We start from the raw sequence: 57671 nt of genomic DNA, 5'->3' as shown, positions 1-57671 counted from the left end.
AAAATCACAAGAAAGAACAACAGTGTCTATGCAACTAAAGTTTGAGTTTTAAATAAAAAGCCTTCTTGAGTTAAATTCAAGAAGGCTTTTTTTAGTTCTATTTTGAATACTATTTTACAATCAAAACATTGTCGGTTGAAGTTGGGTTCAATGGGCAAAAATAAATGTATTCTCCTTTTTCCAATGTTGTTGGATTTGAAGTTTGTTTATCACCTGTTGCCACAGCTTTTGTAACATATGCGGTCTTTATATGATTTTCCGGCTTAGTAATATCTTCTCCTTTTTTTACTAAAACAAAACCTACATCATGACCTACTGCATTATTGGCAATTTCGAATACGTAAGTACCTTCATCCACAGTTATTTTCTTTTGTGTAAACTCCCCTTTGGTTTGCTCAAGTGCAATTATATTATGACTTTTTTGCGCATTTACTGTAAATAATGATCCTACTGCAACGACTAAAACTACTATTAAATTTTTCATGTTTTTATATTTAAATGATTATTGATTTTTATTAAAGTGACAAGCTTACTGATGGAAAATCCACTGGCACGTCAGTTGTTTTATGCAAATAATTTGAAATTGTTTTATCGCCTACCAATACAATGGTATCTACCAAATTTTCTTTAGTCCAACCAGCATTAAAAAAGCGTTCTACAACCGCAGCATCCGCACCGCCTCTATTCTCTGTAATATTTTTAGATAGTTCAGCTAGGGCATTAAGCTTAGTGTCAAATGATGCTTTCCCTGCGCGTAATTCTAAAATTTGACTATCTGTAAAACCATTCATTTTACCTATGGCTGTATGCGCAGCCAAACAATAAGAACATTCATTAACTTGACTTACCGCAAGGTTTACAACTTCTTTCTCCTTTGCTTTTAATGATGTTTTTGCACTACTTAAGGCTAGATAATTTTGTAAAGCATTTTCGCTATAAGCATAGGTGGCATACAAATTTGGCACAAAGCCAACACCTTTTTTTAAGGTGTCAAATAATACCTGATTAGCACTTGATACTTCGTCTCTTGTTGGAACTTTAAATGTGTTCATATTTTGCTATTTTTTAAATTAAATTGATATAAATGGTTTCTCTGCATCACAATAAAAATCATGATGGTATTTTTCTGAACAATGCGTTTGAGGTATACTGTTAAGCGCTAAACTTTGCTTTGGAGCGCTTCTGAAGATTTCAATTAAATTGAAAATAGATTTCGTTTTTGTTTTCATCTTTTTTACTGTTTTACAATTACAGTACAAAGATGCGGAGAGAAAGAAGGTTTCTGTTAGTACTTATTTCCCAACAAATTGTATAAATTTCCTTTAACTTAATACAGACATACTTTCGCGATACACGGTAGGCGTTACACCAGTCATTTTCTTAAAAAAACTACTGAAATGGGCAGAATCATTAAAGCCGAGTTCAAAAGCTATTTCTTGATTTTGCTTATCTGTAAACTGCATTAGTCTTTTTGCCTCCAACACTAATCGTTCTAAAATAATTTGTTGTGGAGATTTTTGATTGTACTTAGCAAATAAATTGGATAATGTTTTAGGGCTTTTAAAAAGTAAATCTGCATAATCTGTTACTTTTCGTTTTGTTCTAAAATGTGTGTCGACCAAAACATTAAACTTTCTAATTATGTCTATTTGATCATTATCTAAACTCTTCAAGATTAATTGCTCTTTTGCCAAACGCGTACACATAATTATTAAGCGTTTTAAGAGCATTTGCAACATGTCTCCTTGAATTTTATCTGGAGTGGTAAATTCGTCTTGAAAAATTTCATAAAGCGTTTCAAATTTTTTCTCTTGAACTTCTGGAATAGTAATTATGGGTAAAGCCTGCGTGCCAAAAAATAGTATTCCATTACATGATACTTCGCTATCATGATCTGCAATACAATAAAATTCACGATTAAATAAAAAGCTAGTTAAAGGATGTTCGGTTTTTGAATATGAAACATGATGTAAATAAGTGGTGGTTATTATTTGATTTGGTAAAAGCACCAACTCTTCATTATCAATAGTAATTTGTACAGGAAAACGATTCTTATTCCATAAAAAATTTATGGTAGAATTAGTTGATCTAAACGTATTTTCATCATTCTTGATGTCATCCGACAACCCAAAAACAGACCCTAATTTTGCATCGTAAAATTCGTATTTCATAATCAATTAGTCTAAAAATAAGAATAACCTTACGGTGAAAAACCAGATAATTAGTAATTTACAATCATTTACATACAAAAATCCAAACATTACCCAAACTGCTTTTTATTTCCAAAAAACTTAACTTTCTTTACATCAAAAGTTTTCTTAAAAGAATCCTTTAAGCAAGTTAATTTATGAGAAAAATAGAATTACGAGAACATATTATAAAAATTGCATCAGACCTTTTTTACACCAATGGTTATAATGCAACAGGTATAAATGAAATAATAGCTAAAGCTGATATCGCAAAGGCAACATTATACAGTCATTTTAAATCTAAGGATGAACTGTGTATTGCTTACCTTAAAAGCATGCATACTAATTTTATGAATGGTTTAGATTCTTTTATAAAATCTAAAAATGAAGCCACGCAACAGTTGCTAGGCATTTTTGATTTTTTAAGAGAATTATATTTTAAACCTGGCTTTAATGGCTGCTGGGCGACTAAATGTATTGCAGAAATTGGCACTGCGAGCAATGTTATTAGTCAAGAAATACAAAATCAAAAATTAAATTTATTAACTTATTTAAAAAAAGTAATTGAATCTAATTTGCCCAACAATTCTAATGCAGAAACCGAAAAATTAGCAAATGCCATTTATCTGCTTTATGAAAGTGCTATTTCTGAAAGTCATTTACATAAAAATGATTGGCCCATTTATTCTGCTAAATCTATTGCGAAACAAATAATACCAATTAGCTAAAAAAATTTAAACCAAATCGAAAACATTTTTTAAATTAAAAAGCCCCAACTATAAATGAATAGTTGGGGCTTTTTAATTCTGTTATTTTCTAAAAGTTACAGCTTTCTATTTCAGATACTCTTAAGGTATTTACCATACCCTTATCTTTAATAGGCATTGCTGCAAGACTAACAAGCATGTCTCCCACTTCTAAAAATCCTTTTTCACAAGCCATTTTATTCACGTCTTCGATAGTTTCGTCTGTTGAAACAAACTTATCGTAGTAAAAAGCTTTTACTCCCCATAAAAGATTTAACTGTGTTAAAATTCTTTTATTAGAGGTGAAAACTAAAATATGAGCACTTGGTCTCCATGCAGAAATTTGAAATGCAGTATATCCACTATTGGTAAGTGTAGAAATAGCTTTTGCCTTAATATCATTAGCCATTAATGCTGCATGGTAACAAATAGATTTTGTAATAAATCTTTTAGTTCTTACATGTGGAGCCTCATGTGGTACTTTTATTAAACTAGAATTTTCAACCGTTTCTAAAATACTGGCCATTTTTTCAATTACCTGTACTGGATAATTTCCAACTGAAGTTTCACCTGAAAGCATTACCGCATCTGCACCATCCATAACAGAGTTAGCAACATCATTAACTTCTGCTCTGGTAGGTGTTAAACTTGTAATCATTGTCTCCATCATTTGAGTTGCAATAATTACTGGTATTCTTGCCTTTTTAGCTCTTAACACTAGTTGCTTTTGAATTAAAGGCACTTCTTGAGCAGGAACCTCAACACCTAAATCGCCACGTGCAACCATAAGTCCATCACAATATGCAACGATTTTATCAATGTTTTCTACAGCTTCGGGTTTTTCGATCTTAGCTATAATCGGAATTTTCTCGTCTGAATGCTCTTTAATTAAGTTTTGAAGATCTATTAAATCTTGGCTAAAACGAACAAATGATAAAGCGATCCAATCTACTTTTTGTGAAATAGCAAAAATGGCATCCTTAATATCTTTTTCAGTAAGTGCTGGTAATGAAATGTTTGTATTTGGTAGGTTAACTCCTTTTTTAGATTTTAAAGGACCTCCTTGAATTACTTTAGCTCTAACTTCATCTTTCTTATTTGTTTCAATAACTTGAAACATTAATTTTCCGTCATCTAAAAGTATTCTTTCTCCAGGATTTACATCTTGTGGAAAGGATTTATAGTTCATGTAAACACGTTCTGCAGTGCCCTCAAAAGGTTTTCCAGTAACAAAAGTTATCTCATCTCCTGGAGCAACCACAACTTCTCCCGCCATTACTCCAACTCTTAGCTTAGGTCCTTGCAAATCTCCTAAAATAGAGATGTTAGTACCTAATTCCTCGTTTAGCTCACGAATCATTTTTATTCGCTCAGCAACATCATCATAATCTGCGTGCGAAAAATTAATTCTAAAGACATCTACACCTGCTTCGATCATGTCTCTCAGCACTTCTTTCTTACTTGTAGCAGGCCCTAGTGTAGCAACAATTTTTGTCTTTTTTTTACTTGGCATTATTTAAAATATTAAATTATTTTTAGATTTTAGTGTGTCAGCATTTATAGTATACGCTGTAATTATTTTTGGTATTGCAAGTATAGATTTTAAAATAGACCCTTCTGAATCCAAATCTTCCTGTTCCAGTTTCATAAAGTAATCTACATTTTTATGTTCTGGGACCAAATATTGTTTCTTATAAGAAGGTTCATCTGAAAATAACCCTGTATTTGTATAACTTTCTTCAGAATGACTTGTATTTGCTATTAATGTCCAGTACCTATCATTAATAGTATCTTTCCACTCAAATACTGGAAGTGAAATAGTATCAGAAAATACTAAATTTTTACGCCTCCTTTTAAAATTACATTTAAGATGCTTATTAATTGTGTAGGCTAAGGTAAAATCTTCTAAAATGCAATGCAAAGCTATCAAAGCAAAAGAATCTTCGTAAAAATCCAGTGACATTTTATGCATTGCTACCATAGTCTTATAAAAAAAACCAAGTTGTAAATATATGATTTCTATACCTCTAAAACTAATAGATATTTGTTTTTTAACCACTGATAGCCAGCGAAAACGTTATAGATTTAATAATTTTAAATTAATTATTTATCCATTTTGCTTTGTAGCGCGTAGTAAGCTCTTTTAGAAGCCATTTCTTCAGCTTTCTTTTTTGAGGTAGCTCTTGCTTTTGCAACAACTTTGTTATTAATATGAAGTTTTACAGCAAAATGCTTTACAGGATCATTACCTGAATCTTCATAGATATTATAGTGAAAAGATTTTTTTTGCTTTTGACACCATTCTATTACTAAGCTTTTGTAACTGATTACTTTACCTTCTAGTTGTTCTATATCTACATACGGAGCAACTACTCTAGAATTAATAAATTTTTCGCAATATTTATAACCACGATCCAAATAAATAGCACCAACCAATGCCTCAAAAACATTGCCGTGAATATTATCGCCAAAATGAGACTTTGGGATTCTACTTTCTACAAATTGAATTAAATTTAAATCTTTACCTAGTTCGTTTAAATGTTCTCTACTTACAATTTTAGATCGCATTTTTGTTAGATAACCTTCGTCTCCTGAGGGAACCTCATTATACAAATATTTAGAGATAATAGTACCCAACATAGAATCGCCTAGAAACTCCAGACGCTCATAATTCATTGGGGCTCCTTTTTCATCTTTTACATTGGCAGATCTATGAAGAAAGGCTTTTTTATAAATAGAAAGCTTTTTTGGCTTAAAGCCAAGTATTCGAGTTATCCCTAAAAAAAAATCCCCATCCTCTTTAGAATGGGAATTAAATATATTTGAGGGAAAATTCATATTGAAAATTAATCAAGTTTTTTAAAAATAACACAAGCATTATGCCCTCCAAATCCAAAAGTATTGCTCAATGCTACTCTTACATCTCTTTTTTGAGCTTTATTTAGTGTTAAGTTTAATTTTGGATCTATATTTTCATCAACTACTTTGTGATTTATAGTTGGTGGTACAATACCATGTTCTATAGATAAAATTGCTGCTATAGCCTCTATCGCTCCTGCCGCACCTAATAAATGGCCGGTCATAGATTTTGTAGAATTTATATTGATTTTAGGTGCGTGCTCACCAAAAACTTTAGAAATTGCTTTTAACTCAGCCACATCTCCTAATGGTGTTGAAGTACCATGGGTATTAATTGCATCAACATCTTCAGGTTTTAATCCAGCATCGTTTAAACAATTTTCCATAACACGTACCACGCCAATTCCTTCAGGGTGCGGTGCTGTCATATGGTACGCATCACTAGATAAACCTCCACCTGCTACTTCAGCATAAATTTTAGCCCCTCTTGCTTTTGCATGTTCGTATTCTTCTAAGATTAAAGCTCCTGCTCCTTCTCCTAAAACAAATCCATCTCTTGTAGCATCAAAAGGTCTTGATGCAGTTTCCATTTCATCGTTTCTAGTAGATAAGGCATGCATAGCGCCAAATCCACCCATACCAGCAATGGTTACAGCAGCTTCACTACCCCCAGTTACAATAACATCACAATGACCCAATCGTATGGTGTTTAAAGCATCGATTATAGCATTTGCTGAAGATGCACATGCAGAAACCGTGGTATAATTTGGCCCCATAAAACCATGTTTTATAGAAATATTACCTGGTGCTATATCTGCAATCATTTTAGGAATAAAGAAGGGATTAAATCTTGGAGTACCATCACCTTCAGCAAAATTTAATACTTCATTTTGAAAAGTTTCTAAGCCTCCAATACCAGCTCCCCATATTACACCTACTCTGAATTTATCAACGGTATCAAAATCAATACCACTATCCTTGATAGCTTCATCCGAAGAAACGAGTGCATATTGTGCAAATCGATCTAATTTTCTAGCCTCTTTTCGATCAAAAAAATCTTCAGCATTGAAGTTTTTAAGTTCGCAAGCAAATTTAGTTTTGAATTTTTCACTATCATAATAGGTAATAGGAGCGGATCCACTCTTACCGTTTACTAATCCGTCCCAATATTCTTCAATAGTATTACCTATTGGGGTTAACGCCCCAATTCCTGTAACAACAACTCGCTTTAATTGCATTGAATTTATTTTATTTAAGTAATTCTACTTTTCTTAAGTAGGCTGTAAATTAAAAAAAAATATCCATGCAGAATAATTACCACATGGATATTTTATAATCTTAATCTAAGATATCATAAAATTATTTTGCTTCTTCTATATAACTTATAGCTTGACCAACAGTAGCAATGTTCTCTGCTTGATCATCTGGGATTTGGATATCGAACTCTTTTTCGAATTCCATTATTAATTCAACAGTATCTAATGAATCTGCTCCTAGGTCGTTAGTAAAGCTTGCTTCGGTAACAACTTCGTTCTCATCAACACCTAATTTATCTACGATGATAGCTTTTACTCTTGATGCAATATCTGACATAATTATTCTTGTTTTAAAAATTTAACTGATGGCAAAAATAAAAAACTTTGGATTAATAACACTATTTGTGACTAAAATGTATTGTAATTTAAGCAAATTAATTACAAGAGTGTTAATTTAGCCCAAAATATTTCTACTTTAATAACCTCAAAATACCCCATGAAACGTATTGTTCTTTTTGCTTCTGGTTCTGGATCTAATGTTGAAAACATATCACAATATTTTCAGGAAAACTCAGAGGTTACTATCGCCACTGTACTTACTAACAAAAGCGATGCCAAAGTTTTAGAAAGATGTAATAGATTGAAAATAAGTGCTTTATATTTTAATAGAACTGCCTTTTACGATTCCGATTGCGTTTTAGACTTATTAAAAAGTTGTAATCCCGACTTAATTGTGCTTGCTGGATTTCTTTGGAAAATACCAGAAAATTTGATTAAAAACTTTCCAAATAAAATAGTAAATATTCATCCAGCGCTCTTGCCAAAGTATGGCGGTAAAGGAATGTATGGCATACATGTACATAATGCTGTTAAAGCCAATAATGAGACAGAAACAGGTATAACAATTCATTTTGTGAATGAAAATTATGACGAAGGAGCCATAATTAAGCAAGTAAAAGTGCAAATTATACCCGAAGATTCTCCAGAAGACATTGCAAATAAAATTCACGCATTAGAATATGAATATTTTCCTAAAGTAATTGAAGCGTTATTAAATGGATAAATCAGAAGTTCATATTTATACTGATGGTGCTGCAAGAGGCAATCCTGGTCCTGGTGGATATGGAATAGTAATGGAATGGGTTGGTAAACCTTATAAAAAGGAATTCGCCGAAGGCTTTAAACATACTACGAACAATAGAATGGAACTCCTTGCTGTGATTGAAGCTTTAAAAAAGCTCAAAAAAGAAGGTGTTAGTGTTACTGTATTTACAGATTCTAAATATGTTGTTGATACGGTTGAGAAAAAATGGTATGTTAAATGGGAGAAAACCAACTTTAAGGGTAAGAAAAATCCAGATTTGTGGAAACTATTTTTAATTGAGTATAGAAAACATAAGGTATCGTTTAAATGGATAAAAGGGCATAACAATCATCCTCAAAACGAGCGATGCGATGAATTAGCAGTGAATGCATCAAAAGAAAAAAACCTGAAAATAGATCATGGTTTTATTACGGACTAAATTACTCTTATTCTTTTTTAATTCTGGTTTAAATACCTCGAAAGTAACCCTTATATTTGCACAAAATTTATAAAACTTAATGGGTAAGTTATTAATTGTTGGAACAGTTGCTTTTGATGCAATTGAAACTCCTTTCGGAAAAACAGATAAAATTTTAGGTGGTGCTGCAACATTTATTGGTCTAGCTGCTTCACAATTTAATGTCAATTCAGCCATTATTTCTATAGTTGGTGACGATTTACCAAAAGAATATTTAAAACTACTTTCGGATAAAAATATTGACTTAACCGGATTAGAAGTTGTAAAAGGTGGGAAAACCTTTTATTGGAAAGGAAAATATCATAACGATTTAAATTCTCGTGATACATTAGTAACAGAATTAAATGTCTTAGCAGATTTTAATCCTATTGTTCCTGATAATTTTAAAGATGCTGATGTCGTAATGCTTGGAAACTTACATCCAAACATTCAAATGAGTGTAATTAATCAAATGACAGTGCGACCAAAATTAATAGTATTAGACACTATGAATTTTTGGATGGATAATAGTTTGCCTGAATTATTAGAAGTTATAAAACATATTGATGTGCTAACCATTAATGATGAAGAAGCACGCCAATTAACTGGAGAATATTCTTTAGTAAAAGCTGCTGCTAAGATTGAAACCATGGGTCCGAAATATGTCGTTATTAAAAAAGGAGAGCACGGCGCTTTATTGTTTCATAAGAGCAAAGTATTTTTTGCTCCAGCGCTACCATTAGAAGAGGTGTTTGATCCAACAGGAGCTGGAGATACATTTGCAGGCGGATTTGCAGGTTATTTAGCACAAACAGAAAACATTTCATTCAATAATTTAAAGAATGCCATAATCCAAGGATCAAATTTGGCATCATTCTGTGTAGAGAAATTTGGCACAGAAAGAATGCTAAACCTTAAGAAAGAAGAAGTAAATAAGAGATTGCTTCAATTTAGAGAATTGAGTCAGTTTGATATAGAATTACAATAATTTATTATGCCCTGAAATTCAGGGCTTTTTTAATATATCTATTTAGGAAAAATGAGTGATGCCATTAAACATGAATGTGGAATATCTTTAATTCGTCTATTAAAGCCATTAGAATATTATCAAGAAAAATATGGTACTGCTTTTTACGGCGTAAATAAAATGTACCTCATGATGGAAAAACAGCACAACCGTGGCCAAGACGGTGCTGGTTTTGCAAGTATTAAACTAGACATGGAGCCTGGTGAGCGTTATATGAGTAGAGTAAGATCTATTGCGCAACAGCCAATTCAAGATATTTTTGCGCAAATTAATGATCGAGTTAATACCGCAATAAAAGAAAACCCAGAATATGAAAATAATGTAGCGTTACAGAAAAAGCATATTCCTTATATAGGTGAAGTATTGTTAGGCCATGTACGTTACGGTACATTTGGCAAAAATAGTATAGAAAGTGTACATCCTTTTTTAAGACAAAACAATTGGATGCATCGTAACATTATTGTTGCGGGTAACTTTAACATGACCAATGTAGATGAGTTATTTAGTAACTTAGTTCAGATAGGACAGCACCCTAAAGAAATGGCAGATACCGTAACGGTGATGGAAAAAATAGGCCATTTTTTAGATGATGCCGTTGCTAAACTATACAAACAAATAAAAAAAGAAGGTTTTAATAAACAAGAAGCTTCTCCGATAATTGCAGAACGATTAAATGTTGCTAAAATATTAAGAAGGGCAGCAAAAAATTGGGACGGTGGATATGCCATGGCAGGATTGCTAGGTCATGGTGATGCTTTTGTTCTTCGTGATCCAGCAGGCATTAGACCCACATACTACTATAAAGATGATGAAGTTGTGGTAATTGCATCAGAACGCCCTGCTATACAAACCGTTTTTAATGTACAATTTGAAGATGTAAAAGAACTAGAACCCGGACATGCCATTCTCATTAAAAAAAATGGCAAAACGGCAATAAAGCAAATTCTAGAACCAACAGAACGCAAAGCATGTTCTTTTGAACGTATATACTTTTCTAGAGGTAGTGATAAAGAAATATATCAAGAGCGTAAGGAATTGGGAAGATTAATATTTCCTAAAATTCTGAAATCTATTGATGAAGATATTAAAAACACCGTTTTCTCTTATATACCAAACACCGCAGAAACCTCCTTTTTTGGAATGGTTAAAGAAGCTCAAAACTATATGAATAAGAAGAAAGAAGAGCAAATTCTTTCTATTGGATCAAATATTACGCAAGAACAACTTCATGAAATTTTAGATATAAGACCTAGAATTGAAAAGGTTGCCATTAAAGATGCCAAACTCAGAACATTTATTACCCAGGACAGTGGAAGAGACGATTTGGTAGCTCATGTGTATGATATTTCTTATGGTTCAGTAAAACCTGGAGACAATTTGGTTATTATAGACGATAGTATTGTAAGAGGCACTACCCTAAAAAAGAGTATTCTTAAAATATTAGATAGACTACACCCTAAAAAAATAGTCGTTGTTTCATCAGCACCACAAATACGTTATCCAGATTGCTATGGAATTGACATGGCTAAACTAGAAGATTTTGTAGCCTTTAGAGCTGCTTTAGAATTACATAGAGATAGAGGCACCATGAATGTAGTGGATGACATTTACAAAAAATGTTTAACACAAGTTTCCTCTATGGACAAAGACGTTATTAACTATGTTAAAGAGTTCTATGCGCCTTTTTCTGCAGATGAAATTTCTCATAAAATAGGACAATTACTTAGTCCACCTGAGATAAAGGCAGAGGTTCAAATAATTTATCAAACTATATCCAACTTGCATCAAGCATGTCCACATAATTTAGGTGATTGGTATTTTACTGGAGATTACCCAACGCCAGGAGGAAATAAAGTAGTTAATAGAGCATTTATTAATTTTTACGAGGGCAAAAACCAAAGAGCTTATTAAATTAAATATCGATGAAATGCACAAAATAGTGTATTTCATCGATGAATATTACCGATTATCGTAATTGTAGCCATTTCAGCGACGACCAACAGTAATTTTAGGCTTGCCATAGCATAAGTAGGTTAAGTTCATGGTAAGATTTGGGGAAAAAGGCGGAGTCTAACTTCGCCTTTTTTATTTGCCATATCTACAGAAATAATCAAATACGACCGTTTGCCTTTTATTCTTGATATTGAACTAATAAATTGTACTACTGCATATACACCCACTATATTTGAAGAACCATAGCATAAGTAGGTTAAGTTCATGGTAAGATTTGGGGAAAAAGGTGGAGCAATGCTCTACCTTTTTATTTTTACTATTTCCCCTATATCAAACTTCAACTTTTTTATCAAAACTACCCTAAAATGGTATTTCAACTTGTTAACAAGACTTTCATCTAAAACATTCTCAAGAATCTAAATCATCTACTACTTTTGGAGGACCATAGCATAAGTAGGTTAAGTTCATGGTAAGATTTGGGGGAAAAAGGCAGAGATACACTCTGCCTTTTTCATTTCTGATAATCAGCACATTATCGTAGTTATTGCATTTTTTACATTTAATAATGTTAAAAAAAATCGCAATTACGTTATAAAAAGTTCACTATTCTTTTGATATTTCTCACAATACCAGTAACTTAGCAATGCCATAGCATAAGTAGGTTAAGTTTATGGTAAGATTTGGGATGAAAAGGGTAGAGAAATCTACCCTTTTCTATTTTCATAAAATAAAAACCCGCTAGTAAAATTACTAGCGGGTTTTTCTATATACTAAAAAAATGATTTTTCTTATTTGTTAGAAGCATATAAAGCAGAAACTTTATCCCAATTAATTACATTGAAAAAAGAAGTAATATAATCTGGTCTTCTGTTTTGATAATTTAAATAATAAGCGTGTTCCCAAACATCCAATCCTAAAATTGGGAATCCACCACAACCTATTCCTGGCATTAATGGATTATCTTGATTTGGCGTGGAACAAATTTCTAATTTTCCTCCTTTATGAACACAAAGCCATGCCCATCCAGAGCCAAATCTAGTTGCAGCAGCTTTAGAAAAAGAATCTTTAAAAGCATCGAAAGAACCAAACGCACTATCAATAGCTTTTGCTAATTCTCCTGATGGTTTATCACCACCGTTTGGCGACATAACTTCCCAAAATAAAGAATGATTATAAAATCCTCCGCCATTATTTCTAACAGCAGCATTATTCATATCTAATTTAGTTAAGATCTCTTCAATAGAACTACGTTCTAAATCGGTGCCAGCAATAGCATTATTCAAATTAGTAGTATACCCATTATGATGTTTTGTATGGTGAATTTCCATAGTTCTAGCATCTATATTTGGTTCCAGTGCATCATATGCATATGGTAATTTTGGTAATTCAAAGGCCATAATTTTTTTGTTTTAATTAATAAATTGTTGTTTAACAAAGTTAATGTTTTAAGAAACTAATTCCACTAATAATTTGTTAAGAACTCTATAAGATTGCGTAATTTGCAAGGAAAAAGCACATGCAAAACTCTTTGTATAAAATTTATAATGCTTCAGCAGGGTCTGGAAAGACCTACACTCTTGCTAAATCATATTTAAAAATTATACTAGCAAAAGAGAACGCCGCTAATTACCGAGAAATTTTAGCCATTACATTTACAAATAAGGCTGTAAATGAAATGAAAGAACGAATTATCAATAGCCTACTTCAATTTGGAAATGTAACTGATGCAGCTAGTGCACCCCCAATGTTTTTAAATATTGCTGAGGAATTGAACCTTGATACTGCTACATTACAAAAAAGAGCTAAAAAGGTATTAAAAGAAATTTTACATAATTATGCCTTTTTTGATGTTTCTACGATTGATAAATTTACACATAGACTTATACGAACTTTTGCTAAGGATTTAAAACTACCTCAAAATTTTGAAGTTGTTTTAGATACCAATTTATTACTAAGTGAAGCGGTAGATCGTTTGGTAAGCAAAGCAGGCATTGATCCGACTTTAACCCAAGTATTAATTGCTTTTGCCATCGAAAAGGCTAATGAAGATAAAAGTTGGGATGTTTCTAAGGATATATTTGACATGGGCAGAGAGTTGCTTTTTAAAGAAAAGTATCAATATGCATTAGAAGAACTTTCTACAAAAAATATAGCAGATTTTGGCCAATTAAAAAAACTACTTAAGGCTAAAATTAAAGCCCTAGAAACTAAAATAACACAGGCAGCACAAACCAATCTTGATTTAATGGAGGAAAATGGATTGGAAATAACAGATTTTTATCGCAATTGGTTTTCAAAGTTTATGGTTGATGTAGTTGAATTAAACTCCAACATTAATTTTACAGCTGCCTGGAAACAAGATTTTGAAAATACAACCCTCTATACCAAAACATTATCCGAAGATAAAAAAGCAACGATTGATAATCTACATGCTGCATTCAATAGTCATTTCCAAATAATAAAGGAATCTTTTTTTGAAGTATCTTTTTTAAAAAATGCCTATAAAAACATTGTTCCGTTAACAGTACTTAATGCATTGCAACAGGAAATTAAAAATTTAGAATTGGAGCGCGATGAAATTCCTTTAGCAACTTTTAATGCAATTATATCAAAAGAAATAAAAAACCAGCCAGTACCTTTTATATACGAGCGATTAGGAGAAAAATATCGCCATTATTTTATTGACGAATTCCAAGATACTTCCGAACTGCAATGGGAAAATTTAATTCCATTAATTGGTAATGCCCTGGAGGGTATAGATGAAAAAGGAAATAAAGGTTCCTTATTGTTAGTAGGCGATGCTAAACAAGCCATTTATAGATGGAGAGGTGGAAAAGCTGAGCAATTTCTTAATCTTATTAATAAAACTAAAGATCCTTTTGTTGTTTCTCCTGAAGTTGAAAACCTACCCGCTAATTATCGCAGCTATGATGAAGTAATAAAATTTAATAATAATTTTTTTACGGCGATTAGTCCTAATATAAATAATACCATTTATAAAACACTTTTTGAAAATGGTAATAATCAAAAAACAAACAGCCTAAAAGGAGGGTACGTACAACTCTCTTTTATTGATGAAGAGGATAAAAACGAAATCGAGTTGTATTGTAACGAAGTTCTAAAAACAATACAAAAGGTTGTAGCATTACATCATCCATTAAAGGATATATGCATTCTTGTACGCGATAAAAAAAACGGTGTGCTACTTGCTGAATTTTTGAGTGAAAATAAAATTCCTATCATTTCTTCAGAAACTTTATTACTTAAAAGCAATCCCCGTGTAAATTTCTTAATCAATTTACTTAAATATAGTGTAGACACAGATGATTTAGAGGCTGCCTATGCTATTTTATTGTTTTTAAGTACGGCATCAGAAAACATACATCAATACATTAATAATAATCTAAAAAACTTAGAGGAACACCTAGCTAAACAGTATGGTTTTAATTTTAATACGCTAAGGCAATCCTCAGTATATGACGGGTTTGAACTAGCAATAAAAGTTTTTAATTTAGTCGCAGATTCCGATGCCTATGTAACCTATTTACTCGATGAGGTGATTGATGTTGAATATAAACAAGGTGCAAGTGCGACATTATTCTTAAGCTATTGGGAAAAGAAAAAAGAAAGTTTAAGCATTAGCGCTCCAAACGCAATGAATGCTGTGCAAATAATGACAATTCATAAATCTAAGGGGCTAGAATTCCCTGTGGTTATTTTTCCATTTGCCAACAGTCATATATATAAGGAAATAAAACCAAAAATGTGGGTTCCTATAAATTCGGATGAATTTAATGGATTTAATCAGCTCCTTATCAATAAGAATAAAGAAGTGGTAAATTATAATGACGCTGCAGAAGCAAAATATAATGATGAAAACGAGAAACTAGAACTAGATGCCTTTAACGTATTATACGTTGCATTAACAAGAGCGGTAAAAAACCTATTCATTATAAGTAAAAAAGAATATTCTGGCAAAAACTCAGAACCTAAATTAGATTACTATTCAGGTCTTTTTATAAAATACTTAATGCAAATGGGTATGTGGGATGATGCCAAGTTGGAATATGCTTTTGGCACATTAAATTTAAATACAGCTAATGCATCAACTCATACTGAAGAGCAAACCATAAAATTTCAATACTCTTATAAAGAAAGATCAAGTTTTAAAATAGTAACCAAGTCTGGCATGCTTTGGGACACCACAGTAGAAGCAGCACTATCCAAAGGTAACACTATCCATTACTTATTAAGTTTAATTGAAACCGAAAACGACATTGCATCAAGTTTTGAACAATTAGTTCAAAAAGGTTCAATAAATGAAAAAGATGTGTCCTCTTTAAAAAGTAAGGTATTAGCGATTATTCAACATCCTGTACTAAACGAATATTATACCCAAAATATAACTGTTAAAAATGAAGCAGAAATTATCACTAAAAATGGTATAATTTTGCGCCCAGACAGAATTGTATTTGATACTAATAATAACTCAGCTACAATAATAGATTATAAAACCGGTAGCAGAAATATTACGTATCAAGATCAGATAAATGCATATGCACAGGCATTAGAAGAAATGAATTATAGCATAAATAAAAAGATCATTGTATATATTAACGATGATATAACTCCAGAATTTATATAAACATGTACGGTAAAATAAAAGAGTATTTAACAGAAGAGCTAGAAACTATAAAAGAATCTGGTTTATTTAAAAAAGAAAGAATCATTACTTCACCGCAAGATGCTGTGATTACGATAAGCACAGGCGAGCAAGTAATTAATTTTTGTGCAAACAACTATTTAGGTCTGTCTTCACATCCTGAAGTAGTACAAGCTGCAAAAGATGCATTAGACAGTCATGGTTTTGGAATGTCGTCTGTACGTTTCATTTGTGGAACCCAAGACATACATAAAACCTTAGAAAAAACAATTGCCGATTTTTATCAAACTGAAGACACTATATTGTATGCAGCCGCTTTTGACGCTAATGGTGGGGTTTTTGAACCACTTTTGTCTGCTGAAGATGCCATTATATCCGATTCTTTAAACCATGCATCAATCATAGATGGTGTTCGCTTATGCAAAGCTATGCGCTATAGATATGCCAATAATGATATGGCAGATTTAGAAGAACAGTTAAAACAAGCAAACAAGGATGGCGCTAGGTTTAAAATTATTGTTACCGATGGAGTATTTTCAATGGATGGCGTTTTAGCGCCATTAGACAAAATTTGTGATCTAGCTGATAAATACGATGCTTTAGTAATGATTGATGAATGTCATTCTGCTGGTTTTATTGGAGAAACAGGAAGAGGAACCTTAGAAGAAAAAGGTGTAATGGGCCGAATAGATATAATAACAGGAACTCTTGGGAAGGCCCTTGGTGGTGCTATGGGTGGTTATACTACTGGTAAAAAAGAGATCATAGAAATGCTCCGCCAACGATCAAGACCTTATTTATTTTCTAATTCCCTTGCACCAGCCATTGTAGGAGCCTCTATTAAGGTATTTGAGATGCTAAAATCTGACACTTCGTTAAGAGATCAGCTTGAAAAAAACACAAAATACTTCAAAAAAGGGATGAAAGAAGCTGGTTTTGACATTGTTGAAGGAGATTCTGCTATAGTTCCTGTTATGCTTTATGACGCTAAACTTTCGCAACAAATGGCCGATATGCTTTTAGAAAAAGGAATTTATGTCATTGGGTTCTTTTATCCTGTTGTGCCGAAAAATAAGGCTAGAATTAGAGTTCAGCTTTCTGCAGCCCACAAAAAAGAGCATTTAGACAAGGCTATTTCGGCCTTTATCGAGGTTGGAAAAAAACTTCAAATTGTCTAATTGTATTATTTTTCTTATTTATTGTGTTAAAAAAAATAGGTAATTGATTTTGTTAATAATTCTTAACAACTTACATTTGCAGCTAATAAACCCTTAAACTTAAATATTAAAAAATGAAACATCTTAGCAAATTATTGGTTGTTGCCCTACTTTTTGTAGGATTTAACAGCATTCAAGCGCAAGACGAGAATAATCCATGGCAAGTAGGTTTTGGTATTAATGCCGTTGACGTTTATCCAACCGGTGACGTAAGTTCTTTTGGAAATGAATTCTTCAATGCTACTGATCACTGGAACATTCTTCCATCTATCTCTTACGTATCTGTTTCTAGATTTGTTGGTGGTGGTTTTTCTGTTGGAGCAAGAGGTTCTTTAAACAGAATTAGTAAATTAGGTGATACATCTGTAGATGACCTTTCTTACTATGGTGTTGATGGAACAATTAAATATAACTTTTTAAAGAATACTGTTATCGATCCTTTCGTAGAAATCGGTGGTGGTTATACTTGGGTAGACGAAATTGGTGCTGGTACTGCAAATGGTGGTCTTGGTCTTAATATTTGGTTTACTGAAAACATTGGATTGACTTTACAATCTACTTACAAGCATGCTTTCGAAGATTACTTACCTAAGCATTTTCAGCACTTAGCTGGTATCAACATCAAATTTGGTGGTACTGATACTGATGGTGATGGTATTTATGACAAAGATGATGCTTGTCCAGAAGTTGCTGGTTTAGAAGCATTCAACGGATGTCCAGATGCTGATGGTGATGGTATCGAAGATAGCAAAGATGCTTGTCCAAACGAAGCTGGTTCTAAAGAAATGAACGGTTGTCCAGATGCTGATGGTGATGGTGTTGCTGATAAAGATGACGCTTGTCCTTCTGAAGCTGGTTCTGCTGCTTTAAATGGTTGTCCAGATGCTGATGGCGATGGTGTTGCTGATAAAGATGACGCTTGTCCTTCTGAAGCTGGTCCTGCTGCTAACAAAGGTTGTCCTTACTTAGATAAAGACGGTGACGGTGTTTTAGATAAAGATGATATGTGTCCAGATGTTGCTGGTACTGCTGCTAACAAAGGTTGTCCTGAAGTAACTGAAGAAGTTCAGAAAAAATTAAATGATTATGCTAGAACTATCTTATTTGATACTGGTAAATCTTCAATTAAAGCTGAGTCTACTTCTGTAATGGTTGACATTATCACAATCTTAAAAGAGTATCCTAATGCTAAATTTACTGTAGAAGGTCATACTGATAGCGTTGGTTCTGCTAAATTGAACCAAAGTTTATCTGAGTCTCGTGCTCTTTCAGTAAAAGAATTCCTAGTAGATAAAGGAATCGAAGAATTTAGATTATCTGCTATCGGTTACGGTGAAGAGAAGCCTATCGCTTCTAACGCTACAAGATCTGGTAGAACTCAAAACAGAAGAGTTGAGATTAACTTAGTTAAGTAATATAACTAAAAGTTAAATTCAAAATCATAAATAAAAGCTCCGCAATTGCGGAGCTTTTTCTATTTTTATATAATGCAAAGTTTCATTGAAGAAGTAGTTTTTGAATTAATACAAGGTGGTACTAATTTTACCCAAACCGTATTTGTTTTACCTAGTAAAAGAGCGGGTACTTTTTTAAAAAATAGTATTTCCAGAACGTTGCAGAAGACAATTTTCGGACCAGAAATCTATAGCATAGAAACCTTTGTTGAAAAAATATCTGGTCTCAACTACGCTACAAATACCGAACAGCTCTTTGCTTTATACAATTCATACTGTGCCACTTCTACAGAGAAAAACAAAGATAACTTTCTACTCTTTTCTAAATGGGGGCAGACGATACTACAAGATTTTAATGAAATAGATCGATACCTTGTAAAAACCGAAGAAATTTTTTCACATTTATCTGCAATACAAGAACTGAACTCCTATTTAAAGGAAGACAACACCCCGTTAATAGAAAATTATATTAAATTTTGGAATTCCCTAGAATCGTTATATAATCATTTCAACACTTCTTTGCTAAACAAAGGTCTTGCTACACAAGGTTTTGCTTATAGAACGGCCAATGAAAACATTGCGCAATTTGCCCAAGGTTTAAGTGATAAAAAATTTGTTTTTATAGGCTTTAATGCGCTGAACAAAGCCGAAGAGAATATCATACAGAAATTACTTGAAATACCTTCCACTGAAATATTTTGGGATATTGATAGCCACTTTATCAACGATCCTATACATGACGCTAGCTATTTTATTCGGCAACATCAAAAAAATTGGGACTATCTTAAAAAGACTAGTCTAAAAGGTATTAGTTCTAATTATTTAACGCCTAAACAAATTAATATCATTGGAGTGCCAAAAAATATTTCACAGGCAAAATATATTGGAAATCTACTAGAAGACCTTCAAGACAAGAATGCCAAAAACTTAGAAAATACTGCTATTGTTTTAGGAGATGAAAACCTCCTAAATCCAATAATGAACGCTATTCATGAAAAAATAGCACGAGTGAATATTACTATGGGCTATCCCATCAATAAAACTCCTATAGCGGTACTTTTTAATTTGTATTTTGATTTATATACATCGAAGCAAGAAAATGGCTGGTTTTACCAACAAGTTCTTGATATACTTTCACATCCTTATATTCAACTTTATCTTGAAAATGAAGGAATTAATAATGCTCATAAATTGGCAGATAAAATAAAAACCAGAAATTGGATTTACGTTAAGACGCAACAATTATATGGGCTAAATCCACATCAAGAAAAATTATTGGAAGTCTTATTTTCAGAACAAAGCTTTTCTCCAGTCGCATTTTTGAAAAATTGTTTGTCCATCATTGAAACACTAAAACAAAATTTTCAAAAGTTAGAGCGTAATTTAGAATTAGAGTATCTATATAGATTACATACTATTTTTAATCAAATAGCCTTATTAGTTGAGCAACATGATTTTATTACTGATGTTAAATCGCTACAATCGCTCTATAAAGAGTTAATAGCTTCTGAAACCTTAGATTTTCAAGGAGAACCATTACAAGGTACTCAAATAATGGGAATGTTAGAAAGTAGAAATCTTGATTTTGAAACGGTAATTATAACCTCTGTTAATGAAGGAATACTCCCTTCTGGTAAATCTAATAATTCTTTTATCCCCTTTGATATTAAAAAAATATACGGTCTACCAACGTACAAAGAAAAAGATGCCGTATATACTTATCATTTCTACAGATTATTACAAAGGGCTAAAAACATATATATCCTTTACAATACTGAACCTAATGTTCTAGAAGGTAATGAAAAGAGCAGACTAATAACTCAACTGTTAACCGATGACCTTATTTCTAAAAATATTAACGAAATAACTGGATCCGCAGCCGTTCAGCCATCAATACACTATTTAGAAAGTATACCTAAAGATTCGCAGTTAATCCAACAAATTCATGATTTGGCTAGTAAAGGATTTTCACCTACATCATTGACCAACTATATTAGAAATCCAATAGATTTCTACAAAAGAAGCATTCTAAAAATAAACGATTTGAATGAGGTTGAAGAAAGTTTAGCTGCTAACACTTTTGGTACCATTGTTCACGATTCTCTTGAAGATTTATACAAACCTTTTGTTGGTGAATTTTTAGATAAAACAAAGCTTGAAAATTGTTTGCCCAATATTGAACAAACAGTACAAAACAATTTTACTAAAACCTATGCAGATGGCGATATTACTAGAGGCAAAAATATTATAGCTTATAATGTAATCTTAAAGTATATTGAAAATTTTATTCGACTAGAAATAACTGAAATAGCCAATCATAAAATCAAAATTCTTGCCCTAGAACAGGCTTTGGAACTGACTTTGAATGTTCCAAACATAGCAATTCCCATAAAAATCAAGGGTAAATTGGATAGAATTGATGAAGTAGATGGCATTCAAAGAATAGTGGATTATAAAACGGGCAAAGTAGAATCGAGAAACGTTAAAATTACAGATTGGGAAGATTTGATATTGAATTATGATAAAAGTAAAGCTTTTCAATTACTGTGCTATGCGCTATTATATGATGCCCAAACGCCTATACACACTTTAAAAGCTGGAATTTTGTCTTTTAAAAATTTAAATAGTGGCATGTTGCTTTTTAGTGCGTCGAATTCAGAAATTATTGATATAAGCACGCTTTTAGAATATAAAAACGTGCTTATTAAATTAATCCAAGAAATCTTTAATCCTGAAATACCCTTCACTGAAAAGGAAGTATAATTTTATTTTAAATCTGGCCGCGTTGGGCGTACTTCTATTTTACTTGGTAAGGTTCTTGGATTCATTTTTAATAAATCTAATACTAATTCTCCAATATCTTCTGGCTGTATTTTCCAAGCATCTTTTTCTGATGGTGTATGATCATTAAAATGTGTTGCCACAGAGCCAGGCATAATGGTTGACACTTTAATCCCATATTTTCTTAAATCTAGCATAGCGGCTTGTGTAAAACCAACAACTCCAAATTTTGTAGCATTGTATCCTGCCCCATTCTCAAAAAAGTTTGTGCCAGCTAAACTTGCAAGAGTTATGTAATACCCCTCAGATTTCTTTAAAGCTTCTACAGAGGCTTTTAACGTATGAAAAACGCCATTTAAATTGGTGTTTATCATATCATGCCATTCTTTTTCAGTCATTTGATCTATTGGAGCAAAATTACCTACACCTGCATTTGCTAAAACAACATCTAATTGTCCCCATTTATTAATAATTTCAGCAACAGCTTTATTTTCATCTTCATGCTTCGTAACATCAGATTCCAGCGCTAAAACATTGGATTCATTACCAAGACTTTTTGCTGCTTCTTGTACTGACTTTAAGGTTCTACCACTTATGGCAACTTTCATACCTGCTGCCAATAGTATTTTTGCGGTCCCATAGCCAATGCCTTTTGAACCTCCAGTTATATATGCTACTTTACCATTTAAATTCATCTTAACTTCCATTTTTATGTGAAGTTAAAATTCTATAATTAGGCACTCAAATATTACCCGTTATAGTTTTCTTAAAAGTTATAAATCATAGAAAATTGAGAGATGAAATATTTATATGTCCTTACAATGAATGGAAATTTTCAATATTATTATTCACATGTGAAATAATAAATAATAAGATCTAACATTGCAGAGGTTCCGTTAGGATTACTTTAAGATTACACAAGTGCATAATTAAAATCTAAAAAAGTCATCAAATAATTTATTGATGACATTTTACTTTTTTCTAGATGTATATATAAATCATGGAGGAATTAAATTAACGATTATTAGAAGAATCCTGTTATTCTAATTATAGCGCTTTATGAATTTAGTTTTATTGAGTTAGTTAGGGTGTCGTTGTCTCGGGGGAATCAACTGCACTAATTAAAAGGCTGGTTTTACTAGCCTTTTTTCAATTAATTTATGCCTTGGAAGAGGAATTTAAGTACTACGAATTCGATTTTTGAAAAAAAGCCCTAAAATAATTAATAAGACAACCCCAATGATCCAATAAATCCAATTAGTATTGTTGGCTATTATAATAGGAGAAGTATCACCCATAAGCACCAATCCTGCCCAAAATTGAGGTGCAAGAGTACGCCCATCTATAGTATTAATATAATCAAGTTTAGCCAGACGTAACGCTTCATCCTTTGGTTTGCCCTTATTGATATATTTATAAAACAATTCTACAATTTCTGAGGTTGAACGCTCGTCTACTTTCCATAAACTAGTAAGAATACTTTCGCTTCCTGCATAATTGAAAGCATGTGCTAAAGATATCATGCCTTCTCCTGCTTGATAGGTAGGTTTACCCGTTTCACAAGCAGTTAGAATAGCTAAATTAGAGTTTAGACTGGTATCATAAATTTCATAAGTATACAAAGACCCATCTTCATTGGCATCTGAAACATTTTTCGCAAAAATTAGTCGCGATAACTCTGGACTAATATTATTAGATTCTGCGTGAGTGCCAATATGGATAATTTTATGTTCGCTAGCGTTTTGTTTAAAAATATTTTCAGTTGAGTTTTCATTTAAAAAATAATCTCCGTCAAAAAGTTTAGCATTCACTTTAGCTAAATTTACATTAAAAGGTTGCTGGAGTAAGGTGAGATAGGTTTTATCTAAATTTAAAGAATCAGTAATAGCCAATTTGTAACTTTCTTTCATTCTGTCATTAAACTCTGGGGCAAAGGCTATAAAACTATTTTTATATTTTATTGAGTTTTTATTCTGTTCTAATAAATACAAACTATAATTGTATGATATATTGTATTTAGCCAATAGGCTATTAGTTGCAAGTTCTTTAAATGACTTTATTTTATTAGGTGTTAGGGTTTCAAAACTTAAATTATATAAATCACCATCAGGTATTATTACAATGTTTTTGGTTGTTATTTCGGCCGCAAAAGGTTTCCACAAAGCTTGGTATAATTCAAATAATAAATCGTTCGTTTTTCCTAATTGGTATTGATTTTTGTGTAATTGCTCTATATGATTTTTAACTGACCCATAGTCTAGTTTAATCAATTTTTGACTTTCCTTTTTAAGGACGAAGGCATATAGTTCTTCATCTATAAAAAGGTACCTAATTACAGAAGTATTTAAAGTGATTTTATCCTGTAAATACTCTAAAGATTCACCAATAGTGCCGTAGCGCATTTTGTAATATTTAGGATACTCTTTTTTAATGGTTTCTAGAAATTGAGCCCATTCTATATTACTATTTAGTACAGTTTCAATAGCTGCTTCTTGATCTTCTTCTTCTTCAATTTTGATATTTAATTTACTCCGAATTGCGTTTTCTTTAGCAATAACCTCTTTAGGCACATCGGCAAAAGTCATTCCATTATTAATGTTTAGACGAGTTCTAATTCTATTGTATAAAGCAGATTCATGAAGACTAACTAACTTGTTTAAATACTTCGTGTTTTTAGTTAATTCATAAAGTTTTAAATTTAATGTCTTCGCAAAATCAAAAATATCTTTATTATTTTCAATCAAAGTGTTTACACTCTCTAGAGATGAAATAACAGATTTTCGGCTTTCTATAATGGATATGGCTTCCTCAATTTCAGATAACGAATTTTCTAAAAACAAAATACTTTTATCATTATTTAGATAGTATTTAGATTTGGCATAAAGTAGAATTAATTCCGCTTTTTTTTCTTCAAAATGAAGTTTATCATAACCTTTTTTTTCAGCGTTATTGTTGTAAATACCAAAGCTTTTGTTACACCATTTTAGGGTTTGTTCATAATCTTGATTATTGAAAGTTATCGTTGCAAGTGTTAAAAGTAGGGCATTGGTTAAGTAATTATCTTCTCCATTTTCTTTCACCACATAATTATAGGCGTTTTTAACATAGTTTATGGCTTTTTCTTGTTCGCCCATTTCACCTAATAAAATACCAAGATTCATTGTTTGATATAATCGATTTGAATCATAAACTCCTGGGTAAGATTTTTCGTGAAAAAAATCGCTTTTTTCATAATATAATAACGCTTTTATTAAGTCTTTTTGCTTATAGTATGTTGCGCCATAATCGTTGTATAAATAAGCTCTTAATCGAAAATTGTCTCCTTCCATATTCTCTATACAAAGCTCTGCTTCACGTAAATATTTTAAAGCATTTTCAAATTCTAATTTAGCACTTTGCACTTCGGCTACCGCTAGAGTAGTTGTGACATATTCTTCAGTTTTTGGTGGAAAATTTTGCTTAACAAAACCATAGGAAAGCTCTGTTATATAGTCTGATCGATCATAGTCTCCTAAATCGTAAAATAAGCTTGAAAGGTTTGTGTAGCCTAATGCAATGTTTCTTTTTACTCTTGGTAAAAGTGGATGGTTTTTGGTTTGACTTAAGAATTTTTGATTTAAAATAAGTGAGTTTTCAACAAGTTTTCTAGCCTCGGAATGTTTCCCTTGATTCAATTTAATTAAGAATAAATTTCCATTAATTGCCGCTGGTAAATAGTATTTATTTTCTAAGTTATTTGGTAAGTTTTCAATGTTTTTTAAAGCATGCTCAAAATAATAAACCGAACTGTCCTGTTTTGATGAAAAAAACATAACTGCCCCCATTAAATTCAGAACACGTGCCGTTATATTATAGGGTTTGCCTTTGTTTTGGTTTATTATCGCGTTTGCATTACGCATATGCTTTTCTAAATTAGGTATATCACCCATTTTCATGGAATAATCTCCCAAATAGTATTCTGTTTCTACAAGTGCGTTTTTATTTGAAAGTTGTTGCGCGTAGATTTTTGATTTTTGCCCAAATTCATAGGCTTTTGAAATATTATTTTGTTCAAAATATAACTTCGCTAATTCTAAATTTAATGTACTTAAGGATTGCTTGTTTTTTGTTGCATTAGTAATGTCTTCTGAAAGCTGAATTGCATTATCAAAGGCCATGTTTTTTAGAATGGATAATTTCCCCAAATCATAAATATAATGAACTAAAGTATCGTAATTTTTTTGAGATTTGAATCGGTTAATTTGAAGGTCTAACTCAGTTTCTGCTTTTAAAATACTGTCCTGTTCTATGAGTGTTTTTATATAGTTTATATCTTTTAAATTTTTTGTTTGTGCAGAAGTTGTAGCAAAACAAACTAATCCCATAAAAAACAAAAACAAACATTTTAAATATGGTCCCATAAAAATATTTTAGTCACTTAGTTCAGAAATTATTTCATTGCTTTTGGGGGAGTTATTTTTTTTAAAATATTCTATTGCCGCTTCAGTATTGTTTCCTTGTAAATAGGCTAACCCTAAATAGTAATAAGCATCTTGTGTAAAACTACTTTGTTGATTAACCACCACTTTTTTAAAATAATCTATTGCCTTAATGTCTTTGTTGTTTGCCAAATATGCTGAACCTAAAAAGTAATTGAGTGTGTCATTTTCGGGTTTGTTCTTTAATAGAATTTCCCATTTTTCAATGGCTAGGTCATATTTCAAATTCTTATAATCTACCATGGCATCATTAAATTGGTAGTTATCCGTTTGACTCATGGTCGTCTCCAAACCTCTATCAGGCTCAAAATAATGTTCAAATAGTTTTTCATTGCTTGGTTGTTGGTTAAATACCCAAAAACTTCCAAATAAAATAAGTATCGAAGCCGCTATTGATAGCGATTTGAAATTCAATTTAAAAACTTTAGTTTTTCCTTTATTAGGTGCCTTGTTTTCAGTTAAATCACTGTGTAAAACGTCTAGTTTATTTTTTAAGACCGCCTTCTTTATTCCTGAAAATATCATTGCTGTATCATCAACTTGATTTTTCAAAACTGGGTCTTTTTCTAACTTTGTTTTAAAAGTGGCAAGCTCATCTGGCTCCATAGTATGCTTCAGATACCGTTCTATGGTTTCTAATAGTTCTTGTGATATGTTATGTTCTGTTTCCAAATTGGGGTTTTAATTTGAGGTTTGTACTAAAGTTCGGAGCTTTTCTAAACAACGATATTTTTTGTTGCGTGCCGAAGCTTCCGTAATCTTTAATTCTGCAGCAATTTCTCTTAATGATTTATTTTCATAGTAAAATACTTCCAATAGTTTTTTACAAGCTTCATCAATAGTATTAAAATTTGTGACTACAAGTTCTAATTTAGAAGCATTTTCCTCATCAAATTCAGCACTAATTTCTTCAGGTTTATTTTGAATTTTATACTCATGAGCATCCAATTTTTTCGTTTTCTTGTATGCCGAAGATTTTAAATAATTTAACCACTTATTTTTAGCAACGCTATAAATATATCCGTTAAGTGCTGTTTGGTTCATTGGGGTAAATTTATTATTCTGAACGTTTTCCCATACAGCAATGAATGCCTCCTGATACGTGTCTTTTGCTTGTGCTATGTCTCCATTATTATCAACTATATATTTCTCAGTTTTATAGTAGTTTTCTTGATACAGATTTTTAAGCACAATTTCATCATTAGCTTGTATTGCTTTTATGAGTTCTTCCTGTTCTAAAAAGTTTTTAGTAAGCGTATCTTTCTCAGGCATAGGTTGGTAATAGCAAAAGAAAGATACACTTTTTATGTTAAAATTTTATTTTATTTTTTTATTCTAGGATTACGGTTAGTTGACCTGTTGCTTGTGTAGCTGCTAGTCTAGTTACATATTCACCATAAAAATTAGCACAAGTGTTTACAGCCCCGCCATATATGTATAGTTCAAAATCGCCTACAAGAGTAATAGGGTCGCCATTTTGATCAGTGGTTCCTACTCCGTCATTAGCATATTGGGTTGAATTATTATTCCAACTCCAACTTCGGCCGCCATATTCGTATCCATCACCATCTTTTACGCTTGCAACAGTTAAAGTATAGCTTTTGGCGTTAGCAATTTTTGTCACAAAAAAGGAGTTAAATAAATAATTTCGAGCACCCATTATTGTCACAATAGGGTTAGAAGAAACGATACATTCTTCATCTACAAGCTTTTCGATATAAAAGATATCATTTAAAGAGAAATACATCTTTTTTGGGTCGGTATTATCTAAATTAAGAATGGCACCGGCTTCACCAGCTAGTTTATAATCTCCTGCACTATTTTTTGACTTAGCATAAATAACAGCCGTAAATTGCTCTGTGCCAGTTTTGGTGTCCGTATCTGTACATACATATTTTAGTTTATCCGTATTATAGGTAGTAACACTGGTTTTTCCGCTTTCAAATTGCCCATGATTTCCTGTTGTTGTCCAAACTATTTTATAATCAGTATTAGCATCTGGTATTGTAATATTAGCGTTAAGATGCTGTATTTGCATATTTGTTGTGGTGTTTCCGCTAATTTTGCTGTTGTTTGGTGTCATAATAAAGTTGCTCTTTTTTACAAAAACCTGCATAGTCGCTTTGCCAACTTCTGTTCTGCCATTTGGTCCGTTTACAAATGCTGTGACACTTACTTCTTCAATGTTATCGCCATCAGATAATTGAGAGGCGCCAATATTACTTAAAAAATAGACTTTACTAAAACTAGATGTAAACGTACTGCCGCTTTTACCATTAAGATCATTTATAACACCGCCAAATTTTGTAGTGGTTTTCCATTCGTATTCTATGGATTCTCCCGTTTCTAATTTAATCTGAACCGTAGCTTCAATTTCTTGAGTTTTCTCAGCGGTTGCTAAAACACTTACTACGGCAGTTTGCGGTGTTAATTTCACCTTGCCTTGATCTACAATAACCTCCCACGTTTCAATATTACTTACATCTTCTAATTGCGCATCAAAGCATTGGTAGCTTACAAGCTTCATAGTTTCTTCTATAATTTTTAGCACTTTAGTGGAATTAGCTTTTTGGGCATCTGTTACTATAAAATCATATGCATTGGGGTCTCCATTAGATAGTACTGCATATACATCTTGCATAAGCTTAAAAATTTCGCCAAAACTACCTCCGTTATCATACAACACTGGTAAAAAAGCTTCAATAGCTGCTTGAAATTCATTCTCTAAAACAAGACTTTTAACTGTGCTGTTTTTCTCTAAATATGGTAATACTGCACTATAAAGTGCTTCTTCTTTTCCTTCTTTATTGTTATCAAATTCACTTTTTCTACCAATAATATCTAAGGTAATTGGCAATAAATAATCCATTATAAAAACTTTTTTTGATAGCTCTTCAAATTTTTGACGTTCGGTTGTTGTCATCTCCCTATTTTTTCGGAGTTTTCCTGCTCCAATTACGGCAACCTCATATTTAGCTGCTGATTCATTATCAAACAACTCCAAATCAAAAGGCTCAGATGTAGATTGGTCAAATTTTATAACATTACAAGCCAAAACTAGTCCATGTATATCCACTTTTCTATCTTGGGCATTCGGTGGCCTAGTTGCGGCTTTAAGAGCAAATTCGAAATTAGCTTTATCATCACCAGTGATAGCTGCATTTATAACATTTTCTTGACCGTTTAAATTGGTTGTAGATTTTTTGTAAATAAAAGTATGAGCAGCTCTTTTGTATTTATTGCTGATGTGTATTTTGGCATCATTTTCGCCAAGTATTAAACCACTGCGTTCGTCTCTTGAGTCTACAGAAATATTTTTAGATGTTTTACTGGACATATCTGTTTCTGAAAATAAATCTAATTGCGCTTGTAATAAACTCTTGTAGCTGCCTTTTTGAAGCATTAGATTATCTGTTTTGAACAAATTCTTTAAACCTTCACTAAATAAAGAAAAACTACTTAACGTATTTATTTCGCTTAAATAACCGTCTTTTAATTCACTGCTCTGAATATATGCTGGAACTGCGTAATATAAAAGCACTTCAGCAGTAGTGTTTATAGATATCTCTTTTTTGTCCTTCGAAATAAAACCTGCTAACAGCGGTTCATTTTTAGAATTGAATAGAAAAGCTAGCTCTGTGCTGCCATCAAAGATTGGAGCCAATACTTTACCTTGAGCATCTACGTCAGCATTAGTTCCTAAAGTATATAAATAGGTGTCGCCTACATTTAAACCAGAACCTTCTGGTAAATTTATTTTTACCTCTACTTCATCTCTGTTTGGCCCTTCACCCTGTTCTTCTTGTTCTTTAAAACTATCATCATCTTTTTTACAACTTAAATTGATAAAAAAGGCGCAAAAAATAAATAGGGTGAATGTTTTTAACTTTTTCATAATGTTTTGGTTTTATTGTTAGTTATTATTAGTCCCTTTTGTCCAAGTTTCACCGTTAAGGTTCGGGTCTAGGTTGGGGTCAAAATTTACATTGTCAGTTGGTATGTATTCTCCATTAGAATTTATCCAATACACTTTGCTACCTGCATCTACTTGATACGTTTTCCCACTGGAGGCGTTTGAAACATATTCTCGCTCCAAATGTGTATCCATAAATTTTTTGTGGTTACGGTCTACCATGGCACTATGTTCATTTCCTCGTGCTATTATACGCTGGCCTTCTGCTCTTAATTCCGCCATTCTACCTTCATGTATCCTTTTTAATCTAGCAGAAGTTTGCATATCTTCATAATAACACGTTTGTAACCATTGCGGGTTGAATTTTGAATTTGCTAAGGCGTATAAATAATTGTTTTTTGCAGTTTCAAAATTGGACTTAAGTGCCTCAAGTCCGTTTAATCTATATCCCCAATAACATGCTTCATTTGTATAGGTAACAAATTGTCTAATAACGAGTAGTTTTATATTTCCATTATTGTCTTCCCATTCTGTAGCCATAGCATCAAATGTTTTTTGCATAGGCACTGGTTTAAACACAAATTGCTCATAATTTTCGTCATAGGCTTTTTGCTTAGGTAATGGGTACTGTCTTGCTAGTCTAAAACCTTCTTTTTCAAATAAAGAGTTAAAATCTTCTTTTACTAATTGCTCTATGCTTTTTAAAGGTTGTACTTTTCCCCCCTGTTGTAAAATCATTTCATTAAAACCAGGTAATTGCGAATAGGTAAACATAAATTCACTTTGTCCGTAAATTTTAATGTTGTTTGGACCCGTAGCAACAATTCCATCATTGCCAGACTGTTCTTTAATATCCCAATCATTGGGTATTGGTAAGTAAGCCATAACCATATTTCTTTCAGGATCGCGTAACTCATGAAAAATAATTTTATAATCCATTGTTTTGTTTTGTTGATTTTGTGGGATAGCAATACCTTTTTTTAGTATATATGATTTACCATTAAACTTGATTGCATCACCTGATTCTGCTTGTTTTTGGTTCGTTGTATTTTGCCCACACGATATATTGCTCAGGAACAGGTAGAGGCATAATAGAATAACTTCTGGTCTTTTCATTTTGTGTATGTTTTAAAGGTTCTTACCAATACATACACTTAATTAGGAAATGTCATCATCGATGATATTTTTTATCCTCATGAACTATTTAATCTTTAAATACGAAACTGAGCTTAGGAAGTGAATTGCCCAGAATAGCTTATTTTATTAATTCTCGTTTGCGTGCAAATAAAAAATGTTTCAAGAGTCTTTAACTCTTGAAACATTATGAATAGTGGTGTGGAATATCGCCCCAAAGCGTCTGAGGAACTGGTGACCCCAATAAAAACGAAAAAACCATCACTAAAAGTGATGGTTTGTGGAGAATACCGGAGTCGAACCGGTGACCTCTTGCCTGCCAGCAAAAGCTTAAGCTTATTAAGCTCTATCATAGTTTAACATATCTTATTGTATTTCAGTATTTTAATAAATTTTGAGTTCATTTGAAATCAAATAATATCAGTAAAATGCGTGCAAATTGCGTGCAAATTTTTTATACCTTTATTTTTATGAATACCAATATTAAACTTTCTTTAGACGAACGTAGGAAGAAAAAAGATGGCACCTTTCCCATTATTTTAAGATTAAGTCATCTGCGAAAAACAACCTCCATAAGTTTGGGCCAATCTGTTAATAAAGAATATTGGGATAATAAAAACGAAAAAATAAAAAGAGCTTTTAAAGGAACTTCCTCAACTAGCAAATTGAACAATCAATTATTAAAGGAAAAGACGAGAGCTACTGATATTATTAATGCACTATATGAGAAGAATGAACTTAATTTTTTATCAATTAAACAACTCAAAAGAAAAATAGTAAAAACTGCCTCTTTTGACTCCTTTATGGCATATAGTGCTGAAATAGTTGAAGAAATGAAACTTGCAGAGCGATATGGCAATGCAAATACGTATCATTCTATAGTTAAAGTATTAGAATTATTTAATAATGGAAATGATATAAAATTTAATGAAGTCAATTACGACTTTCTTAAAAGGTTTGAAAGCTGGCATTTTTCGAGAGGAAATTCTATTAACGGACTTTCTGCATACATGAGAACAATAAAGGCTATTTTTAACAAAGCAATTAAAAGCGAAGTTGTTTCGAGAGAGGCCTATCCCTTCACTAATTATAGAATTAAAACAGCACCCACTGAAAAAAGAGCTATCGATGCCAAAAGCATGAAATCAATAATGATTTTAAAGCTAAATGAAACAGATGGATTGTTTCATTATAGAAACTATTTCTTAGCGTCCTATATGCTTTATGGTATTTCCTTTATGGATTTAGCATTCTTAAAAGTTGAAAATATAATTGATAATCGTATTAAATTTCAAAGAAAAAAGACACACAGACCTTATGATATTAGTATAACTCCTCAATTGAATGAATTACTTTCATATTACCTGAACAATAAAGAAAAGTCTGAATTTATATTTCCTATAATTAAAAGAGAAACTTTTGAGTTGCAATACAAAGATGTAATATGGGCAAGAAAAAGGTATAATAAGGGATTAAAAGAGATTGCTACTAAATGTGGTATAGAACAAAGACTGACTTCTTATGTCTCTCGTCATAGTTTTGCCACCCAAGCAATGCTACAAGATGTACCTCTGCAAGCAATTTCAGCTATGCTAGGGCATAATCGACTTTCCACTACTCAAATTTATTTAAAATCTTTACCTAATGACATATTAGATGGTTATAATAAAAAATTAGTTAATTTATAAAGTCAAACAAAAAAGGTATAATTAAACTTTTACGAGATTTTCTATCTTAACTTTTTGAGCTATTACTGTGTAGATATCCGTGCTATTTTCAGGTGTTTCTATGGATACAATCAAAGAATACCTTAACTTTTGATTGAATTTCTTTTTGCTCTTTAAATTTTTCCACCATCCGGTTGCTTGGGGATAAACCGCAAGAAAATTACAGGATGCTATTTCAACTGCATTTCCTTCCCAAAAGTTACTATGAATAGAACCTTTAAAAGTATTGTCAGCACCTAATGTCCATCGTTCATTACCTGTATTAGTATTTAATTCAATTGCTGGTATTTTTTCGCCCTTTACTAAACCTAATTCTTTCCGAAGATTATCTTTATTAATTCTATTTGTTCGTGCTATGAAATTTTCACTTGATTCCCCAGGACGAATAAGTGAAAATTTCAATGCTGCAGATTGATAAGAATATTTAGTCGAATATCCCTTTTCACCTGGATTTGGTTCAATAAAATATGAGAGTGTCACCCTCAAAGTAACAGACTTTTCCCCTAAATTTTCTAAAGCTTCTTTAGGCCATGGAAATTCATAATAGTGAGCATTGTTGGTCCTAGCACTCTTCCCTGGCACCTTTATATAGGGTTGAATTGTTTCTTCTGATATAAAGGTTAGATAATTGTTTTTACATCGAAGAGCTTTTTCTAAGTTCGGCACTCCATAACCATAGGTTCTGAGCATCTGGACAATCGATTGTTGTTTCCGATCAAACTTTAATTGCTTTTTCATAGCTTCCGTCCATGATGCAGAATGTATCAATAAGCCTCTCAAAGTTTCTTCCCAAGCTATTGGGTATTGATTTCTAAGCGCAGCCATGAAATACGCACACAAAGCTGTGGCAGAACTAGTAGCGTCTATTATGGCAAAATTATTTCGAAGTACGTCATGAGAAGTTGTTAATAAACCAAGTTCATTATCTCCATCAACCTGTCCATTTGAAAGTTTTTTCATATTACCTCCTTCAAATAATATTTCAGGTTTTATTGGCCAATTGTCTCCCCAACCATTGGAGGTTCTGCTGAAGGGGGATAATTCACCTTTAAGCGCAAGTGTTTTATGATTAGGCAATATTTTTTCAGTGAATGCACCTACTGTAATTGAATTCCATGATTGGGCAGGGCTTTCAACTTGGCAATTTAAATTATTCTCTGGGTACTTTTCAAAATCATCCTCATGCCTTACATTACCTGCACTTATTAGAAAAAGCTTTTTGTCTAATTCATCTTGACCATTTACTATTTCATCAATAGTGGCAGACCACGTTGTAGGTTTCCCAAATTCAAACTTATTTGTACCAGTAATTGCAAGACAATAAATACGATGCAACAGAGGATTTGACGTAATTGCTATGTTAACTGCATTTTTGGTAATAAACGGAATATCTTTATTGCGGTTTATACCTGTTCTAGGAATAATTTTAACTGATTCTAACTGGGTATTTATTTCGATTGAATTAGGGGCTTGTAATTTTTCTTTTAAATCCCCATAAATTGCTATACCTGCCATTTGCGTTCCATGTCCAATATATCGACTGTCCGCTTTGTCGTCCACTCCCCAATTTATATCTGCGGTTAACCTATTTTCATCAAGTAGAATTGGTTTCAAAAGTTCATGACCGTTGTTAACCCCAGTATCTAAAATGGTAATAAAATTATTAGTTTTTTTAAATTTAATTTTACTCAGTAAATCTGTTATCCAAGATGATTGTTCAGTTGGCCCTTGATTTTGCCAAAACTCATTTAGTTCTTCTGGTTTTCTAAACTCAGCTATATAGTCAAAAGAATTAACTAGCTCCTCTAATTGTTTAATGTTAGCCTTAATATATATAATTGTGCGTTCCGGAAAGTAAAGAATACTATCGCTAACCTTTATACTATAAACATCGCATGTTTTTTTTAGGCTATTCTGTATTTTTTCAAAATTCTGCCTGCCTTCTTTAATCCACAGCTCTACCCAAATTTGGTTAGTTTTCGGAACAAAATCTAACGAATCTGTCCACAAATTTTCAAATGTTGCTTTTGAAAAATCGTCAATCTTACTTACTAAAGGTTCATTAACAGGCTTTCCATTGTCCTTGCGATTTTTACTAATGTAGCTTGAGAGTGCTGAATTTAGTTTTTTTCTATCCTTTTCTTGTATGTAGATTGTTGCCTGTTGTGATTTAGTAATTGAATCGTATTTCACATTCAGTAATTCCGCTCCTATACTTATTTTACTATTTAGAGTGTCAATGTTGAGGTCGTAGTTTTCAACACCTTTTACTGTTATGTATTCTCCTTCCTTTGTTGGTAGAGCTTTGCGTTGTCTTTGATATTTTTCTTTATTATACTTTTCCCATATGTTTTCTAATTGACCCAACAGCAAATGTCCATGCTGTATACGGTTCCTCACAGGCAATTCTTTTTTAGTCCCTCCAGAAGATATTGTGGTAAACGGTAAGGCAGTATGTACGTTTTTTAAAAAAAGGTGTGGTTTAAAATCTTCTGCCATAGAATTCGCTTACAAATAATTCATTTTCCTATCCCGAATCATTTGAATTAAAAGTGATTTAATTATAGTTTTCTTATCGGTAAGAATAATCTCTTTCAATGCATCATTACATGCATTGGTAATTTCAGCATGGCTTAAACCTTCTGCTTCCTTAATAACATCATCTAGTTTATAACTCCCTAAAAAATTTGATAATTTCAGTACTATAAGTGCTTCTATTTCTTGAGAATTAGGAATAGTGTAAGTTATGATGTCATCGAACCGCCTGAAAAGGGCTGAATCTAAAATTTTAATGTTGTTGGTAGCGCCTAAAATTATACTATCTGAAGTGTCTTGTTCAATGAACTGAAGAAAAGCATTAAGAACTCTTCTCATTTCTCCAACTTCATTATCCCTTGCTCGTTCAGCACCAATAGCATCAAATTCATCAAAAAGATAAACACCTCTATTTGACTGCATCATATTGAATACGTCACGAAGTTTTGCTGCCGTTTCTCCCATATATTTGGTCATAAGCTTATCCATCATAATTACGTATAATGGAAGTTTCAGTTCACCAGCTATCGCTGAAGCAGTAATCGTCTTTCCAGTTCCTGGAATGCCTGAGAGCAAAACCTTTCTTCTATTGTGGAGACCAAATTTTTGGATTTTATCTCTTTGCTTGTATTCAGTTATAATACGAAGGAGTTTGTTTCTTATTTCATCCGAAAGTATAAGTTCACTTAATCTGTTTTCAGGATGAAATACTAGAACAAGATCACTAATATCTCTACTCAATTTTATAATCTTAAACCCTCCTGATTTAGATTTATCGATTAGAGATTTAATTTCTTTAGCAATGACCATATTACCTTTTCTAGCTTCATGAGCTGCTACTTGCAAAGCAATTGAAGTGAACCGCTCATCATCATTTTTGTAATGTGATTGGAGTAAGGATTTAATTTGATCAGCGGTTGCCATGGTTCAAAGTTAACAAATTTAAGATTACTTTAAACTATTAAATTTTGAAGGATTAATCAAAACCCAAATCTAATCCCCAAATCTTACCATAACTTAATTGCGCATGGATCCTGTTGGATTTCTTTAGTGTTCGGGTTGATAAGCGTTAAAAAGAAATCCAACAGGGCGCATACTACTTTTGATTTGGAGAACTTTCTTAATCTTTCAAATTTGGAATAGCAATTACTTCCCAATTAGCACGATTGTCGTTTTAACCTTTTTAAAGATATGCTTGATTCAATATCAAGTAGCCAATAATAATCAAAGAAATCAAGTAAATGCTATATTGAATCCATAGTTGTATTTTAGGAATTACTTGTGATTTAGAAAGTTCCTTTTCCATTTTTTGGAAAGCTTCCTGTAATTTTTGACTTTTTTCTTTCTCTATTCTTAAATGTTCTCGAAGCATATGCTCAATTCCTGATGTATCCGCTTTGATATTAATATTGTCCACATTTTGCGTTAACTTTTCTAACCTGATTATACTTTTATTAAACCCATCTAATTCGTCGCTTAAAAGCTCCATTACTTCATCTAGTTTTTTATAGCCCATAACTTTCTATTTTTAAAATCCTATTCCTTTGTCAATACTTCTCTTAATTACTTTTTTTAGCATACTCTTGGCTATACTAGCTGCAAGGTTTGTGCTTAATTCAATTGTTTTTCCAAGTATTTGAGTGGTATTCTTCATTTGTATGGGCTGTCCAATGCCTTTATTGTTTTGGGCAAGTTGTCCCATGATACCTCCTCCAGACATAGAACGATGTACTTCACTTGCTTTTAAATTATGCCCTTGATACTCATATCGAAATCCTTGCAATTTGCTCGCTTTATTGATACTCGGAATGACCTTCACATTTTCTGCCTTCATTGCCTTGATGTAATCCTCAAGGTTTTTGGGTCTTTGGTTATCCATAACACTTTGATGTCTGTTTTTTATTTCCTGACGTATTGGCTGCAGGTTGATGTTCTTTTCCAATTGCACTTCTTTTACCGTAGTAAGTCCCATTTCCTTAGCCACGTTTTCAGCTGCTAATTGACTTCGTTTTCCGATAAAGCTGTCGTTGTATGCTTTTCCATCAAAACCTATCCTATTCACATAAGCGTGTACATGGGTATGTGCTTTATCTCTATTAACAAATGCAATCGCTTGATGGTCTTTTAAGTTCATTTCTTGTATAAATTTCTGAGTCAGTTCCCCTAATTGAGTTTTACTTAATTGCTTACCTTCTTCTTGGATTGGACTTAGAATAAAACTGAGGGTATTCTTTTGGCAACGTACATTCTGTTCCTGTATCAATTTAAATTCATCTGTAATCTGCTCTGTAGTATCTCCTGCCAAATGTTGTCTAAAAACTACTTCAGCATCTTTCTCTTGATTCCAACCATAGTCTATTGATGCTTTGGTATGTGTTATGGATTGCCCTTTACCAATCATGGATTTATTTTTTAAAATTGAACAAATGATTGCGTATTTGTTCTGCTAATGTTGCAACCTCTTTTGCCAAATTTGGGTTTCTATTTTTGAACATATTTCGGATACTTGTAAAGTTGTTTTTGTACTGAACGAGCATTTGATACTGTGCCAGCTGTTCGCTAGTCAAACGTTCAATTATCGAATTTCCAAAGGCGGAATTGCGACAGTATTCCGATAAAGAAATTCCTGCTCGTACTGCTCTTTTTTTAAGCAGTTTCTTTTCGTAAATGGAGCATCGAAATTTGATATATGTCTTTTTCATTTTTGATTTTCTTTGCAACCATCGGGCGTAAAGCAAGTTTGTTTTTGTGGCAACAAAAACACATCTTGCGCCTCCTGACCAAGTCCCTTTTTAGCAGTATCTATCAGCCAATCATTTACATCTTTAAAACCATGATAAAGAATTGATTTATCAAAACAGTTATTGGAATGCTCCATCAATTTTTTGGTCGTTCGTATTCCGTTTAGATCAGAGTCCAAATAGAGCTTTATTTGTAAATAGCCATTCATTATTTCTCTTGCTTTTGAAATGAAGGCTGTTGAGTTCATGACCAAGAAATCATATTCTGAAGCAAGAGTTGTGTCAATGCTAATAATGGATAACAGATCAAACATCCCTTCGGTAACAATAAGTTTATCATTTCCATTTTTGATATGGGTGATATCCTTAGGGCTACTGCAATTCTTATAATATTTGTTCCGCAATTCCCATCCGCCAGAATCGTTTTGAAAACCAATGGCGAAGTATTTTTTATCTTTGAAAAGGTAATGGACCTCTTTAATAAACTTTTTAGAGGTTTCTTTTGAAATATATCTGGATTTCAAATATCCTTTCAAGGCGTAATGGGTAAGTTCCTTGACTTCTTGGATCACTATTTTATCCTCATGTTCTATTTCAAAACTTTGCTGCTGTTGAAAGAAAAAAGAGTTCTTATCTGCTTTAATAAAGTCTAAGGCTTCTTTTACGGTGCATTGGCTAATTTTACATATCAGGTCAATGACATTACCGCCGATTCCTTCTCCATGGTCGTACCATCGATTCAGTTTCTTGGATACCTTGAAAGAGGCTTGGTTTTCAGAGCGCAGCGGACTTAAAAACCAAGCTTCTTTTTCCGTTGAATTGGTCGGAAAGTGCCCTAGTTTTGCCAGCGCCTTTTCGATGGGAAAAGCTCGGGCTCTTTCACACGATAGTCTTGTTGTTGTTATTTTTTTTTCTTTCATCAGCTTAATTTTTGTTATTTCTCCTACCTTTCTACCTAAACCAATAGATACGGGACTTTGAGCTTAGGTTGGAGGTGTTTTATATCTTACCTATCTTACCATTTAGGTAGGTTAGGTAACTCTCAGGTAAGATGGGTTTAAAAGATCCTACCTAATGCAATACCCTATTCCTATTCACTTTATTTTCTTTTAGGTAACTAGGTAGGTATTATTCTGTTTTTTTTGAAAATTCTATTTCCCAAGGGGACTCTGCAAACATAGATTTGGCCAAATATCCGTACACTTGTCGTTTGGGGTGCTTTACTTTTTGAAAGCCAAATCCAGCCAGAGCTCTTCCAATATTTATATGGTTTAAACGTAGGTTAAGACAGCTTGTCGCCACCATCACATCGGAAGCTGTCTTGAAGTCTTTCATATCTGTGGACTTCTCGTAATACTTAGCGATAAGCTCTTGTTCTGAGGTCAGTTTAGTATAGCGCTTATTGCGTTCTTCATTTTCCGTAATATCATCAATGGTAAGTTCTGGACTGAAGGTAGGATCTGAATACGCCAAATGATACGCTTGTGACCAAACCTTATTAATGTCCACTTCTTTAGAATAGGCAAAATTAATTCTACCCTTGAGTTCAAAACACAACCAGCGAACAGATCCTGTTTCGTCATTTAAAAAAGAAGACATATTGGTGGAACCTACAAAAGAGCATATTCTTGGTAAGGTCGTATTTTTGCGATCATAGGGTAAGCGTTCGTTGATAAAGGTCTTGGAGAAAAATGATTTTAAAGCATTGACATCTTTTTTGGAAAGCACCGCTAACTCGTCTAAATTGTATAGAAAGTTTCTACAGAGTTGTATCCGTGCATCTTTATCATTACTGATATCTTCCGCCATATATGCTGCTAGTTCTGGAGGACATAAGAAACGACACCATGTAGATTTTCCAGAGTTCTGCCCTTGATGTGATAATATAAAAGCTTGTTTGTTAAAATAGCTGATTTCTAAGGCACATTTAATGGTTCTTACCAACCATTTTTTAAAATGATAATTGAATGCCTCTTTTTCATAGGTCGGTACATAAGAGGTCAGTTTTAAAATATGATCCTCACCATCCCATTTGGGTAAGTCTAAAAAATATTCTTTAACAGGGTTATATTTCGGAATCCACTCCGAACGAATCAGAATTTCTAACTTACCTGTAGGAATATCTACGCCTGCTTTTGCTAATTCAATGATTAGTGAGTTCAAATTCAAATAATGCCATTCTTTAGAATCTTTAAAAGCAATCTGAAAATCGTGAGAGATTTCATTATACGTAATATCATACTTTGCTTCCAAGTATTCCATAGTATAATCATAAATGGTTTTCTTCTTGGCGTCCTTTACGTGATAAAGTTCTTCGCCTTGGTTTTCGGCAAACATTACCTTTTATTTTGAAGCAACCATTCTACCAATTTTGTTTTCTCAAAAAACAAAAGTTTACCATTAGGTTTGGAGTGTGGTATTTTACCTTTTGCAGTAAGTTTATACAAGTAGCTTCTTGAAATTCCTGTATAGTCACAGGCTTCATCAAGAGTCAAAATTTCTTTCTGACCTATGAATAGTTTTTCTAAACGATCTAAGCGATCTAGTATTAAAATTGTGTCCATCTTAAATAAATTTTTAAGGTTATAAAATGAACAAAAGCGCTTTTGCTTTCCCTTATGGGAGTGTTGTTATAAAGGTAGAAAAACTAAGCCTCTAGGAAAGGAAAGAAGATGGTAAGTTATTCACATATAACTGAATAACAAGTTGTTATGTCAATTTAAACTAAAATAAAACAATTAAAATGCTCTTTAATTTTAGTTGCTGGAATTTGTGTTCGGCTGATGAACTTGCAATTAGACGGCTTTTTTCTAATTAATAGGTTGCATTGAGTTATGAACAATAATTAATACATTATTTTTAAAAAATACTATAATTAAGTACTAAAATTGGAGTTGGATCAATTAGCTGGACAGAAATCCTGCTTGATTTTTAAAAATTAAATTAAATGTCATTATTGATATTAGACCAAAGTGCTTCTTCCTCCCAATTTTCAGGAAATCCCATTGCAAACACGTCAACATTGGGGTATTTCTCCAGTAAAGCTTTGAACCTTGTGACTATTGTGTGTTCCGGATTAATAGTCTGCATTAGAAATAAAATGATTGTAAGTATGTAGTAAGTACGGTTATTTGATACTCCGTCGTTTTTTAACCAAGTTTTATAAATATTTCTAGGTCTAACAGGTTGTATACTCATAACCCTATTCCAAAGCCGACTGTGATGCGCACACACATTTCTTAAGTAAACGATGCTATGTATCCACGATGAAAAGGTCTTATCATTTAATCCAAAGTGACTAGCTATTTCTCTTTTTACCTTTCCTGGTTTCAAATTACTATACAAGAAAGATAATGTTCCAAAAGAAGTAATCTCTAACATCATCCAACTTGGCGGTAATGGATTAGAATATTTTTTTGCAAAGGCGTCTATGAATTCTTCATCACTTCTATTGTATTCGTGCTCTAAACTTCCTAAACATTTACTATGATTAATATGATTTTTGAACAGATTAGCGTCTTGATACCAAAAAGCACCATATTCATGGGATAGCAAATAAATCATCTTTGCTCGAATCGAAACTTCAATTTTTTCAAGTTCCCTTAAAATCAAAACTCTTAATTCCCTATCGAAGGAATAGAGGTAAAAAGCAGATTGAAAAGTGGAGTTTGCTTTGAATTGATGATTACTTTTATCTGCAAGCATTGGATACCAATATCCACTTAAGCGATAATAACTGATACTTTCTAATAAGTGGGTAGCCCTAGGTATATTAATGATTTCAAGTCCTCTTTCTTGTAGCTGCTGAATTTGCCCCGCATATGTTAGTGCAGGCTTTTCATAAGGAACTTTAGGCATTTGGTAAAAATAAAAAGCTTACCCTGAGCGCGCTGTTCCAACGGGAAGCGGGGTAAGCATGTTGATTCAAAGATAATAACTTTTTAATTATGAAACATACTTATTAACAAAAAAATAACTTAACCATCTGACAAACAATACTATAGCTTAATTTTACATTGTAAAACTCAATTAAACCCCCTCAAAAAACTTTGTAGCAAAGTCGCAAAATTCTTTTATTACCTCTTTATTGAGCTCAAATTCTTTACGATTTCCCAAGTAGTTCCGAGTAGATTCAGTAATTTCCTTTCCCTCATTTAGCTCTTCTACACTAATACATTTTATGTGCTTTTTACTTACTAAAATTATTAAAGCATTTTGATAAGGGTAGTCTTTGGATAAGTTCTTTAATTTAAAACTACCGCTACTTCTAAATTTGACTTCAACAAAGTGCACTTCATTTGAGTTCGGATTCTGAATTACAAAATCTGGCATTCGTTTTATTTCAGTAGCAACATCACTCTTTACACCTTTAAGGAGCTCTATAATGCCAGGGATAGTATTTTCCATACCATATCTAAAAACATTAAATCCAAGGCTTAAAAATAATTCTTGAATAAGTGTTTCTGCAATTCTACCCTTAATCATATTATAACGGTAGTTTCGCTCTTTATCAGTCAAACCATTACTTTCTATTGATATCTCATCATCATCCACATCCAGGTCGTTTTTTTCCTTTTGATAACATGGATAACATCTACCTCCTTCAAATTTTGTAAACGCTCCACAATCTATACACTCTGCCATAATTATTTATCTTCTAAACAATAATACCTACTTTTTCCAACCAATCAACCCAAATTTCATTTGCGATATCATCTAAACTTACTTTTTCCTTCTCTCTCCTAAAAAAATCACCTTCTCTTACCCAAAAAAGATCAAAATCATCCCAAGTAACACTATAGCCTAAAATATTTCCTCTTCTATCGTCAAATTGGAATGACAACCTATATTGAGAACTATTAGCCATCATTTGAGCCATAGGCGAATCATCACCTTTTGAGATGGTAATCTTAGATTCTGTTTGAACCATATTACGATTCACGATCGTGGCAATAAATTGCTCATTAGTGTCGTTTAGAACACGTGTTTTAATATTTTCTATTACTTCGATCTCTTTAAGGTTTTCTGTTAAAATCTTTTTCAAGCTATTAAAACCCTCCGCTTGAAAATCTATTTTCTGCAAAGAATCAAACTCTTTTTTTATTTTGTAATTAGATGGTAATGTAGACTTTGATTTGCCTTTTGTTGTAGGCTTTACATCAATAGGATATCCAGAAATTAGATTTCTTATATTTTGTATTACATCTAACATTGCAGTATTTTTATTACTCCAATCTGAAACAGGCTTTCCGTCTTTGGGTAGTCCTTTATAATCTTTAAAAGGAGTACTAAGCCAATCACATGGCTCTAAGACTATTGGAATAATTGTGATTTTATTTTGCTTTTGCATTTTCTGGGCTGTCTCAAACTCTTTTTCATAACAGTAATTTGAGTTTATGTAATCTGGACTTATTAATGCAAGAAATAACTGTGAATCCTCCAATGCAGAAGATATTGTATCGTTTAATTCTTGTCCTGCTAGAATATTTTTATCTGTCCATGTATTAATTAATCCATCGCGTTTAAGTTGTGCCAAATGACGATGTAGTAATTCTAAATTTTGTTCGTCTTGGTGGCTATATGATATAAATGCTTTCATCCAATATTTTTAACTATTCTCAATTATTTCAATTTCCTCTTCAGTAAGCCCATATAAACCATAAACCATTTTGTCGATTTCTTGATTAGTTTGGTTTAATTGTCTTTGCCACTCTTGGGCTTTATTTTTTTGCTCTTCAAAATAAATAAGCCACTCTGATTCTTCTCCTAAACTCAATTGTATTTTTAGTTTTTTAAGCTCTTTGCTAAAGGTTGCAAAATCTAACTCATGCCAAGATTGAAGCTTATTACTGAATTTTTCAATTGCAAATTTAGATTTTACCAAATTCAACAAACCATTTAGTTGAGTATCCAATGATTTTGTCAATAGAATCATGTCAGCTACCAAAACCTCTAGTTCACCGTTAAGATGGGGTATTGGCACTTGCCCGAAATATTTCCATATTAACTGGCAACCATTTTGTATTTGTGTACAATATTTGGTGATTAACCACCAGCCCATTTTGGAGTTCAATATGCCCGCTAAGCCTTTGTTCTCAATAGGGATTATCCACATGGAATTATTACAATACAATCCTTTCTCGTCATAAATAAAACAAGGTTTAACTTGCAAGACTTGATACATTATTTTTGGTTTTTGAAAATCCGAATAATAATCACAAGCTCTAAGCTCCCACCAAAAATCACCTTTATCGGTTCGCTTTTTAGCTCTTTCCTCGAATGGAGATAACCATTCGGCAATTGACGGATATTGCTTTTGTAACCAAGACCAAGCTTCTTCTTCTGTACAGTCCCCTAATTTACTTTTAGTAAATCCTTTTTCAAAAAGTAAAAGATAGTTTAGTGGTGTTGGGTTTGCATACGGTTTTGCCTCACGACCTAATAAAAAAGGAAACAAAAATTCTACAGCCTTGGCATCTTCCTCCACCATTTTATCATAAACTTCTTGAGATATTAAAAACGCCTCGGTAAGTCCTGTTTTAATTCCATAATTAGCTTTACCACCAATAAAATCAAATAAAGTTTTACAGGTATTAGAAAGTTTATCTAACAAATTTCTATTATTTTTTGATGAAATTACCCATGTATTCTTATCAAAAGAGCTTGTTTTATAACTTTCAAAACTTAGAGATACATTGGTTTCAAAATCGGTTGCCTTTGCAGATTGTAAAACAGCAACTTTAAATTCTTTCTCAGGACTATTATTACTCGCAACAAAAATTATAGGGTATGTGGTTGCTCCTTGAAAAATTTGGATGTCTCCAAAGTCAATCAATTGATGTAACGCTTTGGTTAAAAAATAAGAGCGTAACGGTTGACCGTACCCAGCCTGTAACCATTTGTTAGGCATTATATAAGACAATACCCCATTTGGTTTTAGTATATTAAACCCTTTCTCCACAAAGAGCACATACAAATCTCCTCTTTTGTCAAAAGTTTCAAAATTGTATTTTTCTAGCTGTAGAGATTGCTCCTTTATCGTCTCTAGTTTTACATATGGCGGATTACCAATTACCACATCAAAACCACCTCTATCAAAAACCTTCGGGAATTCCTGCTCCCAACTAAATGCTTTATTACCAGCTCCTTTTTTATCAGCTATTAAACTATTGCCGCATTTGATATTACTACTCAAGTCATTCAGCTTTCTTCTTGGCTGAGCTGTTCGTAACCATAGCGAAAGTTTTGCAATCTCAACTGATTCTTCGTTAAGGTCAACACCAAAAATATTATTTTCTAAAATAGTATTTTCAATATCACTAAAGACAAGACCGCCACCTAAAATTTTGGCCTTTAGCTCATCTAAATAATTATGTTCTTTGATCAAAAAGTCCAAAGCTTGGTTTAAAAAAGCTCCAGAACCACAAGCAGGGTCACAAATGGTTAGTTCTAATAACCAAGCTCTATAATTGTCTAACAGCTCTACTAACTCCAATATTTTTGTTTTGTGTCTATTGGCTCGCCCCTTAAAATATTCTTCTTCCTTAAAACCTAAAGCAACTTTCTTTTCTTCACATAATTTACCTACCGTATTTTCTACAATATATTTGGTAATGTATTTAGGCGTGTAGAAAACGCCGTCTTTTTTACGTTTGCTTTTTTGCTTATCAAAATCTGCTCCTTCTATTTCAGCATTTACACTTTCAATTTCATTTAAAGAGTTCTCGAAAATGTGACCTAAAATGTTTACATCAACCTGGCTTTCAAAATCATAATTAGCCAGCTGTAAAGCATGTTTGTAAAGTAATTCATTATCAATTTCAAGACTATCTAAAACAGAATCAGGTTTAAAAAGCCCTCCATTATAGGCATATATTTCTGCTCTTAACGTTGTGCCCTGTCTGCCTTTATCTAAAAAATTAAAGTATTGCTTAAACAAATCATAAAGAGGTCGTTCATCACCGAAATCAACATCAGCTTTCCATTTTTTCAATATTTGTACTGTAGAGTTTGGCGGCAATAAACCCCTGTCTTCTGAAAAAAAGATAAATAAGAACCTATCAATCAATTTTTGCGATTTCTTAAAAAGCGCTAGTTTAACATTCTTTTCTAAGCGAATTATTTCATCATCCCCAACACCTCCAACCGAAATCTCCTGCAACTCGGTTTTTCTATAATTTTTTAGCTGTGTTGCATTTCGTCTTACCAAATCGCGATACAACTCTCTTTTAAACAACGAGTAATCGGAGTAAAAGCGCTTAGTAATCTTTTCCTCTTCAACCAATGAAGATTCCTTAACCGCAAGCGGGAGATTATTTATAATATTATCCTTCTGCAAACAGAGAAATAAAAGCTTAAAACGGTCTTCAGTAAGATCAAAAAGATCGAATTCTTCAAACTCTGTAGCATCATTAATATAAAACCTGAGTTTTTCAAAATTAGATGTGACTACATATACACAACCTTTTTGATTGGCCTTATAATCAAAAGCCTGTTTTCGAATGCTTTCTAAATCTTTAGTATTAGTGCCTTTTAGTTCTATAACGCCAATAGCATTTTCTCCTTTTAAAATTGCACCATCGGCTTTCCGATTATTCTTTTGATTTTTAAATTCAGTGGTTAAATTAAATTCAGGATTTGGATTTAAAGTATAGCCCAAAATTGAAACGAAAAGTTCATTTAAAAAAGTAGCTTGAAATTGCTCTTCTTTTGAGTTTCTTATATTTTCTTGAATAGTAGTATTAAAAAAATATTTTACATACTTACCATAGGATTTAGCTATGGTTTTATCGTCTAATTGTTTAAGGTAATTTTTAAGTACTGAGGTTTGAAATAGAGCCATTAATCTTATTATGGTTTAGCAATCCTAAAAGTAGGAAATATCACCATAATCTAAAGCACAACGGGCTGTTTTAATACAATTAAAGTCAAAAAGTGTTAAATTTTAGTTGAAAAGGAGAAAATTTCAATTGCGTGCAAAATGCGTGCAAATGAAAAAAGCTTCAAAAGTTAAAAACTCTTGAAGCCCTATGTTTACTGGTGGAGAATACCGGAGTCGAACCGGTGACCTCTTGCCTGCCAGGCAAGCGCTCTAGCCAGCTGAGCTAATCCCCCGAAAAAGTGGCTCAAAGGAAACACTTTTTACTTAAGTATCAAAAATTAATATTAATCTTTCTTAACGCTTAATACCAACACTGGAATTGGAGCGTAAAATTCAGATTTTGTAATCGTATTTTTCTCCCAAAGTGCTTTAAAAAAACCTCTTTTTCTTCTGAATACGCACAATAAATCTGGGTGCTGTGCTTGAAAATGTTCCAATACACCCAAATAAGTACTAGCGTTTTCAGTTAAAGTTAATTGTGAGCTTATATCCATTAAAGCCGTATTAATTTTTAAATCTTCATCTGAATAGCCTGGTGTTTTTACCATTAACAAATTCACAACAGATTTAAATTTTTTCTTTATATCTACTAATGGATCGAGTATTCTTTTTCTCTTCAATATTCCCGATTTAAATGCCGTTAAGATTGTTTTATACGGTTTAAAAACACTCCCTTTTGGAACAATTAAGCTAGGAATATCTGTTTGCTTAATTATTTTTCCTGAAGTATTGCCTAAATACAAATCTTCATTTTGAATATCATTACTACGAGTTGACAATATTATTAAGTCTATTCCTAACTCTTTATCGATATCTTTTAATCCGCTTATAATACTACCATTATACGTTGCTATTTTTATAGTAATCCCTTTAGAATCTACTTTACCTATTATCTCCTTTAATCGTTCAATACTATTTTCGGCAACCTTTTCTGTTACATTACCTAAAGTTCCAGCTTTTATAGAGACGTTAAAAACCTCCATTACAAAAATATCTGAAGAAAATTGACTTGCAAAATCAACTGCATACTGTAAGGTCTCGTGTGAGTCCGGCGATGTGCCAATAGGTACCAATATATTTTTCATAATAATGATTTATGATTTATACTTTAAATTTACATTTATTAAAAGCTCAACTAATGCGTGCTGCAAAGATATCAGAAATTCCGGACATTCTTAAAATAACTAACGCTTGTGCAATACAAATGTCAGAAAATGGAATTCACCAATGGAACGAACATTATCCGTCTAAAGCTGCATTTGAAAACGATATAAAAAGAAATGAATTGTTTGTACTTGAAAATAATTCCAAAATAATAGGAACTATTGTCATTTCTACATTTATGGATCATGAATATTTACCTATTACTTGGCTTACGCCTAACCAAAACAATATTTATATTCATAGATTGTGTGTGCATCCGGAGCAACAAGGAAAAGGTTTTGCGAAAAAAATGATGGACTATGCAGAAGCCTATGCCCGTAAAGAAAATTTTATTTCTGTCCGCTTAGATACTTTTAGTCAAAACCAAAGAAATCAAAAATTCTATCAGGCGAGAGGTTATCAGAAATTGGGAACCATTTATTTTCCTAAACAAAGTATTCATCCTTTTTATTGTTATGAACTAATATTATAATTATTGAGTAATACCATCACTTTTAAAAAAATAAACAACCTTGCTATTCCGGCAATTATTGCTGGTATTGCAGAGCCAATTCTTTCTATAACCGATACTGCTATAGTTGGCAATATTGATGTAGATGGAATTGAATCTTTGGCCGCCGCTGGTATTGTTGGTTCCTTTTTATCTATGCTTATTTGGGTTTTAGGCCAAACACGAAGCGCTATTTCTGCTATCATTTCTCAATATTTAGGTGCTGGCAAAATTGATGAAGTAAAAACACTCCCAGCGCAAGCTATTTTCTTAAATATTAGCCTTAGCATTCTTATTTTACTTTCTACAGTTTTTATTATTCCAGATATATTTAGACTTTTAAATGCGTCAGGTAAAATATTGGATTTGTGCATTTCTTATTACGCTATTCGTGTTTGGGGGTTTCCATTAACCCTATTCACATTTGCCATAATGGGTATTTTTAGAGGTCTGCAAAACACCTTTTACCCTATGTTGATTGCTATTGTAGGAGCACTGTTAAATGTGGTTTTAGATTTTATTTTTGTTTATGGCGTAGATGGTTTGTTGGAACCCATGTATTTAGAAGGTGCAGCATGGGCTAGCTTAATTGCTCAAGGTGTCATGGCTATAATGGCTTTTGTTTTATTAATTACCAAAACCTCTATAAGTCTAAAATTAAGATTTCCACTGCATCCAGAATTAGGTAGACTTGTAGTTATGAGTCTTAATCTTTTTGTTAGAGCCATAGCCCTGAATACTGCACTAATATTAGCAGTGAGAGAAGCTACTGCACTCGGAGATAATTATATTGGCGCCCATACTATTGCAATAAATCTTTGGTTATTTTCAGCCTTTTTTATTGATGGTTATTCCGCCGCTGGAAATATTATGGGTGGCCGACTTTTAGGAAGTAAAGATTATAATGGACTCTATATTTTATCAAAGAAAATACTCCGATATGGATTAATTGTTAGTCTAGTTTTAATGGTACTCGGTTTTGTTTTTTACCAACCTATTGGCACTATATTTTCCAATGACGAACCTGTATTAAACACTTTTTACAGCATATTTTTTATAGTAATTCTTGGTCAACCTTTTAATACTATTGCTTTTATTTATGACGGACTTTTTAAAGGTTTAGGGGAAATGAAATACCTTCGAAATACTTTACTAACCGCAACTTTCATCGGATTTATTCCTGCGCTATTTATAGCTAAGTATTTTGAATTAAAGCTTTATGGTATTTGGATTGCTTTCACCATATGGATGTGCATTCGCGGTGGAGCATTGGTTTTAGAGTTCAGAAGAAAGTACCTTCCTTTACGAAATATAGATTGACCTCTTAAAATTTAGCCAAGTATTTACTTCATTTTATGTTAAAAATGTACTTTTGATATAAATTTCATCAAATGTCTACTTCACGAACAAACGGAAGTCTTTTTACCAATATTCAAGATAGTATAGCTACAATAGAATTTGGCCATCCGGCAAGCAATTCATTTGTAAGCGAATTATTAGATCGGCTTGCTAAAGAATTTGATAAGCTTTCTGAAAACCCAAACGTAACAGTAATCATTTTAAAATCTGAAGGAGAAAAAGCTTTCTGCGCTGGTGCTTCGTTCGATGAACTCGTTGCGGTAACCACGTTAGAAGAAGGCAAGGTGTTCTTTAGTGGATTTGCCAAGGTTATTAATGCAATGCGTAAATGCAAAAAAATTATTGTTGGCCGTGTACAGGGTAAAACCGTAGGTGGCGGCGTTGGGTTAGCGGCTGCTTGCGACTATGTTTTTGCTTCTGAAGCTGCATCAATTCGATTGTCGGAGCTAACCATAGGAATAGCACCTTTTGTAATTGCTCCTGCTGTTTCTCGTAAAATTGGCGTGGCGGGAATGTCTGAATTATCCTTAAATCCAACGGCATGGAAAAACGCCTATTGGGCTCAAGAAAAAGGACTTTTCTCCCAAGTTTTTGATAGTATAAATGAACTGGATAAAGAATTAGATCTTTTTACAAATAATCTTTCCAGTTATAATCCACAAGCCTTAGAAGATTGGAAAAAAGTACTTTGGGAAAATACAGATCATTGGGATACTCTATTGTTAGAAAGAGCTGCGATTACTGGAAGGTTAGCGCTTTCTGAATTTACAAAAAGCACCTTAGAGAAGTTTAAAAAATAATATGGGCATCAAATTTACGTTATACTTTTTTTAAATCATTACGTATGGAAATTTTACAATTTTTAAATGGCAGCACTTTTTTTCTGATTTTACTCCTAGTTGTGGGAGCCGTTTATTTTGTAAATCGTTTTAGAAACGATCGAAAGTTCAAAAGAAAATAATAGTTAAAAACCCAGTGGCCAAAAGCAAATCAACTATGTGGATCGTCTTTTATTCTTTCCTTTTCATAATTGGTGGAGGCTTAACTTATGCTGCATTTTCCGAATTTCAAAAAACCAAAAATTTACTTCAATCAGGCGTTAAAACTACGGCAACGGTAATACAGTACTCAATATCCCAAGGTCAAAATGGATCCATGTATAAGCCTGTTTTTGAATTTAAAGATAGGAGTTTGCAAACCATCACTTTTGAAAGTGGCATAGCCTCTAAACCACCCGCTTACGAGATTGGTGAAAAAGTTGCTATAATTTACAACCCAAGAAAAACAGACAGTGTAAAAACCATTTCGTTTTGGGGATTATATCGAGGTAGTGTAATTTTATTTATGATAGCAGCCCCATTTTTGATTATAGGTGGTAGCTATTTGCTGTATCAACTATATTGACAGAAGTCTATTTAAATAGAAATATAAAAGTAACTACAGTTAAAATCGATACTTTTGTAGCAGATCAAAGCACTTTGCTAAAGTAATTTTTATGAATACAATTAGAATCACCAAACAATTTAATTTTGAAACAGGTCATGCGCTTTTTGGCTATGATGGTAAGTGTAGAAATGTTCACGGACATAGTTACAAGCTTTCTGTAACAGTAATAGGCTCGCCAATTAAAGATACTTCGCATGTAAAATTAGGTATGGTGATTGATTTTGGTGATCTTAAAAAAATAGTCAAAGAAGAGATTGTAGACCAATTTGATCATGCAACGGTATTTAATAAAAACACCCCACATATAGAACTTGCAAAAGAACTTACAGATCGTGGACATGTTGTGATTTTGGCTGATTATCAACCAACTAGTGAAAACATGGTGATAGATTTTGCCGATAGAATAAAAGCACGATTGCCTAAAAACATACAGCTTCATTCCTTAAAATTACAAGAAACAGATACCTCTTTTGCGGAGTGGTACGCTAGTGACAATTAAAGGCTTTTCCTATATTTATAGTTCATGAAAACTATCATAATACCTGAAGGTAAAAAAATATATTTTGCAAGTGATAATCACTTAGGTGCTCCAACCATGGAACATAGTTATCCTAGGGAGAAGAAGTTTGTTGCTTGGTTAGATGAAGTTAAAACAGATGCTGCTGCAATTTTTCTTTTAGGTGATATGTTTGATTTTTGGATGGAATATAAAACCGTTGTTCCAAAAGGATTCACTCGAACCTTAGGAAAATTAGCCGAAATTGCGGATTCTGGAATTCCTATTTACTATTTTGTAGGTAATCATGATCTTTGGATGAATGGGTATTTTGAAGAAGAACTTGGTATACCTGTTTTTCATGAACCTCAACAGTTTAAACTCAATAATTCTCTGTTTTTTATTGGTCATGGTGATGGTTTAGGTCCTGGTGATAAAGGCTATAAACGCATGAAAAAAGTATTTACAAATCCGTTTTCTAAATGGCTTTTTAGGTGGTTGCACCCAGATTTAGGAGTGCGTTTGGCGCAATATTTATCGGTAAAAAATAAACTAATATCTGGCGATGAAGATGCCACATTTTTAGGCGAGGAAAACGAGTGGTTAGTGCAGTATGCTAAGCGAAAATTAGAACAAAACCATTACGATTATTTTGTTTTCGGGCACCGCCATTTACCATTAGATATTGCCCTTAATGAAAAATCGAAGTATATAAATCTAGGCGATTGGATTGGCTATTATACTTATGGTGTTTTTGATGGAGAGAAATTAAAATTAGAAACTTTTAATTAACCCTCCTTTTCATGATCTTCTACATCTTTTTGGAGATCTAATTTTCTAAATTTAGGAAAAGCCCAGCCTGTTATTCCCACAGTCACTACAGTCATAATACCTCCAAAAACCACAGCCGTTGCCGTGCCCATTAACTTAGCGGTAACGCCGCTTTCAAAAGCTCCTAATTCATTTGAAGAGCCAACAAAAATCGAATTTACCGATGCTACTCTACCACGCATATGATCTGGTGTTTTTAACTGTAAAATTGTTTGCCGCACAATCATTGAAACACCGTCTAAAGCGCCACTTAAGAATAAGGCCGCTACGGATAACCAAAAATAGGTAGATAAGCCAAAGACTATCATACAAACCCCGAAACCAAATACCGCTAATAAAAGTTTAATACCTGCATTTTTATGTAAAGGAAAACGTGTAGAACCTAGCATCATTAATGCTGCTCCGACCGCTGGTGCTGCTCTTAATATTCCAAACCCTTCTGCTCCAACTTTTAAAATATCTTGAGCAAAAATAGATAGTAATGCTACTGCACCGCCAAATAACACAGCAATCATGTCTAAGGTTAGTGCGCCTAAAATTGGTTTATTACTAAAAACAAATTTTAATCCTTCACGTAAGCTGTCAAAAACTGGCTCCCCAATTTTAGGATTAAGTATTGGTTTTCTTTCAATTTTAAAAAGAAAAATTAGAGCTATTAGTGAGAAAACAAAAATTAAACACATAGACCAGTGAACGCCAATAATACTTATAGAAAACCCTGCTAATGCAGGACCTAAAACAGAGGCTAATTGCCAAGTAGTACTGCTCCATGTAGCTGCATTAGGATATATTTTTTTAGGAACAATTAAGGCTATTAATGAAAATATTGTTGGTCCTATAAAAGACCTTACAATCCCCCCTAAAAAAACTAAAAAATAAATGGAATATAATATTGTTTTTGTGTCTGTGCTCGCTACAATTGATGGAAGACTAATAACAAATAGTCCAAAACTTATAACCGAAAAGCCTAAAATGCATAACATTAGCAGATTTCGCTTTTCTTTTTGGTCTACAATATGCCCTGCAAATAAGGCCATAACAATTGCGGGAATTACTTCCATAAGTCCTATTATACCTAATGAAAGTGGGTCTTTTGTTAAGGTATATACTTGCCATTCGATCACTATAAATTGCATAGACCATGCAAATACCATAGCAAAACGGACTAGTAAAAATATATTGAATTCTTTATAACGTAAGGCGGCATACGGATCCATACTCAAGCAATCAAAAAATAAGTTGTAAAGGTAAGGAAGAGATTTTTCTCTTGAACATCATTAAATTAAAAAGTAGATTTTAATTGTATAACATTATAATAAATCTGTTTTATTTAGTTAAAGTGATGAAACTTTATCAAAAAAAATGAAGCCCAAAAGACCAATTAACTATATTGGGATATCAACTATTACTATGAACTATTATTTATTAATTCTAGGTATTGTCATTATTTTTATAGGAATAGCTATTTATCCCTGGGCTAAAAAAGGAATACAAGAGGATGATTCCAATTATTTTGAAGTTAAAGTTTACATATTGTGTTTTGTTATAATTATTCTTGGTTTCATAATAATCGCAAAGGAACTAGCAAAAATTGATTTATAATTCGAAGAATCAGAACAGAGATGCTTCACTCTCGAAGTATCGGGAAAATTATTTCTTCGATTGGGCTACAAAATATTTAACTCGAAGTGACAGTATTAATCAATCACTTCCTAAATCTCAATAAACAAAATGTGTCAATTCGAGTTTTTTCTTGGTAGTGTAACGGAAAAGAAAAAGTATCAAGAACCAATCCTACCTCAAATCCTTAATTTTCAACTGCAGGCTCACATTCCCTTGCCACTCATTTTCATCAATGGTAAAAACGGCGCTAAAAGGCTTTCTACTGGTAATTAAAGGCAATTTATCCCCTAAATTAAAACCTATACAGCCAATGGGTCCATAATCGTTTTGTGTAACGGCACATTTTAAATGCTTTTCATCTTCCCCAACTCCCTTGGCATAGCCAGAATCACTAATTTTCTCTGCCATAAAAACAGGCGTCATATTCCCCGGACCAAATGGTGCAAATTGGTTAATAATCCGCATTAACTTAGGCGTTATATCTTTTAATTCTATGATCATGTCTACAGTAATTTCAGGAATCAGCAGGTTAGGATCAATAGTTTCAGCAACAACTTTTTCAAACTGTGCTTTAAAATTATTGTATTGTTCTTCTAATAAGGTAAGTCCGGCAGCATATTTATGCCCTCCAAATTGCTCAATATAATCTGCGCAGCCTTCTAATGCATTATACACGTCAAAACCCTTTACTGATCTGGCAGATGCCGCTAGTTTATCACCACTTTTTGTAAAGACTAAAGTAGGTCTATAATAGGTTTCCGTGAGTCGTGATGCCACAATACCAATTACACCTTTATGCCACGAATCTTTATAAACTACCGAAGTAAAACCTTGTTCCTCTTTGTTTTCAGTAATTTGATTCAAAGCTTCTATGGTAATTTCTTGGTCTAAGCCTCGCCTATCTATATTAAATTTTTCTATTTCGGCAGCAAACTTTTGCGCTTGGTTTGCATCTTTTTCGGTCAGTAAATTTACCGCATATTGCCCATGCTCCATTCTGCCAGCAGCATTAATTCTTGGGGCTATGATAAACACCACATCGGTAATGGTTAAAACCGTTTTTTTAATCTGATTGATAATGGCTTTAAAGCCAGCTCTGGGATTTTCATTAATGACTTGTAACCCAAAATATGCTAAAACTCTATTTTCTCCTGTAATCGGAACAATATCTGCTCCAATGGCGGTAGCCACCAAATCTAAATAGGGAATTAAATCGTGAATTGTTTCGCCTTTTCTTGAACCCAAAGCTTGGATTAATTTAAACCCAACTCCGCAGCCACAAAGTTCGTCATACGGATAGGTACAATCGCTTCTTTTAGGATCTAAAACAGCGACAGCATCAGGCAAAACATCACCAGGTCTATGGTGATCACAAATAATAAAATCGATGTTTTTTTCTTTGGCGTAAGCCACTTTTTCGATGGCTTTAACTCCGCAATCTAAAGCTATGATTAGCGAAAAACCGTTGTCTTCAGCAAAATCTATTCCTTTATAAGATACGCCATAACCTTCCGCGTAGCGGTCAGGGATATAGGTAGCTACATTTGGATAATACGTTAATAAATAAGAAGAAAGTAAGGCAACGGCGGTGGTACCATCTACATCATAATCTCCAAAAACAAGTATATTTTCACCGTCAACTATCGCTTTTTCAATTCGAGCAACAGCAATATCCATATCCTTCATTAAAAAGGGATCATGTAAATGTTCTAATTGCGGTCTAAAAAAATATTTTGCCTCTTCGTAAGTAGAAATTCCGCGTTGCAATAAAAGCTGAGCTACCAATTTCTCCACATTTAAAGCCTTAGCAAGAGCTTTAATTTTATCTTCTTCTGGTTTTGGTTTTATAGTCCAGCGCATTATTCAATATTCAAGTTTTAAAAAGTAAGTTCAATTGACCTGGTGAAAGTCAGTTTGATTGATTGATTTTCAATGCTAATGTAAAATAAATGGTATCGAGGACTAGTTTAACTAACAAGGTTCCCGATACTATTTTCTTCGCTGCGTTTCGAAAATCACTCAAACCGACATTTTAATTCACTACAAACTAATCTATTTGTTATGAAAAAAGGTTTTGATTTCTACCTCAGCAAACTGGCGAAACATTTCCATAACTCCGCAATACTTTTCTACGGATAAATCCACAGCTTTTTGAAGTTTATCTTCTTTAAGATTAGCGCCATGAAAATGATATTCCACGACTACTTTATCATAAAATTTTGGATGCTCATCTGTTAAATTAGCGATAGTTTCAATATGAAATTCTTCTACTTCTAACTTCATTTTTTTAATTAACGACGCTACATCCAATCCGGAGCAACCCGCTAATGAGGATAACATTAGGGCTTTAGGCCGGTAGCCATTACCATCGCCGCCATCTTCTTTGGCTATATCAATCTTTAAACTATGCCCAGAAGGGTTGTTGCTTTCAAAGGTCATGTTGCCCAACCATTTGGTTGAAATATGATTTGTTGTACTCATAATTTTTCGTTTCTTGTAGACTCCAAAAATACAAAACAAAAAGCATTATGCCCTTAGTAACACCTCTTGATTCTAATCATGATTCCGAAACAAAAAAACTAGCTGAATTCTTTAATGAAACACTAGGCTTTTGTCCAAATTCGGTTTTAACCATGCAACACAGACCTGCCATTTCTAAAGCATTTATTAATTTAAATAAAGCCGTAATGGCCAATGAAGGTCGAGTGACTTCGGCGCTAAAAAGAATGATTGCTTGGGTTAGTAGTAACGCAACAGGATGCCGTTATTGTCAAGCTCATGCCATACGTGCCGCAGAACGTTATGGCGCAGAACAAGAGCAATTAGATAATATTTGGGAATATAGAACTCACCCTGCATTTTCCGAAGCGGAACGTGCTGCCTTAGATTTTTCTTTACAAGCTTCGCAAGTGCCAAATGGGGTTGATGCTGCCATTAAAGAACGTTTGTACAACTACTGGAATGAAGGCGAAATTGTAGAAATGTTAGGGGTAATTTCCCTATTTGGCTATTTAAATAGATGGAATGATTCTATGGGAACTTCCATTGAAGATGGCGCTGTAGAAAGCGGCAATCAATTCCTTGGAAAACATGGCTGGGAAAAAGGAAAACATGATGGAAGCCGTTATTAGTTGATGGTTGATGGTTGATGGTTGATGGTTGATGGT

General features: G+C 32.8%; 50 protein-coding genes and 1 tRNA gene (1 of these 51 cut by a window edge). 18 read left to right on the top strand and 33 right to left on the bottom strand.

Annotation, left to right across the window (positions count from 1 at the left end):
* Positions 1 to 52: the 3' end of a DNA polymerase IV gene (gene dinB / locus B8963_RS05015; RefSeq protein ID WP_084060307.1), read on the top strand. It extends 1049 nt beyond the left edge of the window; 52 of the gene's 1101 nt are visible here — the last part of the coding sequence; the start codon falls outside the window, past its left edge; its stop codon occupies positions 50 to 52.
* A 57-nt stretch (positions 53 to 109) separates the two neighbouring features.
* Here dinB and B8963_RS05010 read toward each other — a convergent pair whose 3' ends face one another.
* The 4 genes from B8963_RS05010 to B8963_RS05000 form a co-directional block, all read right to left on the bottom strand.
* On the bottom strand, positions 110 to 484 hold the full coding sequence (locus B8963_RS05010; RefSeq protein ID WP_084060306.1) for a plastocyanin/azurin family copper-binding protein: 375 nt from the start codon (positions 482 to 484) through the stop codon (positions 110 to 112).
* 31 nt (positions 485 to 515) lie between these two features.
* Positions 516 to 1052 (bottom strand): carboxymuconolactone decarboxylase family protein, encoded by a 537-nt coding sequence (locus B8963_RS05005; protein ID WP_084060305.1) that lies wholly within the window; start codon positions 1050 to 1052, stop codon positions 516 to 518.
* 18 nt (positions 1053 to 1070) lie between these two features.
* On the bottom strand, positions 1071 to 1229 hold the full coding sequence (locus B8963_RS15925) for a hypothetical protein (RefSeq protein ID WP_159447277.1): 159 nt from the start codon (positions 1227 to 1229) through the stop codon (positions 1071 to 1073).
* A 93-nt stretch (positions 1230 to 1322) separates the two neighbouring features.
* Positions 1323 to 2171: a helix-turn-helix domain-containing protein gene (locus tag B8963_RS05000; RefSeq protein ID WP_084060304.1), complete on the bottom strand. Its 849-nt coding sequence runs from the start codon at positions 2169 to 2171 to the stop codon at positions 1323 to 1325.
* 176 nt (positions 2172 to 2347) lie between these two features.
* On the opposite strand from B8963_RS05000, the gene B8963_RS04995 reads away from it, so the two are divergent.
* Positions 2348 to 2917, top strand: coding sequence for a TetR/AcrR family transcriptional regulator (locus B8963_RS04995; protein ID WP_084060303.1), 570 nt, complete (start codon positions 2348 to 2350; stop codon positions 2915 to 2917).
* Positions 2918 to 3005: 88 nt separating this feature from the next.
* On the opposite strand, the gene pyk is transcribed toward B8963_RS04995, so the two are convergent.
* From pyk to B8963_RS04970, 5 genes are all read right to left on the bottom strand, one after another.
* A complete protein-coding gene (gene pyk, locus B8963_RS04990) occupies positions 3006 to 4448 on the bottom strand; it encodes a pyruvate kinase (protein WP_084060302.1) in 1443 nt (480 codons plus the stop codon).
* 3 nt (positions 4449 to 4451) lie between these two features.
* Positions 4452 to 4898, bottom strand: coding sequence for an IPExxxVDY family protein (locus B8963_RS04985; protein ID WP_234989609.1), 447 nt, complete (start codon positions 4896 to 4898; stop codon positions 4452 to 4454).
* Between the two features lie 140 nt (positions 4899 to 5038).
* Positions 5039 to 5773 (bottom strand): ribonuclease III, encoded by a 735-nt coding sequence (gene rnc / locus B8963_RS04980; RefSeq protein ID WP_084060300.1) that lies wholly within the window; start codon positions 5771 to 5773, stop codon positions 5039 to 5041.
* Between the two features lie 8 nt (positions 5774 to 5781).
* On the bottom strand, positions 5782 to 7032 hold the full coding sequence (gene fabF / locus B8963_RS04975; RefSeq protein ID WP_084060299.1) for a beta-ketoacyl-ACP synthase II: 1251 nt from the start codon (positions 7030 to 7032) through the stop codon (positions 5782 to 5784).
* Between the two features lie 121 nt (positions 7033 to 7153).
* Entirely contained in the window at positions 7154 to 7387 is a 234-nt protein-coding gene (locus tag B8963_RS04970) for an acyl carrier protein (RefSeq protein WP_008269813.1), read from the bottom strand.
* Positions 7388 to 7546: 159 nt separating this feature from the next.
* On the opposite strand from B8963_RS04970, the gene purN reads away from it, so the two are divergent.
* From purN to B8963_RS04950, 4 genes are all read left to right on the top strand, one after another.
* Entirely contained in the window at positions 7547 to 8113 is a 567-nt protein-coding gene (purN, locus tag B8963_RS04965) for a phosphoribosylglycinamide formyltransferase (protein ID WP_084060298.1), read from the top strand.
* The gene (gene rnhA / locus B8963_RS04960) at positions 8106 to 8573 is read left to right on the top strand and encodes a ribonuclease HI (RefSeq protein ID WP_084060297.1); all 468 of its coding nucleotides are present in this window, start codon (positions 8106 to 8108) and stop codon (positions 8571 to 8573) included. The genes purN and rnhA overlap by 8 nt, the downstream gene beginning before the upstream one ends.
* 79 nt (positions 8574 to 8652) lie before the next feature.
* Positions 8653 to 9579, top strand: a complete 927-nt coding sequence (locus B8963_RS04955; protein ID WP_084060296.1) for a PfkB family carbohydrate kinase — start codon at positions 8653 to 8655, stop codon at positions 9577 to 9579.
* A gap of 51 nt (positions 9580 to 9630) precedes the next feature.
* Positions 9631 to 11529 (top strand): amidophosphoribosyltransferase, encoded by a 1899-nt coding sequence (locus B8963_RS04950; protein WP_084060295.1) that lies wholly within the window; start codon positions 9631 to 9633, stop codon positions 11527 to 11529.
* A gap of 830 nt (positions 11530 to 12359) precedes the next feature.
* Here the strand turns inward: B8963_RS04950 and B8963_RS04945 are convergent.
* A complete protein-coding gene (locus B8963_RS04945; RefSeq protein ID WP_084060294.1) occupies positions 12360 to 12968 on the bottom strand; it encodes a superoxide dismutase in 609 nt (202 codons plus the stop codon).
* Between the two features lie 119 nt (positions 12969 to 13087).
* On the opposite strand from B8963_RS04945, the gene B8963_RS04940 reads away from it, so the two are divergent.
* The 4 genes from B8963_RS04940 to B8963_RS04925 all read left to right on the top strand — a co-directional run bounded on the left by B8963_RS04940 (position 13088) and on the right by B8963_RS04925 (position 21668).
* Entirely contained in the window at positions 13088 to 16216 is a 3129-nt protein-coding gene (locus B8963_RS04940) for a UvrD-helicase domain-containing protein (RefSeq protein WP_084060293.1), read from the top strand.
* Positions 16217 to 16218: 2 nt separating this feature from the next.
* Complete coding sequence (gene kbl / locus B8963_RS04935) at positions 16219 to 17412, top strand: glycine C-acetyltransferase (RefSeq protein WP_084060292.1); 1194 nt, start codon at positions 16219 to 16221, stop codon at positions 17410 to 17412.
* Positions 17413 to 17525: 113 nt separating this feature from the next.
* Positions 17526 to 18866 carry an OmpA family protein gene (locus B8963_RS04930; protein ID WP_084060291.1) on the top strand — a complete coding sequence of 447 codons (1341 nt, stop codon included), beginning with the start codon at positions 17526 to 17528 and terminating at the stop codon, positions 18864 to 18866.
* A gap of 72 nt (positions 18867 to 18938) precedes the next feature.
* On the top strand, positions 18939 to 21668 hold the full coding sequence (locus tag B8963_RS04925) for a PD-(D/E)XK nuclease family protein (RefSeq protein WP_200810818.1): 2730 nt from the start codon (positions 18939 to 18941) through the stop codon (positions 21666 to 21668).
* Positions 21669 to 21670: 2 nt separating this feature from the next.
* On the opposite strand, the gene B8963_RS04920 is transcribed toward B8963_RS04925, so the two are convergent.
* The 6 genes from B8963_RS04920 to B8963_RS04895 form a co-directional block, all read right to left on the bottom strand.
* Positions 21671 to 22381: an SDR family oxidoreductase gene (locus B8963_RS04920; protein ID WP_084060727.1), complete on the bottom strand. Its 711-nt coding sequence runs from the start codon at positions 22379 to 22381 to the stop codon at positions 21671 to 21673.
* 483 nt (positions 22382 to 22864) lie between these two features.
* Positions 22865 to 26086 carry a CHAT domain-containing protein gene (locus B8963_RS04915; RefSeq protein WP_084060289.1) on the bottom strand — a complete coding sequence of 1074 codons (3222 nt, stop codon included), beginning with the start codon at positions 26084 to 26086 and terminating at the stop codon, positions 22865 to 22867.
* 9 nt (positions 26087 to 26095) lie between these two features.
* On the bottom strand, positions 26096 to 26836 hold the full coding sequence (locus B8963_RS04910) for a tetratricopeptide repeat protein (protein ID WP_084060288.1): 741 nt from the start codon (positions 26834 to 26836) through the stop codon (positions 26096 to 26098).
* 9 nt (positions 26837 to 26845) lie between these two features.
* Positions 26846 to 27436 carry an RNA polymerase sigma factor gene (locus tag B8963_RS04905; protein ID WP_084060287.1) on the bottom strand — a complete coding sequence of 197 codons (591 nt, stop codon included), beginning with the start codon at positions 27434 to 27436 and terminating at the stop codon, positions 26846 to 26848.
* Positions 27437 to 27494: 58 nt separating this feature from the next.
* Positions 27495 to 30059, bottom strand: a complete 2565-nt coding sequence (locus tag B8963_RS04900; protein ID WP_084060286.1) for a hypothetical protein — start codon at positions 30057 to 30059, stop codon at positions 27495 to 27497.
* Positions 30060 to 30077: 18 nt separating this feature from the next.
* Positions 30078 to 31193, bottom strand: coding sequence for a hypothetical protein (locus B8963_RS04895; protein WP_084060285.1), 1116 nt, complete (start codon positions 31191 to 31193; stop codon positions 30078 to 30080).
* 488 nt (positions 31194 to 31681) lie between these two features.
* Between B8963_RS04895 and B8963_RS04890 the strand changes: the two genes are divergently transcribed.
* Positions 31682 to 32899 (top strand): site-specific integrase, encoded by a 1218-nt coding sequence (locus tag B8963_RS04890; protein WP_084060726.1) that lies wholly within the window; start codon positions 31682 to 31684, stop codon positions 32897 to 32899.
* A 21-nt stretch (positions 32900 to 32920) separates the two neighbouring features.
* Here B8963_RS04890 and B8963_RS04885 read toward each other — a convergent pair whose 3' ends face one another.
* The 14 genes from B8963_RS04885 to B8963_RS04820 all read right to left on the bottom strand — a co-directional run bounded on the left by B8963_RS04885 (position 32921) and on the right by B8963_RS04820 (position 48180).
* The gene (locus B8963_RS04885) at positions 32921 to 35437 is read right to left on the bottom strand and encodes a S8 family peptidase (protein ID WP_084060284.1); all 2517 of its coding nucleotides are present in this window, start codon (positions 35435 to 35437) and stop codon (positions 32921 to 32923) included.
* A 9-nt stretch (positions 35438 to 35446) separates the two neighbouring features.
* Complete coding sequence (locus B8963_RS04880; RefSeq protein WP_084060283.1) at positions 35447 to 36397, bottom strand: AAA family ATPase; 951 nt, start codon at positions 36395 to 36397, stop codon at positions 35447 to 35449.
* Between the two features lie 259 nt (positions 36398 to 36656).
* On the bottom strand, positions 36657 to 36989 hold the full coding sequence (locus B8963_RS04875) for a DUF6730 family protein (protein ID WP_084060282.1): 333 nt from the start codon (positions 36987 to 36989) through the stop codon (positions 36657 to 36659).
* Between the two features lie 12 nt (positions 36990 to 37001).
* Positions 37002 to 37874: a relaxase/mobilization nuclease domain-containing protein gene (locus B8963_RS04870; protein ID WP_084060281.1), complete on the bottom strand. Its 873-nt coding sequence runs from the start codon at positions 37872 to 37874 to the stop codon at positions 37002 to 37004.
* 4 nt (positions 37875 to 37878) lie between these two features.
* On the bottom strand, positions 37879 to 38175 hold the full coding sequence (gene mbpA / locus B8963_RS04865) for a mobilization protein MbpA (protein WP_084060280.1): 297 nt from the start codon (positions 38173 to 38175) through the stop codon (positions 37879 to 37881).
* Positions 38172 to 39134, bottom strand: coding sequence for a toprim domain-containing protein (locus B8963_RS04860; protein ID WP_084060279.1), 963 nt, complete (start codon positions 39132 to 39134; stop codon positions 38172 to 38174). Before B8963_RS04860 ends, mbpA begins: the two co-directional genes overlap by 4 nt.
* A gap of 208 nt (positions 39135 to 39342) precedes the next feature.
* Positions 39343 to 40551, bottom strand: coding sequence for a virulence-associated E family protein (locus B8963_RS04855; protein WP_084060278.1), 1209 nt, complete (start codon positions 40549 to 40551; stop codon positions 39343 to 39345).
* The gene (locus B8963_RS04850; protein ID WP_084060277.1) at positions 40551 to 40778 is read right to left on the bottom strand and encodes a helix-turn-helix transcriptional regulator; all 228 of its coding nucleotides are present in this window, start codon (positions 40776 to 40778) and stop codon (positions 40551 to 40553) included. Before B8963_RS04850 ends, B8963_RS04855 begins: the two co-directional genes overlap by 1 nt.
* 379 nt (positions 40779 to 41157) lie before the next feature.
* Positions 41158 to 42072: an Abi family protein gene (locus tag B8963_RS04845; protein WP_084060276.1), complete on the bottom strand. Its 915-nt coding sequence runs from the start codon at positions 42070 to 42072 to the stop codon at positions 41158 to 41160.
* A 171-nt stretch (positions 42073 to 42243) separates the two neighbouring features.
* The gene (locus B8963_RS04840) at positions 42244 to 42858 is read right to left on the bottom strand and encodes a hypothetical protein (protein WP_084060275.1); all 615 of its coding nucleotides are present in this window, start codon (positions 42856 to 42858) and stop codon (positions 42244 to 42246) included.
* A gap of 13 nt (positions 42859 to 42871) precedes the next feature.
* On the bottom strand, positions 42872 to 43813 hold the full coding sequence (locus tag B8963_RS04835; protein ID WP_084060274.1) for a toll/interleukin-1 receptor domain-containing protein: 942 nt from the start codon (positions 43811 to 43813) through the stop codon (positions 42872 to 42874).
* A gap of 9 nt (positions 43814 to 43822) precedes the next feature.
* A complete protein-coding gene (locus B8963_RS04830) occupies positions 43823 to 47056 on the bottom strand; it encodes an Eco57I restriction-modification methylase domain-containing protein (RefSeq protein WP_084060273.1) in 3234 nt (1077 codons plus the stop codon).
* Between the two features lie 195 nt (positions 47057 to 47251).
* Positions 47252 to 47328 (bottom strand) — tRNA-Ala (locus B8963_RS04825).
* Positions 47329 to 47379: 51 nt separating this feature from the next.
* A complete protein-coding gene (locus B8963_RS04820; protein ID WP_084060272.1) occupies positions 47380 to 48180 on the bottom strand; it encodes a universal stress protein in 801 nt (266 codons plus the stop codon).
* An 11-nt stretch (positions 48181 to 48191) separates the two neighbouring features.
* On the opposite strand from B8963_RS04820, the gene B8963_RS04815 reads away from it, so the two are divergent.
* From B8963_RS04815 to B8963_RS04790, 6 genes are all read left to right on the top strand, one after another.
* Positions 48192 to 48731 (top strand): GNAT family N-acetyltransferase, encoded by a 540-nt coding sequence (locus tag B8963_RS04815; RefSeq protein ID WP_143312471.1) that lies wholly within the window; start codon positions 48192 to 48194, stop codon positions 48729 to 48731.
* Positions 48732 to 48734: 3 nt separating this feature from the next.
* Positions 48735 to 50069 carry an MATE family efflux transporter gene (locus B8963_RS04810; protein WP_084060271.1) on the top strand — a complete coding sequence of 445 codons (1335 nt, stop codon included), beginning with the start codon at positions 48735 to 48737 and terminating at the stop codon, positions 50067 to 50069.
* Between the two features lie 71 nt (positions 50070 to 50140).
* Entirely contained in the window at positions 50141 to 50908 is a 768-nt protein-coding gene (locus tag B8963_RS04805) for an enoyl-CoA hydratase/isomerase family protein (RefSeq protein WP_084060270.1), read from the top strand.
* Between the two features lie 196 nt (positions 50909 to 51104).
* Positions 51105 to 51512, top strand: coding sequence for a DUF3592 domain-containing protein (locus tag B8963_RS04800; protein ID WP_084060269.1), 408 nt, complete (start codon positions 51105 to 51107; stop codon positions 51510 to 51512).
* Positions 51513 to 51603: 91 nt separating this feature from the next.
* Entirely contained in the window at positions 51604 to 52053 is a 450-nt protein-coding gene (locus tag B8963_RS04795; RefSeq protein WP_084060268.1) for a 6-pyruvoyl trahydropterin synthase family protein, read from the top strand.
* 33 nt (positions 52054 to 52086) lie between these two features.
* Positions 52087 to 52842: a UDP-2,3-diacylglucosamine diphosphatase gene (locus tag B8963_RS04790; RefSeq protein ID WP_084060724.1), complete on the top strand. Its 756-nt coding sequence runs from the start codon at positions 52087 to 52089 to the stop codon at positions 52840 to 52842.
* On the opposite strand, the gene B8963_RS04785 is transcribed toward B8963_RS04790, so the two are convergent.
* The 3 genes from B8963_RS04785 to B8963_RS04770 form a co-directional block, all read right to left on the bottom strand.
* Positions 52839 to 54098: an MFS transporter gene (locus tag B8963_RS04785; protein ID WP_084060267.1), complete on the bottom strand. Its 1260-nt coding sequence runs from the start codon at positions 54096 to 54098 to the stop codon at positions 52839 to 52841. The two genes, B8963_RS04790 and B8963_RS04785, sit on opposite strands and share 4 nt — an antisense overlap.
* 577 nt (positions 54099 to 54675) lie before the next feature.
* Complete coding sequence (gene recJ / locus B8963_RS04775) at positions 54676 to 56364, bottom strand: single-stranded-DNA-specific exonuclease RecJ (protein ID WP_084060265.1); 1689 nt, start codon at positions 56362 to 56364, stop codon at positions 54676 to 54678.
* Between the two features lie 192 nt (positions 56365 to 56556).
* The gene (locus B8963_RS04770; RefSeq protein WP_084060264.1) at positions 56557 to 56985 is read right to left on the bottom strand and encodes an OsmC family protein; all 429 of its coding nucleotides are present in this window, start codon (positions 56983 to 56985) and stop codon (positions 56557 to 56559) included.
* Between the two features lie 47 nt (positions 56986 to 57032).
* On the opposite strand from B8963_RS04770, the gene B8963_RS04765 reads away from it, so the two are divergent.
* Positions 57033 to 57635, top strand: a complete 603-nt coding sequence (locus tag B8963_RS04765; protein WP_084060263.1) for a carboxymuconolactone decarboxylase family protein — start codon at positions 57033 to 57035, stop codon at positions 57633 to 57635.
* Positions 57636 to 57671 lie beyond the last annotated feature (36 nt).

It is taken from the genome of Cellulophaga tyrosinoxydans (assembly GCF_900176415.1).
Lineage (GTDB): Bacteria > Bacteroidota > Bacteroidia > Flavobacteriales > Flavobacteriaceae > Cellulophaga > Cellulophaga tyrosinoxydans.
The sequence above is the reverse complement of the archived record's forward strand: the minus strand, read 5'-3'. Positions and strand labels throughout refer to the sequence as shown.

What these genes read in the sequence shown, in the direction of transcription:
- B8963_RS04875 (WP_084060282.1), bottom strand. Translation starts at nt 36,989, where the DNA reads ATGGGCTATAAAAAACTAGATGAAGTAATGGAGCTTTTAAGCGACGAA.
- B8963_RS04785 (WP_084060267.1), bottom strand. Translation starts at nt 54,098, where the DNA reads ATGGATCCGTATGCCGCCTTACGTTATAAAGAATTCAATATATTTTTA.
- B8963_RS04835 (WP_084060274.1), bottom strand. Translation starts at nt 43,813, where the DNA reads ATGAAAGCATTTATATCATATAGCCACCAAGACGAACAAAATTTAGAA.
- kbl (WP_084060292.1), top strand. Translation starts at nt 16,219, where the DNA reads ATGTACGGTAAAATAAAAGAGTATTTAACAGAAGAGCTAGAAACTATA.
- B8963_RS04795 (WP_084060268.1), top strand. Translation starts at nt 51,604, where the DNA reads ATGAATACAATTAGAATCACCAAACAATTTAATTTTGAAACAGGTCAT.
- B8963_RS04850 (WP_084060277.1), bottom strand. Translation starts at nt 40,778, where the DNA reads ATGGACACAATTTTAATACTAGATCGCTTAGATCGTTTAGAAAAACTA.
- rnhA (WP_084060297.1), top strand. Translation starts at nt 8,106, where the DNA reads ATGGATAAATCAGAAGTTCATATTTATACTGATGGTGCTGCAAGAGGC.
- B8963_RS04970 (WP_008269813.1), bottom strand. Translation starts at nt 7,387, where the DNA reads ATGTCAGATATTGCATCAAGAGTAAAAGCTATCATCGTAGATAAATTA.
- B8963_RS04800 (WP_084060269.1), top strand. Translation starts at nt 51,105, where the DNA reads ATGTGGATCGTCTTTTATTCTTTCCTTTTCATAATTGGTGGAGGCTTA.
- B8963_RS04930 (WP_084060291.1), top strand. Translation starts at nt 17,526, where the DNA reads ATGAAACATCTTAGCAAATTATTGGTTGTTGCCCTACTTTTTGTAGGA.
- B8963_RS04985 (WP_234989609.1), bottom strand. Translation starts at nt 4,898, where the DNA reads ATGTCACTGGATTTTTACGAAGATTCTTTTGCTTTGATAGCTTTGCAT.
- B8963_RS04870 (WP_084060281.1), bottom strand. Translation starts at nt 37,874, where the DNA reads ATGATTGGTAAAGGGCAATCCATAACACATACCAAAGCATCAATAGAC.
- recJ (WP_084060265.1), bottom strand. Translation starts at nt 56,364, where the DNA reads ATGCGCTGGACTATAAAACCAAAACCAGAAGAAGATAAAATTAAAGCT.
- B8963_RS04830 (WP_084060273.1), bottom strand. Translation starts at nt 47,056, where the DNA reads ATGGCTCTATTTCAAACCTCAGTACTTAAAAATTACCTTAAACAATTA.
- B8963_RS04820 (WP_084060272.1), bottom strand. Translation starts at nt 48,180, where the DNA reads ATGAAAAATATATTGGTACCTATTGGCACATCGCCGGACTCACACGAG.
- B8963_RS04945 (WP_084060294.1), bottom strand. Translation starts at nt 12,968, where the DNA reads ATGGCCTTTGAATTACCAAAATTACCATATGCATATGATGCACTGGAA.
- B8963_RS04905 (WP_084060287.1), bottom strand. Translation starts at nt 27,436, where the DNA reads ATGCCTGAGAAAGATACGCTTACTAAAAACTTTTTAGAACAGGAAGAA.
- B8963_RS04855 (WP_084060278.1), bottom strand. Translation starts at nt 40,551, where the DNA reads ATGTTTGCCGAAAACCAAGGCGAAGAACTTTATCACGTAAAGGACGCC.
- B8963_RS04950 (WP_084060295.1), top strand. Translation starts at nt 9,631, where the DNA reads ATGAGTGATGCCATTAAACATGAATGTGGAATATCTTTAATTCGTCTA.
- B8963_RS04900 (WP_084060286.1), bottom strand. Translation starts at nt 30,059, where the DNA reads ATGAAAAAGTTAAAAACATTCACCCTATTTATTTTTTGCGCCTTTTTT.
- fabF (WP_084060299.1), bottom strand. Translation starts at nt 7,032, where the DNA reads ATGCAATTAAAGCGAGTTGTTGTTACAGGAATTGGGGCGTTAACCCCA.
- B8963_RS04845 (WP_084060276.1), bottom strand. Translation starts at nt 42,072, where the DNA reads ATGCCTAAAGTTCCTTATGAAAAGCCTGCACTAACATATGCGGGGCAA.
- B8963_RS04805 (WP_084060270.1), top strand. Translation starts at nt 50,141, where the DNA reads ATGTCTACTTCACGAACAAACGGAAGTCTTTTTACCAATATTCAAGAT.
- pyk (WP_084060302.1), bottom strand. Translation starts at nt 4,448, where the DNA reads ATGCCAAGTAAAAAAAAGACAAAAATTGTTGCTACACTAGGGCCTGCT.
- B8963_RS04880 (WP_084060283.1), bottom strand. Translation starts at nt 36,397, where the DNA reads ATGGCAACCGCTGATCAAATTAAATCCTTACTCCAATCACATTACAAA.
- B8963_RS04890 (WP_084060726.1), top strand. Translation starts at nt 31,682, where the DNA reads ATGAATACCAATATTAAACTTTCTTTAGACGAACGTAGGAAGAAAAAA.
- B8963_RS04770 (WP_084060264.1), bottom strand. Translation starts at nt 56,985, where the DNA reads ATGAGTACAACAAATCATATTTCAACCAAATGGTTGGGCAACATGACC.
- B8963_RS04860 (WP_084060279.1), bottom strand. Translation starts at nt 39,134, where the DNA reads ATGAAAGAAAAAAAAATAACAACAACAAGACTATCGTGTGAAAGAGCC.
- B8963_RS04925 (WP_200810818.1), top strand. Translation starts at nt 18,939, where the DNA reads ATGCAAAGTTTCATTGAAGAAGTAGTTTTTGAATTAATACAAGGTGGT.
- B8963_RS04885 (WP_084060284.1), bottom strand. Translation starts at nt 35,437, where the DNA reads ATGGCAGAAGATTTTAAACCACACCTTTTTTTAAAAAACGTACATACT.
- purN (WP_084060298.1), top strand. Translation starts at nt 7,547, where the DNA reads ATGAAACGTATTGTTCTTTTTGCTTCTGGTTCTGGATCTAATGTTGAA.
- rnc (WP_084060300.1), bottom strand. Translation starts at nt 5,773, where the DNA reads ATGAATTTTCCCTCAAATATATTTAATTCCCATTCTAAAGAGGATGGG.
- B8963_RS04895 (WP_084060285.1), bottom strand. Translation starts at nt 31,193, where the DNA reads ATGAAAAGACCAGAAGTTATTCTATTATGCCTCTACCTGTTCCTGAGC.
- B8963_RS04995 (WP_084060303.1), top strand. Translation starts at nt 2,348, where the DNA reads ATGAGAAAAATAGAATTACGAGAACATATTATAAAAATTGCATCAGAC.
- B8963_RS05000 (WP_084060304.1), bottom strand. Translation starts at nt 2,171, where the DNA reads ATGAAATACGAATTTTACGATGCAAAATTAGGGTCTGTTTTTGGGTTG.
- B8963_RS15925 (WP_159447277.1), bottom strand. Translation starts at nt 1,229, where the DNA reads ATGAAAACAAAAACGAAATCTATTTTCAATTTAATTGAAATCTTCAGA.
- B8963_RS04765 (WP_084060263.1), top strand. Translation starts at nt 57,033, where the DNA reads ATGCCCTTAGTAACACCTCTTGATTCTAATCATGATTCCGAAACAAAA.
- B8963_RS04915 (WP_084060289.1), bottom strand. Translation starts at nt 26,086, where the DNA reads ATGGGACCATATTTAAAATGTTTGTTTTTGTTTTTTATGGGATTAGTT.
- B8963_RS05010 (WP_084060306.1), bottom strand. Translation starts at nt 484, where the DNA reads ATGAAAAATTTAATAGTAGTTTTAGTCGTTGCAGTAGGATCATTATTT.
- B8963_RS04920 (WP_084060727.1), bottom strand. Translation starts at nt 22,381, where the DNA reads ATGAATTTAAATGGTAAAGTAGCATATATAACTGGAGGTTCAAAAGGC.
- B8963_RS05005 (WP_084060305.1), bottom strand. Translation starts at nt 1,052, where the DNA reads ATGAACACATTTAAAGTTCCAACAAGAGACGAAGTATCAAGTGCTAAT.
- B8963_RS04940 (WP_084060293.1), top strand. Translation starts at nt 13,088, where the DNA reads ATGCAAAACTCTTTGTATAAAATTTATAATGCTTCAGCAGGGTCTGGA.
- B8963_RS04955 (WP_084060296.1), top strand. Translation starts at nt 8,653, where the DNA reads ATGGGTAAGTTATTAATTGTTGGAACAGTTGCTTTTGATGCAATTGAA.
- B8963_RS04840 (WP_084060275.1), bottom strand. Translation starts at nt 42,858, where the DNA reads ATGGCAGAGTGTATAGATTGTGGAGCGTTTACAAAATTTGAAGGAGGT.
- B8963_RS04815 (WP_143312471.1), top strand. Translation starts at nt 48,192, where the DNA reads ATGATTTATACTTTAAATTTACATTTATTAAAAGCTCAACTAATGCGT.
- mbpA (WP_084060280.1), bottom strand. Translation starts at nt 38,175, where the DNA reads ATGAAAAAGACATATATCAAATTTCGATGCTCCATTTACGAAAAGAAA.